A 57671-nucleotide genomic window follows, 5' to 3' on the forward strand; every position below is an offset into this window, starting at 1 on the left:
ATTCAAAAAATTTTGTAATGAGCCAAAATACTAAAATTAAAAAAACCAGCCATGCGGCTACAACGCCGTAAAACTGGTTCCAATTTCTTATAAATGAGGGCAGATCAGGATTATGCCTTTTCATTACGGCCTTTAACCAAAACAGTCACAAAGAAACCTGCGGTTAATAAGCCTAAAACACCACCTACAAATATCCAGGTGAACCCTTTATCAATGATACCTCCTACAAAAAGCCCGGATACTAAACCTACAAGGTAAAATATAAAATCAAGGTTCTTTTCTTCTTCGTGTTGTTTCATATTATTGTTTTTTATAACGGAGCAAAAATAGGTGATTAATTGTTTTTTTTCAACATTTTATTTTGCCACAATTGTAATTGTTACAAGAGGTGGTTATAAAGGTATTTCTTCCTGATAAAAACCGCCCGATCCCATGTAGGTAACGCGTTTTTGATCGCCATTCAAAGTGGCCTCGTAAAACCTTACGCCTGCCGTGGCTATGGCATCCATAAATTCAGGAAAGGTTGATTTACCTTGCTGATTATCACGTATGGCCTTAATTACCTGCTCGGTATTAAAGCGCGCAGCTATAACCTTAGGCTCAATATCACTGTCATGAAATATGGTTTCGCCATCTGCCAAACGATAGAGCATTAACCCCGCGGCTACTTCAACGGTATACGATAATATTCCAGAGTCAATTAATTTAGCTGCCAGTTCGGGGTAGCTTTTGGCCGTTGCATAGGCCGTTTTTAATTTCTCTTCAACACTCATATGATTAGTTTTTAGGTTTGCTTAACAAATTAATGAACAAGCGGTAAGCTCCCGGAACACCAGCAGGTAACTCTCTGAAAAAAGCAAGCGAGGTGTAAACAAACCTGCCTTTTCCATAATCAGCAACTATCAATGAGCCTTTGTTGGGCTCTTCGCCTTTATCATTCAGCTGCAAAATGGTTTTGTATTGCTGATCAATATCGCTTACAAAATACAGGCCACGCTCCTGGATCCATCCCTTAAAATCATTTTGGGTTATTTTATTGGGATAGTTTAAGACCGGGCTTTCCTTATCTAAGATGGTAACCTCAGCATCTTCGTCGGTAACCCTTTGGTTTACTACTCTGAAAGGGTACGGCCCTATTTGTTTTACTACCAGCCCGGCGTTGTTATTATATTGCACCAGCAAGTTACCACCATTCTTCACATAATCCATCAAACGGTTTTGTTCATAGGCCAGGCGCTCATTTACGTTGTAGGCACGTACCCCGGTAACAATAGCATCGTATGCAGACAGGTCGGCATTCATGATCTCGCTTTCAGATAATACATGAATATCATACCCTACCTGGTGCAGGGCCTCAGGCATCAGATCACCGGCCCCGGTAATGTATCCTAACTTTTTACCGGCAATTTTAAGATCGATATTAACCAGTTTGGTAACAGCCGGCGGAAACAAGGTTATAGCCGGCACATGATCATACCTTATCCGGCGAAGTGCCAATGAATATGGCGTTCCGTTGGCGGTGGTAATTACTTCAAAACTGCTTGTACGCGGCTTATTATCGGTTGGTGTAACTGTAAACGCAACAGTCCATTCGTCATTTTTGTCTTTCCCTTTAAAGTCAATCTTTTCAGGGCTTATTTTCCAGCCCTCAATTGGTTTTATGTTGATGCTTCCGCTGCTGCTGGTAAAGCTCTTTAATTTTACCTGCACCACCTGGGGCTGCTGTGTGTTAAAAATATAATCCTGGTTTTCAATATTTGCTGTAACAGGTGGTGTAATTTCAAGCGGCTGATAAACCTCGCCCCTTACCGGGTCAACATATTTATACTCAAGCCTGCGTTCAAAACGTATGGGGTTGCCTTCCACAATAAATTCAAAACCAACCTTAGGCATGTCCGGATTTTCGGGATTACCAGCCAGCGTGTCATCGGGCAGATTATATGCACCAATACCATGCGGACTTTGCAGCCAGTAAGGTTGTGTAATTTTATTGGCAACTGCAGTTTGCTCAAAAGTTTGCACCTCATTTGCCGGGATAACCTTGCTATCTAAATTTGAAACATTGCCCAAACTGCTGATGCTGTTAATTTTCACACGGTTGCTATACCTGTTCACAACCTGTGCGCGTATCTGTATCTTATCGCCAAGCGCGTAGGTTGGTTCGGCAGCATAGGCTTCAAACCATAGGCCGGAGCAGGCCGCGATCAGATCGCTCAGCTCTTTTGTTTTTTGGGTTCTCCAGTATACATCTGATATTTTTTCAACCCGGCCAAGCAATTGAACCAGGGCGGGCACCGATTTCTCAGGAGCTTCTGCGTTAAAATCCCTGTTAACAATAGCCAAGCCAGCCCCAATAGATTCACCATCCTTAACTCTTTTCCAGGTGGTGTTAACACCATCCATGAGATCGGCTTGCGGGGCATCGCCCAAAATAGTTTTGAAATACTCGTATGATTGGCCGCGCTGTTTGGCACTGCCAAAACCCTGGGTTTTATGGTTGCTGCGGCTTTCGGCTGCAATTTCGCCATAACCCTTACCTAAAATAGGGTTATAGGTACCAACATTAATTTTAAACTGATCAGCAGCGGTAGTGTTAACACTACCAAAACTGAAGGTATTCCATAACAGGCGTTTGGCTTGCCATGGTTGTACATATTTTAACTGTTCGGGATAACGTTTAGGATCGGCAGCGGCGGTAAACGCCTCTTGCGCCAATATAGCCGATGAGGTATGATGACCATGGCCTCCCTCGCCTGTTGTAGGGAAACGGCATATCATCACATCGGGCCTGAATTTGCGGATCACCCAAACCATATCGCCCAGTACTTTTTCCCTGTCCCATATTTTCAGTGTTTCTTCGGGGCCCTTTGAAAAGCCAAAATCATTGGCTCGGGTAAAAAACTGTTCGGCTCCGTCAACCCGGCGTGCGGCTAACAATTCCTGCGTACGTATCAGACCCAGAAGTTCGCCTTGTTCATTACCTATTAAATTTTGCCCACCATCGCCGCGGGTGCATGATAAATAACCCGTACGATAATGCTTTTCCTGGGCCAGGTAAGTAAGCAAACGGGTGTTTTCATCATCGGGATGGGCCGCTATGTAAAGCACACTGCCCAGGGTGTTCAGCTTTTTAAAGTTTTGCTGAATACTGCCCAGATCAGTTGGCGGCGAAGTTTGTGCTATTGCAAATGAAGAAATATATAAAAAGATGGTAATGAGGTTTATGCGCTTCATGCTGGCAAATATATTGAAAGATGTAGATTTAAGATTTCATGTATCAATAATATAACATTGGACAAACATTATATTATGAAAAACATAACAGTTTAAACATTTAATTAAAGAACTTAAAAAAAATCGTCATGATAAAAACAATTCTGTCATTCAACAGTAATCTTAATCGATTGATTGATTTTTTAACATGGATAACTATGCACTAATCAATCGTTTGATTAATTTTGTGCCATTAAAAACAATGGACAAAGATAAAATAGATAAGAAAGACCATATCCTGGATGTTGCCGAGCGCATATTTGCAGAGATGGGTTTTGATGGGGCCTCTACCCGGATGATCTCGGGTGAAGCCGGAGTAAATATGGCCATGCTCAATTACTATTTTGGTTCAAAAGAAGGTTTGTTCTTTGCGGTGATTGAAAGGAAGATCACATCTTTCCAAAACATTCTGCAAAACATCGGGAACGATGAGAACATCAGCGCCTGGAAAAAAATAGAATCATACATTGAGCTATATGGCGAAAGAGTGGTAAATAATAACTGCTTTCAGAAATTATTATATCATGAAATGAGCATGAACCGCCGCACCGAGCTTTCAGATAAGATACGCAACATACTGATGAAGAATGTATCTGAACTATTTAAAATATTACAGGACGGAATTGATAGCGGAGAGTTCAAGAAAGATACGGATATGCAGATGGTAGTAGCTACTATGTACGGTACTAAAAACTTTATAGTGAATACGCCGCTCATGTCATCAACCATGCTGGGCTATGATATACAGGACGATAAGGTGTTGGAGGAACAATTTAAACCACGCATCAAAACATATTTAAAAAACCTCTTAAAAGCATACTTAGTTAATGAAAATGACAACTCAAAATAAAAACCCAAATCACCTTACACTGTTCAGTGCAGTACACCCCTTCTGCCTTTATGCTGTTACTTTTATAATAGCATGCGCGCTGTTTATGCAATCGGCAAACGCGCAAGACAGAACTATTACTTTAGATGAAGCCGTAAAGCTTGGCCTCGACTATAGTAAAACATTAAAGCTCTCTAAATCAAAAGTTGAGCAGGCTGTTTCAGAATTTAATCAGGCTAAAGACCGCTCGTTGCCAACAGGTAGTGTAAGTTATGGTTACAACCACGCCGAAATTCCGGCAAACCGCCTGGCCTTAGGTTCAGAAAGCTTTAACCTGCCAAGCAGCGCTAATGCTTACTTAGGCATACTTAGCTTAAGCGAAACTATTTTTGAAGGCAACAAATTAAAGTATGCCCGTCAGTCAACAGATCTGTTAACCCAGGTTGCCCGTTTGGATATTAACAATGATAAGGATCAGATCACTTATGATATTATCAGTTCATACTACAGCCTGTACAAGGTTTTGCAAAGCAAAAAAGTAGTTGCTCAAAACCTGGCTACTGTTGACGGACAGATAAAACAGGCTCAGCGCTTTTTTGACCAGGGCCTGGTAACTAAAAATGATGTATTGCGTTTTCAACTTCAAAGATCAAACATTGAGCTTAATGGTATTGATCTGGAAACCAACCGCCGCATCATCAATTACAACCTTAATGTTTTATTAGGTTTACCTGAAGGTACTCAGTTAAATATTGCTCAAATAACCGAAGCCGACAGGGCAGTTGCTCCTTTAAGCAACTACCTGGATACTGCCATGAACAGCAGACCCGAGTTACAGCAATTTGATCTGCGTACCAAAGTGGCCGAAACCAACATTAAAAGTATAAGGGCTAACACATCACCAAAATTAGCGGCATCAGTTGCCGGGTATTATGTTGATGTTAGCAGTAACCCTATACCTAAAAGCGGTAGTTTTATTACCCCGCTAACAGCAGGTTTAACCTTATCATGGAACTTCAGCTCATTGTGGAGCAATAAGAACAAGGTTACCGAAGCTAAAATTCAGCGTGAGCAAACAGTTATTAACAAAAGCATTACTGTTGACCGCATAAAAGATGAGGTGAACCAAAGCTACCAAAGTTACAGCCAGGCACTTAACAGGATACAGCTTTTACAAACAGCTATTGCACAGGCCGGTGAAAACAACAAGATATTAGAATCAAAATACAAAACCAATGTAGCATCAGCTACGGACCGTGCCGATGCCGAAACACTGCTTTATCAGGCCCAGATAAACCTGGAACTGGCTAAAGCTGATGCAGGCCTGGCTTACTATACTTTATTAAAATCAACTGGAACAATCAACAAATAATAATACTAAACCAATCAATAAAATGGCAAACGAACAAGGAACACAGGAACAAGAACCTAAAAAGAAACCAAATAAAGTAATTCCGATCATATTAGGCGTATTACTTATTGGCGGTATCATTTTCGGTATAAAAGAATATATATACTTCAGCAAACACATTGATACAGACGATGCGCAAATTGATGGCGATATAAGCCCGGTAGTTACCCGCGTTGGTGGTTATGTTGATTCTATTTATTTTGAAGAAAACACACACGTGAATGCTAACCAGCCGCTGGTTAAAATTGACGATCGCGATTACAAAGTAAAACTGGAGCAGGCACAGGCAGCACAAGTAGGTGCAAGTGCCGGTATCAATGTAAATCAATCGCAAATTTTTGCTAACGAGGCCAATTCTGCAAGTGCAAGGGCACAAGTAGCTTCAAACGCCGCCCGTTTAGAGAAAGTACAGAAAGACTACGCCCGTTATGCTGATCTCGTAAAAGATGGTTCGGTAACTCAACAACAATTTGATCAGGCAAAATCTGATCTGGATGTTGCTAAAGCTAACCTGAAAGCATCACAAGACCAATACAAAGCAGCTGTTGAACAAATTGGTACAACACGTAGCCAGTTAAAGGTAACCAACACTGGGGTAACACAAAGGCAGGTTGATATTGATTTTGCTAAATTACAGTTAAGCTATACTACTATTAAAGCGCCTACATCTGGCTTGGTTTCTAAAAAGAGCATTCAGTTAGGTCAGCTGGTACAGGCCGGCCAAACACTGTTTTCAATTATTAATGATAACAGCTTGTATATAACTGCTAACTTTAAAGAAACACAGCTTGACGAAATGAAAAGCGGCCAGAAAGTAGACATCGAAGTTGATGCTTACCCTGACCTGAAATTAGAAGGAGCAGTTTATAACTTTTCGCCTGCAACAGGTGCTAAATTCTCTTTATTACCTCCTGATAACGCTACAGGTAACTTTGTAAAAGTTGTACAGCGTGTGCCGGTTAAAATTAAAATAACCGCCAGCAAAGAGGTGTTAGATAGACTACGCCCCGGAATGAGCGTTAAAGTTTCTGTAATTAAAGGATAATCCCTTTCTGAATTCGGATGTTCGATTTCGGATTTAGAGCTTAGGATTTAGAATTTGATTTCGGATTAGAGTTTAGGATTTAGATTTTAGAATTTACAAATTATGGCTGAAACAGGCTTTAAAAAATGGATCATCACTATCACGGTAATTATAGCCTCCCTACTGGAGCTTATTGATACCACGATTGTGAATGTTTCCCTGCCCGATATACAGGGTAACCTTGGCGCTACCCTTGAGGATGTGGCCTGGGTGGTAACGGGCTACGCTGTGGCAAACGTGATTGTACTTCCTATGTCGGGTTGGCTGGGAAGCCGTTTCGGGCGTAAAAACTACTTTATAACATCAATCATTGTATTTACCATCGCTTCGTTTTTGTGCGGAAACGCCAACGGACTTAGCGAGCTGGTACTATTCAGGATTATCCAGGGTATTGCAGGTGGTGGTTTAATATCTACCTCACAAGCTATCCTGATTGAAACCTGGCCGCGCGAACAAATTGGTACAGCAACCGCATTATTTGGTTTAGGTGCGGTTGTGGGCCCTACTGTAGGTCCTACCATTGGCGGGTATATAACTGACCACTCTTCATGGAGATGGATATTTTATGTAAACATCCCGGTAGGTGCACTGGCCGCGTTTTTTGCTTACACCTTTGTGCGCGAAACCCCCAAAGATGAAAAGGGAAAGCCGGTTGACTGGTGGGGAATCCTCTTCCTGGCTATTTCGGTTGGTAGCTTACAAACTATTTTAGAGAAGGGCGAAACCGAAGATTGGTTTGCAACAACCTATATAACTATACTTACCATTACCGCTATATTGGGCTTAATCATGTTTATATGGCGCGAAATGAGCATTGATTACCCTATCGTGAACTTTGCCATATTGCGGCATCGAAGTTTTGCCGTAGGTATGTTCACTTCCTTTATACTTGGGTTTGGGTTGTATGGGTCGGTATTCGTATTCCCCGTATTTTGTCAGAATTTGCTTGGCTTTACGGCGCAACAAACGGGCGAGATATTATTCCCGGGCGGCTTATGTACTATTATCATGATGCCGTTTATAGGTAAAATGCTTAACAAAGGTATTCCGGCACAGTTTATGGCTACGGCGGGTATGTTCCTGTTCTTTGTGTTTACCACCATGCTCAGTAATTCAACACTGGCCGTGGGTACAGGCGATTTCTTTGCCCCATTAGTAATACGCGGTGTGGGTATGGCCCTGTTATTTGTGCCGTTAACGACGCTGGCCATTGCCGACCTGAAAGGACCTGAAGTAGGCCAGGGAACCGGACTTAACAACATGATGCGCCAGTTAGGCGGCTCATTTGGTATAGCCACCCTTACTACTATTATCCACATTCGTCAGGGTGTGCACAGGAATAACCTGTTAACAAACATTACATCAACTAACCCGATGTTTACTGATCGCTTTAATGCCTATATGCATGGCTTTATGGCTAAGGGGCATTCATTAATTGATGCTACGCACATGGCTTATGGCGCTATTGAAGGTGCTGTTACCAGGCAGGTACTGCTTTTAACCTATGATGATGCTTACTGGATCTCTGGTTTGGTAATGTTGTTCTCTATACCGTTACTGTACTTACAGCCATTTAAAAAGGCCGTAAAAATGCCGGTAGATGCACACTAAAATGATAAAAGCCGTTCCTCTATTACCAGGAACGGCTTTCCCCAAAAAAAATTAACAATTAAAATTTAAGTACTCCCCCCGGATACATTAAGCTTTTTGACAAGGATTTTGTAAAGCCGGAGTTTGTTTAATCTTAGGTATAAATTTAGCGGTTTAAAATTAAAAAACACAAATTAATTAGGCATTAAACTATAATTTGTGAAAAAGACATGAAATTTACACACTTCATGTCTTTTTTTTTGCCCGATTTGGCTAACAGCTTAAAAAACTATTTTTCCGGTAGATGTTACCAGCGAAGCTATACGAACGGCATCAAAAATGCGCTCCTCAGTAGTCGAAAGCTTTATCAGCGAGTCTTCATGAGCGTTCACACACATCTCGCAGCCATTAACTGCCGAGATAGCCAGGCTCATTAATTCAAAAAATTCTTTCCCGGTCACAGGCTTCATCATTAGCTGCATACGAATACGTGCAGGTATCTGTGTATATTTTTCTTTTTGTGTAAAATGCCTGAACCTGTAAAAAACATTGTTTGAGGCCAGTAATGAGGCACAGCCTACAGCTTCGGCTATTTCGGCCGCGTCGGCACCCTGTTCTTCAGCATATTTAGTGAAAAATACGGTAAGCGGCTTGTTGTTGTTATTAACAGCGGTGCTTAAGCCCAATAAGGCACATTCTTTAGCTGTTAAATGAGCTGATGTAAGCGTGCTGGTGAAATTCAGCTTCAGATCGCGCAGGTAGCGTGATTCGCCTTTCTCAAGCAGGGTAAGGGCTTCGGTTCTGTAATCGTTATCTAATCCAATACTTTGCAGTATTTCCTGGATCACTTCGGTACTTTCTGTCATGTTATTTTGGTGATTAAAGTTGAAGACATTAGGCTTAAAGCAAAGTGCTATTCAGTATGCTTTCGGCTTTATGCCTTAAGCTTTCAGCTTATATAAGTGTATAAAAAATCCCCGCACAAATAAACATGTACGGGGAAATATGTATTAACAGGGGTATTAAACGGTAAGGGTTTCCTGGCCTTTTTCCCAGTTGCAAGGGCAAAGCTCGTCAGTTTGTAAACCATCAAGTACACGTAAAACCTCTTTAACGTTACGGCCAACGTTTAAGTCATTTACTGATACCCAACGGATAATACCGGTAGGATCAACAATGAAAGTAGCACGGTAAGCAATTTTTTCAGTTGGTTCTAATATACCCAGATCTTCAGCTAATGATTTAGAAGTATCAGCAAGCATCGGGAATTTCAGATCGCGCAGATCATCATGATCGCGTCTCCAGGCAGCGTGAACAAACTCAGAGTCGGTAGAAGCACCAATTAAACGGGTTTCACGGTCACGGAACTCGCCATAAGCCTTGTTGAACTCAGCAATTTCAGTTGGGCAAACAAAAGTGAAATCTTTTGGCCACCAGAACATTACTGTCCAAACGTTATCGTCATTTACCAGGTAATCAGAAGTTAATGTTTCAAACTCTTTACCTTTTTCAATACTTGTTACGGCTGTTTTAGAAAATTGTGGAAATTTTTGTCCTATCGTTAACATAAGTGCTATTTTGTTATTATTTATGCAAATATATGAATTTTAGGACGGGGCTATAATTCTTAAAATCTATACAATATAGATTTTACTTATATATACTTTATATATCTATAATTTTTGTTTATTCAATAATATCAGCTTCAAAAATTTCCGATTTCACAAAAAAAGCGGCGTTTATGGCGCCGCTTTTTACGAATATTGAAAGCGGTTATAATATAAATTTAGTGCTCAGGAAGTTTGAATCGTTATCATTCACAATTTCATTGATGATACGCTTATTGGTGTCATTCAATTTAGCTGCCACCAACGAGCGTATGGAGAATGCCCTTAGCGCGTCAAATACCGAAAGCGTTCCTTCGGCACTATCCTTACGGCCGGTAAACGGAAATACATCCGGCCCGCGCTGGCACTGGCTATTGATATTTACACGGCTTACCAGGTTCACAAAAGGATCAATCAATGAGGCTATCTCCTCGGCATCATTACTGAATATACTCACCTGCATACCATGCGGCGAATCTATCTGGTAATCAATCGGCTCTTCTATTGACTCAAATGGAATTACAGGTATTACCGGCCCAAACTGCTCTTCACGGTAAAGCTTCATTTTTTCGTTCACCGGGTAAACAATAGCCGGGTAAAAGAATGAAGCAAGCGTTTCACCGCCGTTTTCATTTATAATTTTAGCACCGTTGTCAATGGCATCCTGAACTATATCTGTTAAATAGTCGGTTTTGTTTGCCTCGGGCAATGGGGTAAGTTTTACGTCTTTATCCCATGGCAAGCCAAATTTAAGTTTTGAAACTTCTTCACTTAGCAGCTTCAGAAACTCATCGGCAACATCTTTATGTACAAATATTACCTTAATGGCCGTACAGCGTTGCCCATTAAATGATAATGCGCCCAAAACGCATTCACTAACAGCCAACTTCAGGTCGGCGTTTTTAGTTACAATGGCCGCGTTCTTTGCATCCAAACTAAGCACAGCCCGTAAACGGTTTATTTTAGGATGCCGCTTTTTAAGATCATTAGCCACCTTGCTTGAGCCAATAAAAGCCAGCACGTTGATTTTTCCGGTTTGCATAAGTCCCGGGGTAACTACCGCGCCGCGCCCGTACACTGTATTAACCACTCCTTTCGGAAACGATTCCTGGAAAGCCCTTAACAGTGGATAATGCAAAAGCGTACCATGCTTAGGCGGTTTAAATAAAATGGTGTTGCCCATGATAAGAGCCGGAATCAGGGTAGTAAAGGTTTCGTTAAGCGGATAGTTGAACGGCCCCATACACAACACCACACCCAGCGGCGAGCGGCGGATCTGGGCTATTAAGCCCTCAGCCATTTCAAAGCGTGATGATTTGCGGTCAAGCGCCTTCAGGGCATCTATAGTGGCATTAATATATTCAATGGTGCGGTCAAACTCCTTGGCCGAATCTCCGTATGATTTTCCAATTTCCCACATCAGCAGCTTTACCACCAGCGCACGCTGTTCAATCATCTTGTAAATAAAGCGCTCCATGCATTTAATACGGCCATCTACACTCATAGTGGGCCATTCGCCGCGGCCATTATCATAAGCAGCTATAGCAGCCTCCAGGGCTTCGTTAGCTTCTTCTTCGCCGCAAATAGGATATGTACCTATTAATTTGCGCACATACCCATCTACTGTAGGGAAACAAACAGGTGAATATACTTCGCTTACGTGCCCAACCCACTGTTTCATTTCGCCGTTGCAGAGGTATTCACGCTGGTGCACTTCTTCTATCTGGAATTCGGCCGGTATCTGGCTTTCCTCCACAAATATTGAACTGATCTGGTCTTGAAAACTCATATTGTAATTGATGTTTGGTTTGCCTAAAGATAAAGAAAGCCTGCTCTAAAGAGCAAGCTTTTTCATGTAAACAAATTCATCAATTTTGCTTAGGCCGACTCCTTATACAGTACCATACCGGCATGATAAAAAACGTCGCCTTCAAAATCGCCATCGGCCACAAAGCCCGAATCGTCTAAGTATTCTATATGCTTACCATTGATGTTGTAAAATCCTGTGTAAGCGCCTTTTTTATTACCCCGTGCCTCAACATAGCGGCCGTTGGGTAATAACTCATGGCGTATGTAACCATCTTTTGTTACCCAAACGCCTATATGCTGATCTTTCTCCATGTAATTAAAATCCAGTTGATGTTGTTAATTTTATTTGTTTTTAGATGTTTATTATAACCATGTGTTACAGCCAATTAGCGTATTTGTCATTCAGGCCTCAATTCAGAGGCGCATCTCCCGTCACCAAGTAAGTTTAGCGTGTGCATAATATCTGTATGGCGATAACTTTTTATTTGTCAGTGCGATACAATTATTTGCTTTCCAAATCCAGCTCAAAATCTGTTGAACAGGTAAGATCCTGCCACTCCCTAATCTCATCGTGCAACGCGTCCAGTTTGCTTAAGGCCCTGTGATAGGCATCGCCTCCCAACAGTAAATAAAGTGGAGGATTATCCTCACCTGCAATCTTAATAATTGATTCAGCAGCCTTTTCCGGATCACCAGCCTGCTCACCATCCATTTTCAGGTATTTGGTGTGCACCGCTCTTACATCAGTGTAGTCGTCAATCGGGTTAGCGGTCATAGCTAAAGAATCTGGAGTAAGGAAGCTTGTGCGGAAAGCTCCGGGAGCTACAACTGTAACTTTTATACCCAATGATTTAACATCAGCTGCAAGTACTTCTGAAAGGCCCACTACCGCAAACTTTGCTGCACCGTAAATGGCAAATCCTGCTCCTGGTGCAATACCGGCTATTGATGCTGTATTAATGATATGACCTGAGCGTTGTTTACGCAAATAAGGCATCACAAATCTGATCACGTTTAGGGTAGCAAACACATTTACATCAAAAGCCTGGCGGGTTTCTTTGTCGGTAAGCTCTTCAATGGCGCCGCCAATTCCGTAACCGGCATTATTGATAACTACATCTATTTTGCCAAAAGTTTCATAGGTGTGCTGCAGGGCCAGTGATACACTGCTTTCATTAACAAGATCAACCTGCAACGGTAAAAAATTATTGTTTTGGATGTTAACTGCATCAATTAACTCCTGTTGGTTTCTGGAGGTGGCGGCAACAAGCTGACCAGCTTCCAGTAATTGTTTAACTAAACTGAGCCCAAATCCTTTGGAAGCACCAGTTATAAACCATACTTTTTTGTTGTCCATATTTTGTTCTTTTTTGATAGAACAAAATTAAGGCTGTGGAGAGGGTAAAGCATTACGCTAATCAAACCAATGATTACAAAATTCAAACAATTTTAAATTTCAATCATTTATCCGGCTATGCTTTTCCGAATGGATTATAACAAATATACGGTATTATACACATCAAACCAAATCAACATTACGGAAGGAGGTTGGGGTTTGCTGTGTTTGCTTTTTAAAGAAGTTGTTAAAGTGCGTAGGCTCTTCAAAACCCAGGCAGTACCCTATTTCGGATACATTCCAGTCCGTATGCCTGAGTAGCGATTTGGCTTCGTTTAACAATCTTTCGGCAATGTGATCAGTAGTGGTTTTACCTGTGGTTTCGCGGATGGCCCTGTTCAGGTGGTTTACATGCACCGATAAACGTTGCGCGAAATCATTGGCCGAGCGCAGCATAAACCGCTGAGATGGCGTTTCTATGGGAAACTGACGCTCCAGCAACTCGGTAAAAACGGACGTTATCCTTGATTTGGCATTAGCGTGTTTGTACAGATTTTCTGAAGGCTGGGTCTTGAGCGCATAATAAGCCAGTTCGGTAACATAGTTCCTGATGAGCTCATACTTAAAGTCGTAACTGGTATTGATCTCCTCTAACATCTTCATAAATAAACCACTTACGTATTCGCATTGCTGCGGTGTGAGGGCATAAACAGGCTTTGCACCAAGGGCAAACATGGGCAGCTCGCTTAAACCGCCGCGAAAGCGCTCTGCAAAGAAGGCTTCGGTAAATATGCAGAAGAACCCTGTCCTGTTATCAGACATATGCTCAAAAGTGTAGGGCACATGCGGACTAAAAAACATCAGCGAAGCTCCCGAAAGCTTAATGCTCTGATCGGCATAGTGAATGATATTATCACCATGCATGAGGCTTATCTTATAAAAGCTCCTGCGGTTATACGTAACCTGCTTGGTTGCCTTAGGGCCAATACAGTCCTCTATCCGGAAAACGTTGAAGTGACCGATGTTCTGCTGCAGGTTATCGGGCAGCCAGTCAAACTTATTCTTATAAAATTCTTCGAGTGTTTCACTTGCCATAATCAAAGTTACAAAATTCAAACTTCAGTAAAACTATAAACTTGAAAACTAATCAAATTTTAACACTTTTTGATACTAAAAAGACATAGTTTTAAGCTGTTTTTATCCAAAATTGAGCCAAAATCGGGCCATTTCAATACGTTTTGACGCACTTTTTAATAGGTGTGTATAAAGCACACTTCTAATTTTACAATTTTTTCTTGCCTCGTTTATAACGAGTGCAGGTTGGATTTTGTCTGAACCTGGATTTATGAGATTAAGAGATTACCACGATTTTTTAATAAAAAATCCCTTAATCCGATAATCTGTTTAATCGTGGTTCAGACAAGATTCCCTGATTGCTTCGTATTACAATGACGACTTGGATATACGCATGTAATGTTCTTTATGATAGTTTCAAATCCATATCTTATTATATTTTTGTTATAATGAAAATCACCCTATCCATTATTGATATGATCATAATATTTATGGCATTACAGGGATCGGTGATGGCCGGCTTATTATTTTGTTCGGCAAAAAGAATAAGCAGTAACAAGTGGTTAGCTTCTTTCATGCTGGTGATCATATCAGCAACACTGGTTATGGAATTTTTCAATTCCGACTTAGCCTGGAAGTATCCGCTCGCTATTCCCTTCATACCTATTCTACGAATGACCATCGGGCCACTAACCTATTTTTATACCCGCAGCCTTATTTATGGTGATAAAAAGTTAAATCGTAAAGATTACCTGCATTTTTTGCCCTTAGTAATGGATATGCAGCCACAGCTCATTAACCTGCTGTATTTTACTGGTATCCTCGGTATTCCCGGCGTTACCAGGATTTATTCATCGCAGCAAATACAGCAATTTTTATTCAGCGGCAATGTTTTATACAATCTCCCCGCGTTGTGTTCCCTGCTTATTTACACCGGCCTTAGCTATAATCTTATCCACAAGGTTCTCCAACATACAGAACCATCTACCCATAAACTCAAAGATTTGAAATGGTTACAAACTTTCCTTTATGCAGAATTTGCGCTGATCATTATTTTTATGGCTGGCATCATACTAACCTTAATATCAAGCTGGAACAATTACTTTTTATTTATCCCCGCTATTTCGCTTGTGTATTGGTTGGGTATGGCAACTTATTTCAGGCAGGCTAAAATGAGCTTTACTGACGTTACTGAATATAATAAACCACCAGTTAAAATACATTTTACAATAACCGAAGCAGAAAAATATCAGCAACAGCTCTATACGCTCATGAATACAGATCTGATTTATTTAAATCCTGCTTTAAAATTAGATATACTGGCAGGCAGGCTCATGATCTCTGAAAAATTGTTATCAAGCCTGCTCAATCAGCACATGGGCAAAAACTTTAATGATTTTATTAACGAATACCGGGTGATCGAAGCTAAAAAGAAACTTGCAGACCCCAGTCTTAACCATTTCACCATTGCTGCTATAGCTGCAGATTGCGGTTTTAATTCGTTAGCCACTTTTCAACGCTGTTTTAAACAGTTTACAGGTGGTACACCCAGCCATTATCAAAACAGTTTAAAGCCTCAAAACCATTATACAACATGAAAAAGGTTTTGGTGATTTCAGCTACACTTGTTGTTATAACTATTGTTGTGGCAGCAATGATCAGGCTACCCCATCATACTTTAACTGCACAGCAGTTAACTGCTTTTACCGGCAGGTATGAAATGCAAAATAAAGGTTATAGCGCCTATGTGGACGTTACGGTTAAAAACAACGCATTAGAGTATATTAATTCCTGGGATGGCTACGAAAGGGATCTTGGATATTTAAGCGGCGATGATTTTATGGTCAAAGGCTTTGGCTGGTCGTTAAAATTTGGCAGAAACAAACAACACACAGTAACATATTTAACCGCTTTTGATAATACCCGCTGGACAAAGATAAACCGTGATTCAAGCATAGCCAGTGCGGCACGATGGAAGCTGATGATCGATGATTCAAAAATCCACCCTTATGCCATAGATACAGCGGCACTAAAATTATTTACAGGTAATTATGGTAACGTAAAAATATCCTTTAAAAATGGAGCACTCTATTTTACAAACTCAACAGGCTATCAGGCCATGTTAACACCATTCTCGGCAACAGCCTTTACCTTCGATGCCTGCAAAATAGAATTTTATAAAAACACTGATAGCATCAGGAAGCTATCTATACTTTATGAAAATGGTTTTGCCGAACCATACCTGAGCAATCGTTAATTTCCGGCTTTTTATATTCCAAACACTTTTCCAGCCAATAAACAATACTCAAATCCCGATTTGAGTAGGTTACCCTTTCCAAAACAGTTTGTTTTGCCTTAACAAACGGAATTGATTAACCCATTAAGGATAACTATACATAACCTCAAAATCAGAAAAATGAAAAAGTATCTCATACTGCCTCTTGCATTTATTTTATTACCAATAGCCTTTTGCCTGGCTACGCCTCTTTTAAACCAAAAAGATACACTTACTGCTTATGCCGGCCGGTATGAAACCAGCCAGGGCGACAAAATTGTACAGGTTGATGTTGATATACAAAATGGAGAACTGGTAGGCACCAGTTTACGCGATGGTCAGCAGCTGCACCTTGACCACTCGTCAGGCAATTACATTATTAAAGAATCGGGCCTGTCTATCAAATTTATAAAAGACAAAAAAAACGTAGTGACCGGCATATTAGTATCAGGGACGGATGTCTGGAAAAAAACCAGCGCCACCTTGGCTCCAATTGGAGCAAAATCCGGCAATCAGGATGAATATGTTGGTAAGTACCAAACCGGCCCAAATAATCAGCCTCTGATCATTGAAATAGCCGTAAAACATGGCAAATTATGGGGCACACAGCTATGGGATGGCCGTAACAGCCCGCTCGATTATGTATCAGGCGACGAATTCACGATCAACAACTTGGGTTTTCCTTTAAAATTTATCAGGGATAATGATAAAAAGGTTGTAAACATACTCTTCAACGGGACAGACACTTTTATAAAAATCAAATAGCCTTACCATTCATGAAGTTTGTAAAAAGTTTTTTTGCAATTGTTTTGCCGTTGCTGTATCATGAATATTCATTCGCCCAAAAACAATCACTTAAGCTAACTCCGGCTATTAAGGCCGAAATTATTGACAGCCTTGCGTCTCAATTGATAAAAGAATATGTAAGCCCCGACACTGCTGTTAGCTTTGGTAATCATATTAAAGCCTGCCTTAAAAACGGCACTTACCATACAATTAGCAATGGTGCTGATTTTGCGGAAGCCTTAACCTTAGATATGTGGAGGGTTAACCGAGATTTGCACTTACAATTACATTATGATTCGGCGCCTCCATTATCATATGTGCAAAATATGGTTAAAAAGATGAATGGAGCTAAACAGGCTAACTTTGGATTTCCGCAGATTGAGCATTTAGATGGCAATATCGGCTATATTCGGATGACAGGCTTTTGGGAACTGAACGATCAAGCAAAGGAAGTTGTTGACGGAACATTCTTATTTTTAAAAAACTCAGATGTACTGATCATTGACCTTAGGACATGCGGCGGTGGTGAGCCTGAAATGGTTAAATATATTTGCAGTTATTTTTTTAAGGAAAAAACTCATATTGAGGACCACTACTATCGCAGCAGGAATGAAACTGTACAATTGTGGACGACACCTCTACCTAACGCAATATTTACCAAAATACCTATTTATATCTTAGTGAGCCACTCCACATTTTCGGCTGCTGAAGAATTGTCTTATGATCTGCAAAGTCAACATCGCGCCATGATTGTTGGCGAACCTACAGGCGGTGGCGCACATGGCACAAAAGATGTGCCCATCAGATACGGCTTCATCGTGCAGATACCGGTAGGTAAATCTATCAATCCCATCACCAAAACAAACTGGGAAAAAGTAGGCGTACAACCCAATATCAAAACAAATGCCTACAGCGCCCTCGATGCAGCCATATTTGATTTTTATAACCACCAAACACCGCCAATAAGAGATTCATTGATAGCACTGGCAAATTTCAAACGCACAATCAGCAATTCAAAACTTCACCCCCACCCAATAAATCTGTCTGTATTAAAAACATTTACAGGCAATTACAAGGAGCGACTCATAACTTTAGAAAACGGCCTGTTATACTTCAATGCACCCAACACTTACAGAACTGTCTTAACACCACTCTCATTAACAACTTTTACCTTGGATGAACGCCTTATGGAGTTTCATAAGAACGCGAAAGGTATCATTAACGAAATGAGACTTATTTACGCTGACGGAAAGATTGAAAAATTTTATAAGAAATGATTAATAATGACTACATAATTTTGTCAATTCCGACCACAGTTTGGCAATCGAGAATTTGTCTGAGCCAGGATGCATCTACAAATGAACAAAAATCCCTTAATCCGATAATCTGTTTAATCGTGGTTCAGACAAAAAAAAAGACACATGTGATGTGTCTCTACATTGATTAATTAACGCAGAGCCACATTACATGTGTCTCAATATTTCAAAAAAATCTCCTTGCTATTCCTCTTCCTCTTCAGATTCCAGGTTAGCTGCAGCCGGTTCGTCTAAAAACCATGCTGTTTCGCCAGCGATGGAATCGATTAGTTGTGCAGGGTATTCTTCAATATCCTCTTCGTCTTCCAATATGTGGTGTACGGCAATTGCCTTGCCTTCGCCATAAACCAGGAATGCTATGTAGCGGGCATCGTTTATGAGGGGCGCGTTCAGCGTGATGCGCCAAACCTGCTGATCTTCCAGCCAAACTTCTTTTACTCCTGGTGTGGTATCATGCAACACCGGCGTATGAGGGAATAATGAGGCTGTGTGCGAATTATCGCCCAAGCCAAGTAATACCAGGTCAAAGCTTACTTCATCATCATCAAAAAAGGCGGTGATGAGGCCCCAGTATTTTGCAGCCGCTTCGGCAGGTTCAAAAGTGGTATCAACCGCAAAAATTTGCGCCGGACTGATCATCAGCGGCTCAAATAACGCTTTTTTAGCCATCAGGTAATTACTGTCTTTATGATCCTGAGGCACGTTGCGCTCATCGCCAAAGAAGAAATATACCTTTTCCCAATCCAGCTGATCGGCGTAAGAGGTAGAGGCCAGCAACTCATACAGCTTTTTGGGCGAGCTACCACCCGACAGGGCTACGGTAAAACGGCCTCTTTCTGAAATGGATTGGTTACCAATTTTAACAAAATAATCTGCCAGCGCTGTAAGCACTTCATCGGCAGTATCATATACATTTAAGTTCATATCTGTAATAAGTAGTGAGTGATGAGTAATGAGTGATGAGTGATGAGTTCAGACATTAGGAGTACTGAATTATTCATATTTAAACCAATAATTCAGTACTCATAACTCACCACCCAAAACTTAATACTCAATTATCGTTTTTTACCATTTACCGGCAGGGTGAACCAGGTAAATCCGTCGCGGGCAATTAATGCCTCGGCAGCTTCAGGCCCCCATGAATCGGCAGAATAGTTAGGGAAATTCAGGCTCTTTTTATTTTGCCATGTAGTTAAGATAGGCATTACCAGATCCCATGCGGCCTCAACCTGGTCGCCACGCATAAACAGGGTTTGATCACCCAGCATGGTATCCAGTATCAGCGTTTCATAAGCTTCTGGTGCCTGGTTGGTGTAGGTACCTTTATAATCAAACACCATGTCAACGGCGTTCAGTACCATGTCAATTCCAGGGCGTTTGGCCTGTACCTGCAAACGGATACTCATTTCTGGCTGTATGCTGATGATGAGCCTGTTTTGCTGCCAGCTTTCGGCGGCCTCTGTAGGGAATATCAGGTGAGGTACATCCTTAAACTGAATGGTTATAACTGATGACGACTGGTGCATGCGTTTACCTGTACGCAGGTAAAACGGAACACCCTGCCAGCGCCAGTTATCAATAAAGAATTTAAAGGCTGCAAAAGTTTCGGTATTTGAATCGGGGTTAACCTTTGGCTCTTCACGGTATCCAGGTACTTCTTTACCTTTCATCCAGCCACTGCCATACTGGCCCCTAACAGCCGAGTTACGTATCTCATCAGGACCAAACCGGCGCATGGCTTTCAGTACATCCACCTTGCGGTCGCGCACTTCATCGGCACTAAAGCTTACCGGGGCTTCCATAGCTACGTGGCAAAGCAATTGCAACAGGTGATTCTGGATCATATCACGCATGGCGCCTGAACCATCGTAATAGTCGCCGCGATCTTCAACGCCCAATTGCTCGGTAACTGAAATTTGCACGTGCTCAATATAGTTACGGTTCCACAATGGCTCCATAATGGAGTTGGCAAAGCGGAAAGCCATAATGTTTTGAACAGTTTCCTTACCCAGGTAATGGTCAATACGGTAGATCTGACATTCATCAAAAATGTTTGCCAGCAACTGGTTAAGTTCTTTGGCTGTTTCCAGGTCATGACCAAATGGTTTCTCGATGATGATACGCACACGTTTTTTATCGTCGGCCAGTTTAGCTTTTGATATGTTTGAGGCAATGATCGGGAAGAAGTTTGGTGCCACCGCCAGGTAAAACAATACGTTGGCTTTAGTTTTCCACTCGGCATTGTGTTTTTCAATACGTTTGCCAAACTCTTTATAAGTTTCAAAATCATTGGCATCCGATACCTGGTAATAGATATTTTTTACAAATTCGGCCCATTTCTTATCGTCGGTTTTGCCGCTGCGCGAAAACTGGTTGATGTCTCTGTGCAGGTTTTCTCTAAACTGCTCATCAGTTAGTTTGGTACGGCCGGTGCCGATGATAGAAAACTGTTTAGGCATCCAGCCATCTAAAAATAGATTGTAAAGGGCTGGTGCTATTTTCCGGGAATTTAAATCGCCGGTACCACCAAAAATGATGAATATGGTAGGATCTGATTTAGTGTTTGTGCTCATTGTTGTTTTAATTTGAGTAAGGATTTGGGGAGCAAGGAATAAGGATCTTTGTTCTTTATCCTTTTATCTTTATCTCAAAAAATCCTTGTTTTTTGTTCTTTTTACCCTTGGTATAAAATCTTTATTCTTTGCTCCAAAAGTCCTTGCTCCTATCTTATCTCTTTAGTCCTGAACTGGTGCCCACTGTGTATGGAATGTACCTTCTTTGCCTATTAGCTCATAAGTATGCGCGCCAAAGTAATCGCGCTGAGCCTGGGTAAGGTTTGATGGCATCCTGGCGCTGCGGAAAGCATCAAAATAGCTTAACGAAGCGGCAAAAGCCGGTGCAGCAATACCCGCAGCAATGGTTTTTGATAATACCTTCCTGATTCCTGGTACAGCACCTTCAACCAGGGCCTGTACGTTTGAATCAAGCAACAGGTGCTCTAAGGCAGCATCTTTTTCGTATGCCTTGAAAATATCATTCAGGAATTTTGAACGGATGATACAGCCACCGCGCCAGATCTTGGCGATCTCGCCCAGGTGCAGATCATATTTGTACTCTGCCGAAGCGTTTGACAGCAATTGCATGCCTTGCGCGTAGCTAACGATCATGGTGAAATATAATGATTGCTCAAGTGCTGCAACAAACTCAGCTTTATCGGCTTCTAACACAATAGCATCCTTAGCATAAAGCGAAGCCGCTTTTTCGCGCAGTTGTTTGTATTTAGAAAGATCGCGCATGGATACTGAGGTATCTATTGTAGGGATAGGCGCCTGCAGATCCATGGCCACTTGTGATGTCCATTTACCGGTACCTTTAGCACGAGCTTCATCTTTAATATCATCCAATAATAAATGATCGGTGCCCGGAGCTTTGTATTTGAAAATATCTTTGGTGATATCCAGCAGGAATGATTGAAGCCTGCCTTCGTTCCACTCGGCAAAAATTTTGCCTATCTCGTCGTTGCTTAGTTTAAGGCCTTTTTTCAGTATCTCGTAAGTTTCAGCAATCAGCTGCATAATACCGTACTCAATACCGTTGTGCACCATTTTAACAAAGTGACCAGATGCGCCCGGACCAATATAGGTTACGCAAGGTACACCATCAACCTTGGCGGCAATGGCTTCAAAAATAGGCTTCATTACGTTGTAGGCTTGCTTATCGCCACCCGGCATCATGCTCGGGCCGCGGCGCGCGCCTTCTTCCCCGCCAGAAACACCCATGCCAAAGAAGTGAAGGCCTTGGGCTTCCAGTTCTTCCACACGGCGGTTGGTATCGGTAAAGTGCGAGTTACCGCCGTCAATTAATATATCGCCCTTCTCCAGCAAAGGAGTCAGTTCTTCAATTACAGCATCTACAATTTTACCGGCCGGAACCAGCATCATGATAGCTCTTGGCGTAGTAAGGCTTTGTACAAACTCTTTAACATCGCCAAAACCTTTAGCGGCGCGGTCGCCGGCTTCTTCGTTCAGTGATGCTACCTTTGCGGCATCCTTATCATGTCCGGCTACGGCAAAACCGTGATCGGCCATGTTTAGCAGTAAGCTGCGGCCCATAACGCCTAAGCCTATCATGCCAAAAGCGTATTTATCTGTTGTTGCGCTCATTTTTTTATTGGTTCAGTAGTTTATCAGTTCAGTGGTTCATTAGTAGTATATCGGTTCATTAGTTCATTGGTTTATTGGTGAACAATTTGCTAATCATTGGAAAAGCCCAATGAACTAATGAACCTGTGAACTAATGAACCGATATATTAACGACTATTATTCTCCTTTTTAAGGTCCTCTAATATTTGTTTGGTGGTTTTACAGTCAGTATGCTGAAACGCGCGGATACCCAGTTTCTGGGCCGTGTTCACAAACATCATCCTGTCATCAAAATACACGCACTGCTGCGGCGATGCCTGGGCCACACCCATGGCCAGCTGCCATATGCCAGGATCGGGCTTGCGCATTTTCACCTCGCACGATGATACAAAGGCATCAAAGCACTCATGCAGTTTGAACTTTTTAACGCGGTAATCATTCAGTTCCTTACCCTCATTATTGATGGAAATGATACGGAAACCGCAATCTTTTTTCCATTCCTTCAGAAAGGCAAGTGTATCATCCAGTTCAAGAGAACGGGAGTACATGAACTCCTTAAAATCCTCACGAACAAAATCGCGGGGATGATTAAAGATCACCGTATCCAGGTATTCATCAAGGGTGATGGCGCCAATTTCATATACGTTAAACACAAAATTGTGAAGCTCATTCACCTCGGCGTGATCAAGCCCGAATTTATCGCAGGCAGCCTTACGCGAATCGCGGCCCCATCCATTAGTGAGCAGGATACCTCCTACGTCAAAAAAAAGTATTTTAATGTTTGCAGCTTCCATAAAGCAAAGAGGTTTAGTTTACTTTGCTTTTTTGGTCTTCAATAGCGTTTAACAGTTTTTCAAAAGGCTTATTGAATTTCTCGATGCCTTCGTCTTCCAGTTGCTGGGTAATGGCGTCAAGGTCAATATCTAAACCTTTCAGTTTGGCTAAAGTAGCGGTAGCCTGGTCTAAACCACCTTCTAAAGTATTAGCAGCAATACCATGATCGCGGAAAGCATCAATAGTTTCCAACGGAACGGTATCAACAGTATCCGGGCCAATTAATGCCTCAACATACTTGGTATCTTTAAATGCAGGGTTTTTGCTGCCTGTGCTTGCCCATAACAAACGTTGTGGCTGCGCACCCTGAGCGGCTAATTTTTCCCAACGTGCACCGCTGAACACTCTTTTATAAATTTCGTAAGCTTTTTTAGCTGATGCGATAGCTACTTCACCTACCAGTTCTTTCTCGCCTTTAGCTTCTAACTGCGGATCAACAATTACGTCGATACGGCTCAGGAAGAAACTTGCTACTGATGAAATATGCTCAATTTTATGACCTGCGGCTAAGTGATCTTCCAAACCAGAGATGTAAGCTTCGGTAACTGCTTCATAACGATCCAAACCAAACAGCAGGGTTACGTTAATGTTGATACCTTTAGCTATTGACTGCCTGATGGCAGCTAAACCTGGCTGAGTGCCCGGAATTTTGATCATCACGTTTTCGCGGTCAACTTTTTTCCAAAGTTCTTCGGCTTGTTTAGCTGTACCTTCAGTATCTAACGCTAAAAACGGAGATACTTCAAGGCTTACGTAGCCATCCACTTTTTTTGACTCGGCATATATACCTTTAAACAGATCAGCAGCTTGCTGAATATCTTTTATCGCTAAACCAAAAAACAGTTTTTCGTTGTCGTCTGTAGTTTTTGATAGTTCAACAATATCATTATCATAATCAGAACTGCTGGTTATGGCTTTTTCAAAAATTGCCGGGTTTGAGGTAACACCTCTTACACCATCCTCGTCAATTAATTGTTTTAGTTTTCCGGAAGCCATGATCTCACGATCGATGAAATCAAGCCAGATGCTTTGTCCGAAACTATGTATCTGTTTTACATTGTTAGTTGCCATTTTATTAGGTTGTTTTAAAGTTCATTATTTAATTAATTACAGGCAGGAGTATTATTACAAACGGTGGTTGAAACTGCCCAGGCCGCTTCCATTTGTATTGATAGATTAAAGTTCTTAATTTATATTGAAAATACAGTAACCTGAGTATCATTCTTTAAAGATTAAGCACTTAAAAAAGGAATCTTTTTAAGAGGATAACACTCTTTTTAATCTTTTATCTTTTATCCAAAAATCCTTTATCCAAACTACGTGTTTGATGCCATTAAAATGTGCAGGTTGTAGCCAATAAAAAGCCCGCTTTCAATAACACCGGTTATGGATTTAATGTCGCGCTCCAGGCTGTGGCCTACTTCATCAAACATACAATCAAGTATGATGTTGCCGTTTTCGGTAATCACAGGTCCGTCTTTTCCTTTTGCAGGTCTTAAGGCAAGGCTATCGGCGCCAAGTGCCCTGAGTTCCCGCTCGACATAAAGCAGCGCCTGCGGAAACACCTCAACCGGTATCGGGAAGTTGGTACACAGTTTAGGTACCATTTTTGAATCATCAACAATGATGTAACTTACCTCGCTTGAAGCTATAAGCAGTTTTTCTTTGAACATGGCCCCGCCCCTGCCTTTTATTAAACTGTTGTTGGGGTCAACTTCGTCGGCACCATCAAAAAGCCAGTCGGGTTTGTTTTCGTAAAGGGTGGTTAAGGGAACACCCAGTTTGCTGCAAAACATGGATATTTCCAGCGAGGTTGGTATGGCCTTTACATTCAGTTTTTCTTCCCTGATGCGGTTGGCTATAGCAATTAGGGCCAGGTATGAGGTTGAACCCGAACCTACACCCAAAATATCACCATCCTTTACCTTAGCGGCAATTTCGTCAGCTACTTTTTGCTTACCGGCCAGGTTAATGATCTTGTCAGACCATTCGAGGTTTTTTATTAAACTACTGTTCCAATCCATTTTTTTAGTATCAAGTAGTTAGTATCAAGTATCATGACTCTGATACTTAAATAGGAGCGAGTATCAAACATACAAATGTCTTGCTACTTGATACTCGCTACCTGATACTAAACTATAACAGCGCTTTTGCTTTGTTAACTACATTTTCAACCGTAAAGCCGAAGAATTTAAACAGGTCTTCTGCCGGAGCCGATTCGCCAAAGGTGGTCATGCCTAACATGTCGCCTTCGTCGGTAGTATATTTATGCCAGCCTTGCGGCGATGCCATTTCAACTGCCAAACGTTTGCGGCTTGCTTTAGGGAATACACTTTCTTTGTAAGCTGCATCCTGTTTTTCAAACAGCTCCCATGATGGCATACTTACCACACGGGTAGAGATACCTTCGGCTTCCAGTTTTTCCTGGGCCTGCATAATCAGCGCCACTTCAGAACCGGTAGCGATCAGGATCAGATCTGGGCCTTTGCTACCTTCAGAAAGGATGTAGGCACCTTTTTCCAAACCATCAGCCTTACCGTATTTATCCTGATCAAGGATAGGTAAGCCCTGGCGGGTGAATATCAGCACAGTTGGGCCGCCTTTTTTCTCGATAGCTACGCGCCATGCATGTGCAGACTCATTAGCATCGGCCGGACGGATAACAGTTACGTTAGGGATAGCACGCAGCGTTGCCAAGTGTTCTATAGGCTGGTGGGTGGTACCATCCTCGCCTAAACCAATACTATCATGGGTGTAAACGAATATCGGGTTTATTTTCATGATAGCCGCCAAACGGATCGGCGGGCGCATGTAATCAGCAAATTGCAGGAAGGTTGCGCCAAATGGCAGTAAACCTTTAGTTAAGGCCATACCATTTAATGCCGAACCCATAGCATGCTCACGGATACCAAAGTGGAAGTTACGACCATTTCTGTTTTCAGAAGTAAATGAATCGTACTCTTTCAGGTTGGTTTCTGTTGATGGAGAAAGATCGGCCGCACCACCAATAAGGTTTGGCAGGCTTGCAGCAATAGCGTTCAGCACTTTACCAGATGCCTGGCGGGTTGCCATTTTAGGGTCCGAACCTTTAAATACAGGTAACTTATCTGCCCATCCTGCAGGTAATTCGCCTTTGAATGCAGTTTCGTACTCAGCAGCTAATTCAGGATATTTTGCTTTATAATCGGCAAATAATTTGTTCCATTTTTCTTCTTTGCCTTCACCTTTGGCACCTATTCCGTGGTAGTAATCAATTACTTCAGGAGATACGTCAAATGATTTTTCAGGGTCAAAGCCGAAGAATTTTTTAACCAGTTTAATTTCATCAGCACCCAGCGGCGAACCGTGTGAACCTGCAGTACCCGATTTGTTAGGGCTACCATAAGCGATCAGTGAACGAACGCGGATCAGTGATGGTTTCTGAGTTTCAGATTTTGCATTGATTAGGGCAAGTTCCAGTGCATGGGTATCATTCACATCAGCAACTTCCTGTACCTGCCAGCCGTATGCACGGAAACGGGCACTTACATCTTCGTTAAAGGCAATATCGGTACTGCCTTCAATAGAGATATGGTTATCATCATATAAATAGATCAGGTTACCCAACTGTAAATGACCAGCAAGTGAAGCGGCTTCTGATGTAACACCTTCCATCATATCGCCATCGCTGGTTATTGCATATATATTGTAGTTGAACAGGTCAAAACCTGGCTTATTGTAGCGTGCTGCCAGGTGTTTTTGCGCAATGGCAAAACCTACACCGTTAGCAAAACCCTGACCCAACGGACCAGTAGTAACATCAACACCCGGAGCCAAACCGTATTCAGGGTGACCAGCGGTTTTGCTGTGTAACTGACGGAATTGCTTGATATCATCTAAACTTAAATCATAACCCGTTAAATACAAAAAGCTGTATTGCAGTATACAAGCATGACCAGCCGAAAGAATAAACCTGTCGCGGTTTGCCCAATCAGGGTTTTTAGGGTTGTAGTTTAAAAACTTTGACCATAATACATGGCCCATAGGTGCAAGCGCCATCGCGGTGCCCGGGTGACCTGAATTTGCCTTTTGAACAGCATCTGCCGATAGTACCCTTACGGTATCGATTGCTAATTTTTCAATGTCTTTAGTATTTTCCATTGTTGTTTGGGTATTGTATGATTTATTTAGTAGGTGTTGATAGTGCTCTTTTTGTGGTATTTTCATCATCAGTGGTCCATAATCTTGAACCACCTTTTATGCCATCGGCATTGGTAACAATTTTCATGTTTTTATCAAGCTTAAAGGTAAGCTTGTCTGAATTGCCGCCGCCAATATATAAAGTATCATAATTAAATACAGTTTTTAAAACTTTAAAAACCTTTTGCATGCGTTTATTCCACTTTTCGCGGCCCTCTTTTTCAAGCGCCTTTTCGCCTATGTACTTATCATAGGTTGTAGAACCATCTTTAATAGGATGGTGAGCCAGCTCCAGGTGGGGCAGCAAATGGCCATCCAATAACAGGGCGGTACCAAAACCGGTACCCAGTGTAACCACCATTTCAAGACCCTTACCGCTTACAACGCCAAGGCCCTGCATATCGGCATCGTTAACTACCTGGGTGGGTTTGCCTAATGCTTCGCCCAGTTTTTTGCTGAAATCTACCCCGGCCCAAAGTTTGGTATCCAGGTTGGGGGCGGTTTTGATCACTCCGTTTTTCACATAACCCGGAAAACCTACCGAAACCTTATCATAAGCAGGAAAATCCTTTACAAGGCTTTTTATTGACTTTATTACATTTTCGGGGCTGGCCGGAGCCGGTGTTACTACTTTATCATAATCCATTTTAAGCTCACCCTTTTTATTCAGTATGGTGGCTTTAATATGCGAACCACCGATATCGATGGATAGAATTTTTACCTGTGATGGAGTGCTCTTCATTAGTATTGGGTTAGCCGGACTTTAGGTTTGACTTGATTAAAAAAACTTCCGGCACGTAAATATCACACTTTTAATAATATCTGTCTGTTAAATTGTAAATAAAAACCAGTGTATTTTATACAATAAGCATCAGGCATTACAAAAGTAAAGTTAGTGTTGCTTTTTTCTTTTCAAACAGAAATTTCAAGTATTTTACTCAACCATGGCAAAAACAGTGTTAAATGTGATTTCTGTTGATAACCTGTTAACCTAACTTGTTTTTTGCTTGCCTTTTATAAACTTTCAAATGCTCAACTTGTTTTCGCCGGCTGTAATTGGATAACTTTTTCCTTTCCACACCAAAATTCCCGATGTATTTTGGGGCAGCAGTATTTCAATTGCCCATTTATTGCTTTCGAGTTTGTATTTAACCGATAATTTTCCGTTTGGATGCGGCACTTCGCCGCTTAGGCTTTTCATATCGCCCAAGTGGGGTTCTATCTTTACCTTGCCAAAGCCGGGCGCATAACTATCCACACCTAAAATGGTACGGTAAAACTCAATGTTGGGGCTTGCTCCCCATGCGTGGCAGTCAGAGCGGTTGTGTTCCAGGTCGGAGATCTCGGCCCAAGTGGTTAAGCCCATGGCTATATTTTTTCGCCAAATGTCAAGCCATTGGGTATAGTTATCGCCAAAGCCACCTTTTATTAAGGCCTGGTGCAGATAATATTTAAAGTAGATGGTACATTGGGTAAGCGTGGTATCAGTTAACAGTTTTTTACTTAACGCCGTTGCATCGGCACCTGTAACCATACCGGTTAACACGGCCAGTGTGTTGGTATGCTGCGAAAAAAGTTCTTTATCTTCGGTATCGGCGTACAAGCTACGGCCTGCATCCCAGTATCTTTTTTGAATGGTAGCTTTTAGCTGCGTGGCTTTTTCATGATATAGCTGTGCAAAGGCAGGTAAACCCATGCGAGCCTCCATTTCAGCAGCCTGATCATAGGCCCACATCAGCTGCAGATCCAACACCGCCGAGTTTCCGTTGGCACTTTTTGGAGCCTGGCCAAAATCCCAGCCTTTGTTGTTCACCCAGTCAACAAATGTCCAGTAAGGGGTATCTTTCAATGAACCATCGGCTTGCTGATATTTGGCGAAGAAGTCCAGCACATCCCTCACCCCTGCCAGTTTATCCTGAACAAAGGCACTATCGGGTCGGTACATCCAGTAATCATGCAGCATGCCAATATACCATAACGAAAAGGTGGAGATAACCTGCGGTGAAAATGAAGGGTGGCGGCTTAAGGTTAAACCCTCGGCAATGCGCGAGTGATCCATCTGGTTCAGGGCGTTGCGCGCCAGGCGGTCGTCGCCGCTGTTATAATATGATATGAGGGCCTGTATGCGGGAGTCGCCCACGTATTGCAGTTGTTCATAATACGGGCAATCGGTATAGGTTTCACCGGCACAAAGGCGGGCGGTGCGCCAGCCAATATCCAGTATCTTTTGCATTTCGGGGTTGCCAGTTTCCAGGCTGGCATTCTGCTTAAAGGGATAACCCGTAAATGTGCCATAGATATCGTTGATAACCAAGGACTCGGCACCTGTTTTTATTTTCAATTGAATATAACGAAAAGTGCGCCAGGCCAGGGTAGTAAATGTTTGCCCCGCCGAACCATCAGCAATAATGCTATCCCTGCGGCCCGCAAATAGCTTGCCCTCAACCTCGTTACGGTTACCTTTAACCGTACCCTCCCGCCCTTTTAAACTGCTGAACAGGGCTTCGGCATAGCTTAGCTTTATGGCTGCGTTTTTCCCCTTGCTAAAATTCAGCGTTAAAAAGGCGTTGGTTAAAAAAGTTTGATCGAGCAGCAGTGTAGCCGAAGTATTTGCCGGGATAGTGAGCGCCGTTTTTACCGCCGGGAATGATTTTGGCACATTAACACCTTCGGCTTTGCGCAATGTAGCTATACGCTGATAGGTGAGTTCCATTTGCGGTAAGGATGAAGGCACCAGCATCCAGCCGAAAGCGTTTACCGTTCCCTTGGGGTTGCCCGCATCAATTTTGATGGCATTTTTCCATGCGCTGTCGTCAAACCCTGGCTTTGTCCAGTTTTTAATGATCAGGTTCATATCTACCCGTTCGCCAGGGCCGGCTACGTAATAGGTACCATAACCTACACCGGTGATGGGCTGATAGGCTTTATCGCGAATACATTTCCAACTTTTATCAGTATTAACAATGGCTTCAGCATCGGTATTACCCTGCATGATAAAGCCGGTACGAATAGAGATCTGCGCCTCTGGACGATAATCGCCTTCATTCCAAACCAGGGCGGCTATGGTGTTATCGCCTGCTTTAAGGTATGGGGCGAGGTCAACAGTTTCAAAGTTCCAATAGTAGGTATCGCCCCGTGCCGGGCCAAGTGAAACCAAAGTTTCGTTTACGTATAATTTATAGCGGTTATCGGCTGATACATGCACAATGAAGGATGCAGGTTTAGCATCAAGCCTGATGTTTTTACGAAAATGGTAGATACCATAATCTTTAGCCGACTCGCCCTGGACAGTAATCCAGTTGGCTTTCCAGGGGCCCTTCAATAATGCAGGGGAAAGCGTTTGAGCGTAGCCTGGTTTTACCAACAACAGCCCGATTATTAATAAGGCACACTTAAAAAATAGCTTCATTATAAGGTTTGTATTTAGGGTTTACCAGCAGCGGTTTATGCTGTAAATTACAATTGAAGCTAAGTTATTTAATTGATTTAGTAAAACCATCCCCTCCTATCAAAATAAACCTTGGACACCTGAATTTTTATCAGCCATGATGAATGTAAAATACATGTCCGTTCAAATCTCTTATGGTGAACTGCCTGATATTCCAGGGCTTGTTTTCAATATCTTCAATGATATCTGCGCCCCTGCCTTTAAGTTCGGCGTAGGTCAAGTCAACGTCTTCTGCAAAGATCCAATGAATATTTGGCTCGATAGATTTGCTGGTTTGGGCAAAAAATATAGTGATGTTTTCGCGCCCTACTGCACCTATATATTTATCGGGTTCTATCCATAATATGTCAAACCCTAAAACCTCCTTATAATAAAGTTGGGCCTTTTCAACATCCTCAACAGGGAGCTGAGGTACTGCTTGTCCTATCTTTGTTCTTTCCATAGCTTTTTATCAATCAAAGTAATAATGATACTATACTTAGGTATTCAATTTTTGGATAGCCTGGAATAATGAATTATTAAATTCACTGGGATGCTCCACCATAGGAAAATGCCCCGACCCATGAATATACCAGATCTGGAAAGGGATGCCTTTGGCTTTCATTCCCGTGGTGTTGGTTGGCGTAACATCGCTGTTAATAAGGTTCAGTTTCTTTTTAGCTTTTAATAGTTCGGCAGATTCGCTAAAGTTATCCTGTTCCATACAGGCCGCAGCTATTGTTGAATCGGAATGGGCAACATCATTCAGGATACGCGCCTTGATAGCGGCGCTGGTGGTTTTTGAAAAAAGATCATGGTTGAAATACTCAAAAGCTATCCGCTTAAAATCATGCTTTAACGAATCAATGGCTTTTTGATAAGCAATACTATCCTGCCTGCTCGGCGTACCGCCAACACCAACACTTTTAAAATTATCTACCCCTACCAATCCAATTACTTCTTTAGGTACGTTATTGGCTGCCTGCACGATAATATCGCCCGCCATGGAATGGCCTATTAAGATCACATTTTTTAGCCCAAGCTGTTTGATCACCTCGGTAACATCTTTACCAAAAGCAGCGGTGTTCCAGGTTTCCCTGTTTTTTCCTGATTCGCCAAAACCCGGCAGATCCATCGTAACTACTCTGTACCTGTTTTTAAAAAAGCTTACCTGATTAAGCCAGTAACCTTTGTTGATGCACCAGCCGTGTACAAAAAGCAATGTGGTATCGCCGGTGTGGGTATCGGTGTAGGCAATTTTAACACCCTGGTTTTTAATTACCGGATCGGGTGACTGTTTTTTGTTGGCTTCGGGTTGTTTACAGGCGCAGCAGCAAAATATAAAAGCGGCAAAGAACAGCTGGTGAAAGGTTATTTTCATTTTAACATGCAGTTTAGTTACGGCAAATTACTGTATATAAGCCTTATATAAATTTAGTTTAACGTTATTTAACAAACAACCGACGGACGAAAAAGAACTCAACACATGTCGCTTAAAACAACATGATAACGTATTATTTTATAAATCGGCTATATTAGCTTTTGCTAAACCTATAATTCATGGAAATTTTAACCATACTGATACTCCTGCTCATTGTTTATTTGATAGTAAGCCACAAAACAGATACTAACCGTAAACTGACAGATCTTAATAATAAAATTTTACAACTAAAGCAGCTGGCCGAACAGCAGCAAGCCAAAACAGCAACGGGCGAACCGGCAGCGAAACCAGCTTTTGAGCCTAAACCTGTTATCAGCGAAACACCGCCGGTAATTGTTCCGGAGTCTCCGAAACCGGCCTCTGAGCCAAAACCTCAGCCCGAGTTTATTAAACCTGAAAATATTGAGCGCCAGCCTGAGGTAATTGCCGATAGCCTTTCGGCTATACGCAGGCCCATTAAAACCTCTGCCGATTTTACAACGCCGAAACCAAAAGAACCCAAACCATCCTTTTTTGAGCGCCACCCCGATCTGGAAAAATTCATTGGCGAAAACCTGATCAACAAAATCGGTATCGCTATCCTGGTGCTGGCCATTGGCTTTTTTGTTAAATACGCCATTGATAATAACTGGGTAGGCCCGGTTGGCCGTGTAGGGATAGGCATAGCTTGCGGCGCTATTTTAATTGGCATAGCTCATTACCTGCGCAACAGTTACAAGGCTTTCAGCTCGGTAATGGCAGGCGGCGGTTTGGCGGTATTCTATTTTACTATTACGCTTGCTTTTCACCAGTTTCACCTGTTCAGTCAAACTGTAGCCTTTATCATTCTTATCGGTATCACCATTTTTGCGGTAGTTCTTTCATTGTTGTATGATAAGCAGGAGTTAGCAGTAATTGCCCTGGTGGGTGGTTTTGCCAGTCCGTTCATGGTGAGTAGTGGCCACGCCAATTACGATGCCTTGTTTATATATCTGCTCATCCTTAACATTGGCCTGCTCATCATTGCTTATTTCAAAGCCTGGCGAATACTCAATATAATCAGCTTTGCATTTACGGTTATAGTTTTTGCGTCGGTGCTGTATACACTTACCCCAGCAACCTACCATATAGGCTTTGTATATGCCAGCATTTTTTATGTGCTGTATTTTATCATCAACGTGGCCCATAACGTTAAGGAAAATAAAAAATTCATTGCCTCAGATTTTACCATTCTGCTCAGCAACACTGCGCTTTATTTTGCAGCGGGCCTGTACCTGCTCACCGTAATGAAGGAAGAGCAGTTCAGAGGCCTATTCTGTATAAGTCTGGGCGTGGTGAATTTGGTGTTATCCTACATATTATTCCGCAACCGTAAGGTTGATACCAATATCCTTTATCTGCTTATTGGTATTACGCTCACCTTTATTTCACTGGCGGCCCCTATACAGTTGCATGGCCATAGCATTACCATTTTCTGGGCTTCGGAGGCGGTGCTCCTGTATTGGTTATACCAAAGGTCATCTATCCAGCTCATGAAAATCACATCATTGCTATTATGGGCAGCCATGCTGTTTAGCATGCTGATAGATTGGTACCAGATATATGCCTTCCACGCCTCAAGCCTTACGGTTATCGCCAACAAAGGCTTCATCACTACATTGGTGGCATCTATAAGCTCCTACCTGCTTTCCATATTGGTAGGCCGCGACGAGCCATCACGCCTCCGCGGCATTCCGGTAAATAAAAACATTTTCAGCATTGTAGCCCTTGCCCTGTTATTTTTGACCGGCCTGCTGGAGATCAACCACCAGTTCCTGAATCATTACCCGGGTACCGATTTAAATGTACTCTACATGATGCTTTATACTCCGGTATTCATTTATGTATATTACCTGGCATCGTTAAAGGTAACTGCACTACTTTTCAACGAAAAAATAAGGCTGGGCATATTAATGGTTTGCATCACCGTGTATCTTGCTTTAACCCCTGAGTTTTTCAGCCTGCAGCGCCTGATGCTCGAACAGCAAAAACCATCAACCAGTCATTTTGCCGCTCATTGGATAGGGGCTGTTTTCATTGGCTTGTTATTTTACCGCATCATTCGCCTGTGCCAGAGAAACCTGGATGCGGGCATGAAGGTCATGTTCACCTGGCTCATCAGCTTTGCCGTGATCTTATTTTTAAGTTTAGAACTAAGCCTGCTCAGCAACCTGTTGTTTTACAGTAAAACCTACTCTGTTGACCGTGTTGAGACCGTTTATATTAAAACAGGGCTGCCCATATTGTGGGGGCTATTGTCCTTCGCGCTGATGTGGCTGGGCATGAAGCATAAGTTAAAGGTGATGCGTATTGCATCGTTAACTTTGTTTTCCATTACGCTATTAAAATTATTTTTGTTCGATATCAATAACATCCCGGTGGCCGGTAAAATAGCCGCGTTCTTTTGCCTGGGTGTAATACTGCTCATTATATCGTTCATGTACCAAAAGGTTAAAAAAATTATTGTTGATGATGAAGCTAAAGCAAAGAGTGAATAAATTAACAGGCCTCACCGCGCTGTTTTGCGGGTTAATGTTATCGGCATCGGCACAGCGAAATTTTAAGTACCAGGCTACCCTACCCAAAGTTGATAGTACGGGCTTTTATCGCATCAGCCTGCAACCTGCGCTGGTAGCCAAGGCTAGGCCTGATCTGGCCGATATCAGGATCATCGACGCTAAAGGCAACTTTATACCTTATATAACCGCAGGAAGTCTGCCGCAGAAAGACCAGAAAAGCTTTGTGGTCTTTACTCCTGTTGATGCCCGGTTAGCTACAGATACCGGCACCACCTTTACCGTGGAAAATAAAACAGGTCTCGCCCTCGATCGCCTGTGGATCAGGCTTCAGAACACCGCCGTACAACGCAAGGTAAGTTTATCAGGCAGCGACGATCTTAAACAATGGTTTGCCATACAGGAAGATATCCCCTTGCAGGAGGCTGTACAAAACAGCGAGGGCACTTACATGCAATCGTTATCATTTCCCGCCAGCAATTATCGTTACCTGAAACTACAGGTAAACGATAAAAACAAAACGCCTATTAAGTTTTTGCAGGCAGGTATTTATACCGAATATGCCGCCAAGCTTAGCTACGTGCCTGTTAAGCCTGTTGAACTGAGCCGTACCGACAGCAATAAAACCACTTACCTTACCCTAAAGCTGAATGATAACTACCAAATAAACAAGCTGCACATCAATATTACCGCGCCAAAATATTTTAAACGGGAAGTATCGGTTTACCAGATCATAGGCAAAGAGAAACAATTGCTTACCGATGCCGAATTAAACTCGGCCAAAGCTACCGACCTGCTCATTGCTGCTAAAACCAGCCAGTTATTACTCCTGATAAATAACGGTGATAATTTACCGCTGAACATTAAAAGTGTTGAAGCTTACCAAAGTGATGAATCAGTAATCAGTTACCTTGATGGCAAGCAAAGCTATCGCCTGCTGGTTGGCGACCAAACGGTACAAGCTCCGGAATATGACCTTCAATTTTTTGCCGACAGTATCCACAATAACCTTGTTCAAATTAGTCATGGAGCGGTTAGTAAAAATACCGAATATGCTACCCAAAAAGTAAAAGCAGGTCGCGACTATACGGTATTTATTTGGATTGCCATCATAGTTGCAGCAGCCCTGCTCCTTTTCCTGACACTAAAAATGACTAAGGAAGTAAATAAAAAAGCAGGCGGGGATAATGTATAGCTATTTGTCTGAACCACGATTTATGGGATTAGTGGATCACCCCAATTTCTACTAAACTGAAGTAAAAATCATGGTAATCCCGTAATCTGTTTAATCCTGGTTCAGACAAAATCCTGTCAAGGCTTCACACTTCCTTTTTTATACTTAGCGGTACGTGCGTCGCTGATAACACCTTTCCAGTTAAGGCCGTAGCCGAAATCGTAAGTGTGGCCCTGGTCGTCAACGTAACATTTCATATCAAGGGGTACATCTTCAAATTGCTCTTCCACGGTTTTCATATCAGCAGGCATTTGCAGTGGTAACAGGGCCGATGGCTCGCTGCTTCCGGTCAGGATATCTAAAGTGGCCTGACCAAGTACACCAAAATCAACTACTATGGCATCGGCGTTTTTTTCAAACTCCGAAAACACCATCGGGTTGGCCATATTAACCGAAACAATTACCGGCTTACCTTTCATTTTGGCATAAGTATCGTTCACCATACCCAAATCGGTTGTGTTAATGGCCGTTGCCGATTTACCCTTGTAGCTGCGATTGGTAAATTTTTCAAGCGGGTCGCCTCCCGCTATACTGGTTGCTCTTGCATCAGTAGCGGTATAAGGGCCGTATTGTAAGCTGATGGGTACATATCCGGTGCCGCCGTTTTTGGCATCCTGGCTGTTATAACCGCCGCCACTGTTTGGGCTGTTAATGAAAACCAGGGCATAATCGGCCTCATCAGGATTGTCGGTCACTTTAAAATATTTCTTTACGGTTTCTATGTTAACCGGGTAATCCAGTTTTTCCGGTGTCTCCATCCCCAGGAAATTGCGGCCTGCCGGAGTAAATTGCTTAGGCACATACACCGTTTTGTTTTTGGTAAGCGGCAGGGTATTATTTTTGTTTTTCAACATCACTATTGATTTTAGCTGTGCCTGGTAACCGGCGTTCATAAACTCCGGATTACCCACAATAGCCTTTGATGCCTCCGTATCCAGGTAAGGATTTTCAAACAAACCGGTTCTGAAAATATTACGCAGCAACCTCACCGCCGACAGCTCAAATCTCGCCCGCATAAATGATTCGCCATGCTCCTTAACACCAATCTGGTAAGCTTCAATTACTGGAGCCACCTCATTGTTACCGCCAAACTGATCAACACCAGCCATTAAAATTTTATAGTGGCGCTGAGCGATAGACAAACCCTCTACTCCCCATGATTTGCCCGTTAAAAACTGATCAACAGCTGTTTCATCGCCGGTTACCAGCCAGTCGGTGCAAACAACACCATCAAACTTATACTTCTTGCGCAGCAGATCATTAATAATGTAGGAGTTATAGTTATTGGCAACGTTCTCTTTATTCTTAGTATCCTGATTAAAGGATATGGTATAGTAAGGCATTATTGATGCGGCCATGCCGGTTTTGCCGCTTAGTTTAAAGGCCCCCTCGGTAAACGGAATTAAATGCTGTTTAAAGTTATTGCCGGGATAAACCGCGTATTTGCCATAACCGTAATGCGCATCGCGGCCGCCTTCGCCCGCGCCACCACCCGGCCAGTGTTTTACCATGGCGTTCACGCTGCCATAACCCCAGCCCGCGTTAATTTCCTTGTCGCCTTCAGAGGTCTGGAAACCATCAATATATCCCCGGGCCATATCGGCGGCCAGTTCAGGATTTTCGCCAAAAGTTCCGCTTACACGTGCCCAGCGCGGCTCCGAAGCCATATCAATTTGCGGCGATAGTGCGGTAGAGATACCGAGTGCACGATATTCTAAAGCTGCAATATGGCCAAAACCCTCAACCACCTCAGGATCAAAAGTAGCCGCGAAACCCAGCGAACCCGGCCACATGGAAATGGCACCGCCTGAACCGGCATTATATTCAGCATTGGCCACAGTGCCATGCCTTGGGTCAGAGCTGTTATTATTCGGAATACCCAAACCCTGGCCCTCTACAAAAGCCTGCGCGTTATTATTCCACTGGGCAGCAATCTCAGGGCTTTGTACCGATGTGATGAGTACGTGCCGCACATTATCCTTAGCCAAAAACTGTTTTTGCTGATCAGAAAGATCATAAGGTTTGGCACCACTCTCTGCAAATACTTTACCGTTGTAGGTTCCTTTAAAAGGGCCCGCCGGGGCGGCAGGTATAGGCTGATGCTTGCTGTATAACATTAGCCCAGCAATTTGCTCCACACTCATTTTTGAGGCAAGGTCTTTCGCCCTTACATCAACAGGTAAGCGCCAGTCTTCATATTTATCCAGCTTGCCGTTTTTATTCAGATCTTTAAAAGCCAGGCCATCAACCGTTAATATTTTAACTCCCGATGTTGCAGAGTAACCCAGGTTTTGCCCGCCGGTATTGGTCACAAAAACAACATCGCCCGATTTTTTTTCGGTCCACTTAGTTTGTGCCATTGCCGCGGTTGCAGGCAACAGGGATAGCAGCGCTAAAAATTTTAATTGATTGGCCATAAGTTTAAATTGCTTGGTTTATGCAGGCATTGGTATACCCGGCGTTTACGTTTTATTTTTAAAAGAGGTTATGTTATTGGTTTATAAATGGCTTATTAACAGCAATCAATTACTATTGTGTCAACAATACACAATAGTAATTATTATCTTTTTAAAATGCAAATAGTAAATCTTTGATAAAAATTGTCATTGCGAGGAGGAACGACGAAGCAATCGCGAACTTCGCACACGCTCTGTAAAGTTTGCGATTGCCACGCTACGCTCGCAATGACATAATTCTACTCGATTTATTTTTCAATTCCTTTTATTTAATATTAAATTCGTTAATCCTGAATTGCATTTCAGGATGCCTTTTTAAACCATTTACCCTGAAAACCGGCGGCTGTTACGCTGCCTTTAATAGCTAATTATTTGTATGAACAGAACCAAAGTTGCCATACTTGGAGCGGGTTTTATTACAGACATTCACCTGGAATCGTACCATCGTTTTATCCCCGAAGCCGAAGTAGTGGCCGTATACGCCCGCAATCCTGAAAAAGCAAAAGCCTTTGCCGAAAAATACCAGATAGCACAATGGTATGATGACATAGATAAGCTCATTGCCGAATCGGGTTGTGAGGTGGTGGATATTTGTCTGCCTAATTACCTTCATGCCCAGGCTACCATTAAAGCAGCCAAAGCGGGTAAACACATCATTATTGAAAAGCCCCTTGCTGTAACTTTAGAAGAGGCCGATGAGATGATAGCCGTTTGCAAGGAAAACAATGTAAAGCTGATGTATGCCGAAGAACTGTGCTTCGCCCCGAAATATGAGCGGGCCAGGCAACTGGTTAAAGACGGCGCCGTGGGCGAAGTGTTTATGCTGAAACAGGGCGAAAAACATTCGGGCCCGCACAGCGATTGGTTTTATGATATTAACCTTGCCGGTGGCGGTGTTATTATGGATATGGGTTGTCATGCCCTCGGCTGGTTCAGGTGGATGCTTGACCACGCCAAAGTTGCCAATGTATACGCTACCATGAGCACAGTATTTCATAAAGGCCGCACCAAAGGCGAGGATAACTCGGTGATCATTGTGGAGTTTGAGAACGGGGTTACCGCCGTAGCCGAAAACAGCTGGGCCAAGCATGGCGGCATGGACGACCGTTGTGAGATATACGGCACCGGCGGTGTTATTTATGCCGACCTGTTTATGGGTAACTCTGCCGTTACCTACAGCCGCGAAGGCTATGGCTATGCTATGGAAAAAGCCGACACCAGTAAGGGCTGGAGTTTCACCATTTTTGAGGAAGCCTTTAACCAGGGTTACCCGCACGAACTGAAACACTTTATTGATTGTGTACGCAACGACAAAACTCCACTGGTAACCGGCGAAGACGGCCGGGCAGTGCTCGAAATTATTTACGCAGCCTATGCCTCGGCAGGAGCTGGAAAAAAAATAAACTTACCGTTCACCCCCAAAGTGGCCAAGCCTATTGACCTGTGGCTTGATCCTCAATAAACACAAAATGGAACTACAACTTTATAAAAATTACGAAGAAATATCATGGGCCGCAGCATACCTTGTATTGCAGCAGGTACAGCGCAAGCCCGATTCTTTAATTTGCTTTCCCTCGGGTGAATCGCCTACCGGGATGTTTAAGCAGCTGGTAAAATTTGCGCAGGAAGGCAGCATCGACTTTAGCCAAACCAATTTTGTGGGCTTAGACGAATGGGTAGGCATGGATAAAACCGACGAGAACAGCTGTACCTACTTCCTGAACAAACATTTTTTTGAACCGCTGAATATCCCGGCATCGCAAATTCATTTTTTCAATGCCGCTGCAGATAACCTGGATGCCGAATGTAATAAGATGAATAACCACATCAGCCAGCTTGGCGGTTTGGATATCATGGTAGTAGGTATCGGCTTAAACGGTCATATCGGTTTAAATGAACCGGGAACCGATTTTAAAACCTATGCCCACCATTCGCCACTGGAACCGATTACCGCAACCGTAGCGCAAAAATATTTTAAACAGGAAACCATAGTAACCGAAGGTATTACCCTTGGCCTGCGCCATTTGGCCGAATCAAAAACTCCGGTATTAATTGCCAGCGGAACCAAAAAGGCTGATATTATGGCTAAGGCGCTGAACGGTCCGGTTACTATTGATGTACCGGCATCTATCCTGCAAACGCTGCAGAATGCACAGGTATTTTTAGACCATGACGCGGCACAAAAACTGCTTACCCATCAAAGTTAATCAGTGATTATGGCCTGCCATCGATAAAATCTATATAAAATCAAAATAGAATAGTTTTAATATATAACCATAAAACATTATGTCAGCAACTCCGGATAAAGCAGAAAACTTAAGCTATGATGCCATCGTGATTGGCTCAGGCATCAGCGGAGGGTGGGCCGCAAAGGAACTTTGCGAACAGGGCCTAAAAACCCTGGTGCTGGAGCGCGGCCGTAATGTGGAACATATTAAAGACTATCCCACCGCTACGATGGATCCCTGGCAGTTTAAGCACCGTGGTCAAATGACCCGGGAGTTTTTACAGGAGAACCCGCTTATTACTAAAGCAGCAGGTTATGGAGAAGATGACGCACACTTTTTTATTAAGGATAAGGATCACCCATACATACAGGAAAAACCGTTCGACTGGATACGGGGTTACCAGGTTGGCGGCAAATCATTAACCTGGGGCAGGGCCTGTCAGCGTTGGAGCGAGCATGAGTTTATCAACCCCGAGCGTTTTGGCTATGGCATTGCATGGCCTATAGGTTATAATGATGTAGCGCCCTGGTACTCGCACGTGGAGAAATTTATTGGCGTGTGCGGTAGTAAAGACGGCATTGAGGCTATGCCCGATGGCGAATTTCTGCCTCCATTTGAAATGAATGCCGTGCAGGACTTCATCCGCCAAAAACTAAACGAAAACTACCCCGACAGGCGCCTGGTACATGCCCGCTGGGCACATATCACCAAGCCCAATCAAATTCATCTTGATCAGGGGCGAGGCAAATGCCAGGCCCGCAACCTGTGTATGCGTGGTTGCCCGTTTGGTGGTTACTTTAGTTCGGTAAGTTCAACGCTGCCCTGGGCCAAACGTACGGGTAACCTTACTATAAGACCATTCTCAGTAGTACATTCTGTTATTTATGACGAAAAGCTGGGCAAGGCCAGCGGAGTTAAGGTAATTGATGCCAACACCAAAGAGGTGATCGAATATAAGGCCAAGGTTATTTTCATGAATGCTTCGGCGCTTAATACTAATCTTATCCTGCTTAATTCCACTTCGGCACGCTTCCCTAACGGCTTGGGTAACGATAATGGCCTGCTGGGCAAGTACGTAGCCTTTCATAATTACCGGGGCTGGGTACGGGCAGATATGGATGGGTTTCTGGACAGGTATTATTTCGGCCGAAACCCAACTGATCTGATCCTGGTTAATTACCGCAATCTTAAAAAGCAGGAAACTGATTATAAGGGCGGCTTTACCACTTTCATGGGTGCTTACCGGTCACAGGCCCAGCCTAAAGAACAACAAATAGGCGAAGATTATAAAGATGCCCTTACCGAACCAGGTGGCTGGCAGGTATACATGTATCTGCAGGGTGAAACTATACCCAAAGCCACCAACCACGTTCGCCTGAGCAAAACAGAAAAAGACCAATGGGGTATTCCACTGCTCATTACCTCTGTTGAATATGACGATAACGATGAACGCATGGTGCAGGATTTTTTAACCCAAAGTACCGAAATGCTGCAAAAGGCAGGCTGCAAAAACATCGAAACCAGTAATAACAAACAAGCTCCCGGGCTTGATATTCATGAAATGGGTGGCGTACGCATGGGTAAAGATCCTGCAACATCGCTGCTCAATAAATGGAACCAGCTGCACCATTGCCAAAACGTATTTGTTACCGATGGCGCCTGCATGACCAGCACCGGCAATCAAAGTCCGTCGATATTGTATATGGCATTAACGGCCCGGGCGGCAACGCATGCGGTTAGTGAAATAAAAAAAGGAAATCTATAATCTTAAATCATGAAACAGGTATTTTCCATATTGGCGGTTGCCGCATATCTGAGCAGTTGCCAGTCGCCGGCCTCTAAAAGCACATCAACTCCGGGTAACGACAATACACCCAAGGCCGCTACAGATAGTACAAGCTTTGTATCCTTATTTGATGAAAAAACCACCAAAGGCTGGCACACTTACGGCAAAGACACTATCGGTAGCGCGTGGAAAGCCGAAGACGGAGTTTTGCACCTGGATGCCTCGCAAAAAGGCGACTGGCAAACTAAAAACGGTGGCGATATTGTGAGCGATCAGGAGTATGAAAATTTTGATTTTAAAACCGAATGGAAAATATCGAGGACCGGCAACAGCGGCATCATGTTTTATGTACATGAAGACCCTGCCAAATACCAGTATGCCTGGTACACCGGCCCCGAATGCCAGGTTGCCGATAATAAGGAGAACGAGGATGGCAAACTGATCAGGCACCGTGCCGGTGACCTGTATGATCTGCTATCGATATCAAAAGATGTGGTGAAGCCTGCCGGTGAATGGAACCAGGTAGAGATTGTTGCCAACAAAGGCAAGCTGGATATCTATATGAACAAAGAGCATGTGCTTTCAACCACGCTCTGGGATGATAACTGGAAAAAGCTGATTGCCGGTAGTAAGTTCAAGGAGTGGCCCGCCTTTGGCACCTTTAAAACCGGCCGCATAGCCCTGCAGGATCATGGCGCCGATGTATGGTTCCGGAATATTGAGATTAAGAAGCTATGATAGAAGGAAGGTCTTGTTCCGGCATTTCTCAAATAAAAAACACGTCATGCCGAACTTGTTTCGGCAACCCATCGGTAGAGCTATTCACCCGTGTAACTTAGCTTGAGAGATCCTGAAACAAGTTCAGGATGACGTTTTATGGGTGGATAAAAACATGCAACACCACATACCCTACCCACAGTAAAATGTTGGAGTAAACACCGGCCAGCACATCGTCCATCATTACGCCGGCACCGCCGCCCATGTCTTCCATTTTGCGGATGCCGAGAGGTTTTAAAATATCAAAAAAGCGAAACAGCACCAATCCAGCTAATAAAAAATAAAGATTAGGCGGTATAAACAATACAGAGATGAGCATACCTGCTACCTCATCAATCACTACACGCGAGCTGTCTTCGCCCCAATCGGGTTCAACCTTGTTGCTTACATAAACGCCCAGCAGCGTTATGGCAACCGTTATGGCAAATAAATACCATGGATTTTGCAAAGCCGGACTTTGCCACAGCAGCCAGATAAAGCCGCAGGTTACTATGGCAGCATATGTACCACCGCCTTTTAAAAATCCGATGCCAAATATAGAGGCGATGATTTTATTTAAATTCATTTATTAGTTTAGTTCATTTGTGCATTGGTTCATTAGTTCATTGGTTGGCACGCCCTTTTGATCATTACCTATAATTGCCAACTATTAACTGCCAACTGCTATTGTTTATCCAATACATCCTCGGCGGCTTCGGCTACCTCGGGTTCAATGGTGTGCCTTTTAGGGAAGTTGAATAATAGCGATGTTATTACCGGTATAATGAAGATAGCTACGGTAAATACCGAAGTAACGATATCAGCCTTTTCGCCTTCCATTAGTTTGGAGAATGGAGCTTCCGGGTAAAAGTGTATGTATAAAGATGATGACAACTTAATACCCAACACACCGATCACGATAAAGGCTACAGTTTCCAGAAAGGTGAATTTCTCCATCAGTTTTACAAAGGCCTGGGCCACAAAACGCATGGCCAGTATACCTATAAATACACCGATGTAAATCAGCACCACATGATCTGTAAATGCAACAGCTGCAAACACATTATCAATGGAGAAGGCCAGGTCCATCAACTCAACCAAGGCAACTGTTGCCCAAAAAACACCGAATACGCCCACTGTTGAGCGGTAAAGCCAGTTCTTGCTTTTATCAACCTCTTCTTCTTCGCCGCCGTTAGCTGCCTGTATTTTGCCCTTAAAGTAGTTGAAGCATAAATACAGCAGGTATAAACCACCAATAGGTTTTAACCACCATATTTTTACCAGCCATGAGGCTAAAAACAAACATACACCCCGCAATACATAAGCACCTATGATACCATACCTGAGCGCTTTTTTACGCTGACTGGGCGGCAGATCAAGCACCATGGTGGCCAGCACCGCGGCATTATCAACAGAGAGCAAACTCTCAATAACTATCAAGTTTAAAATGATAAGCACACCGGCTTTTATGTCGGGGCCTAATATTGTGTGTAAGAAATCCATAGTAACAGGTAACGAATTATGTTAGGTTAAATAAACTAAATTAAATCGGTATTGAGCATGCTTTTTAAAATATTGGCCTGCACATCTATATTGCTGATATTTTCGAGGAAGTTGATATCCGATATTTTTTTATAATTATCGGCCAGCAGGGTTTTGATCTCCGGCGGCATAAATGATTTCATGGCGGCGGCATTACCTTCCAGCCTATCATTCTTGTCCTTCAGCTCATGTATCAACTTCTCCTTTTTTGACATGTTATTAGTAAGATCGATGTTGGCCAGTTTAGTTACATCCAAAAATACAAACAAACTATCCGAAGGCGAATACAGGAAATACCTGCCGTCGTCAACAAACTTATATACCTCCAAAACCTGGCTGCCAGATTTTAGGCCGCAGTAAAACTCAGTCTTGAAATCGTACTTGCATAGCACGCCCATCAGCTTGCGCTGTATGGTGGCGTACTCATCTTTATAAACATCTTTGTCGCTGTAGGCGGTAAGCTCCTGCTGCAGTTCAGGTGTAATGGTGTAAAAAAAGTCGGCAGCAAAGCGTGAGCTAAACGAGTTGATATTTTTTGAAAGTGGGTTGTCGGTAGAGTTATCAGACAACACCTGGAAAAGCTTGCGTAATGACAGATTGATCTTGAGTGCCTGCCGCTGTTTTTCAAGATTGAAGTTAGCCTCGGTATAAAACGGATCGTTCAGTTTTTCAATCAGTTCCTTATTGATCTGAATTTCATCAAACACAAGGCTGATATTGCTCTCGTTGTTCTTTTTGATCTTCCGGAGCAGATCGATCAGGCTTTGGGTAAACTGCAGGTGAAAAAGGTCGAGTTTATTAGCGTCAAGCTCGGGGTTAGCCTCAAAAAGTTTGTGGATAACCTGGCTGCGCAGGTATATTTTGTAAATTATATCGTCGCCAAAAAAAACAGAAAGCAATTGCAGCTTACTGAGCATTCGGTTGGATTGATTTAAAATATTTAACCGGTTTTCATCCATCAACTGGCGACCTCTACGTTTTGATTAAACGCAAATTTACGAAAAAATAACCCCACCCAAACCCTCCCCAAAGGAGAGGACTTAAAAATTCATAGCACGCCAGTAAATTTAAAAAAGCCTCCCCCATTGGGGTAGAGTTAGAGGAGGTGCTTACGCGTTGGTTACGTGCTTTTTCAATTCCACTTCCAGGTTTTGCAGTTCGGTATTGAGGGTTTTGCGGTTGGCAGTACCTTCATCATGAATGCGTTTTACCTCTGTAAGGGTTTCAATGAGCGACGCGGTGGTTTTCTTCAGCGTATCTAGTGATACCACGGTTTTCTCATTTTCGCGGGCTACGTCAATACTGTTCTGTTTCAGCAGTTCGGCGTTCTTTTGTAAAATGGTATTGGTGGTATCTGATATTTTTTTCTGCATCTCCACATTTTCCTTTTGCCTGTTGAGGGCAACAGCTATGGTGAGCTGGTTTTTCCAAACTGGGATGGTGGTTGACACGATAGATTGTGCTTTTTCGGCAATGGTGGTATTGTTGCTTTGCACCACGCGTATCTGCGCCAGCGATTGCAGCATGATAAAACGAACTACCTTTAAATCGGCCAGGCGTTTGTCTAAACGATTCACAAAATCGCGCAGGTCGGCAATTTCATAATCGTTGTAGGCAGCGGGATTGGCATCCATCTGGGTCAGTTGCTCGCTCAGTTCGTTATATTTTAATTGGCCCGATATAATGAGCTCTTCCATCTGATGAATGTAGCCCACATTGCTGTCAAACATGGTTTGTAACGAGCTGTTATCCTTCAATGAGTTTACACGGCCAGCCTTAATTTTATTGGTGATCTTATCAATGTTGTTGATCACCGTATCATATTTCTGAAACAGCTTTTTGGCATCAAACACCAGCTTTTTCATGAAAGGAATATGCGATATAAAAGAGGTGAAGGCACTTTGGTTCAGCTCATCCACATCAATATAATTAAGCTCGGTAAGCAGATCATTGATCAGCAAACCAACTTCTCCCGAGTTGTAGGTACGTACCGATGTGAGGAAGTTATTGCTGTACTTCTCCATAGAGGCCTGCACATCTGTACCGTAGTTCAGTATAGAGTTTACATCCTTAGGGTCAAGGGCCTTGGCTACCTCGCCGTATTTTTGCACTTCGGTTGGTGTAATGTTGGTTAAGTCAACATTGCCTTCCTTATCCAGCAATTTTGCCGGGGTATTTGCAGACGGAACCGGATTAATATCCAAATTTACCGGTGTTATATTTAGTTCGTTATTACCTGGTGCGCTTTCCATGATCTATTAAGTTTTAAGTATTGAGTTGTAAGTGATGAGTTTTTGTCCTGACCTTGGTTTTTAGGTTGAAAGAAATTATAGAATTTTCTTCATAAAACTCAAAACCATCTCTCAAAAACTCACCACTATTCCTATAAATAGTTTTGAGCTATCGTTTTTACCGATTCCTCTAATTTTCTGTCGCGTGTAGGTTCGCCAATGGCATTAAACTTCCATTCGCCGTTCTTTTTATAAAACACGTCCAACGCCATGGATACATGCCCTGCAAAATCTTTGCTGTTGGCAATATCATAAGTGGCAAACACTTCGTTGACCCGCGTTGGCGTACCTTCATAAATGCGGATTGATGCAAATGGGATAGTACCAAAATCCTGCCCGCGGAAGCTGTTTAATATAAAGGCCACATAGCTTATAGAGCTGCCTAAACCGGCCAGATCAACCGTGATCACTTCATTGTCAAGACCGTCGTTGCCAGCCATATCGCCGGTGAGGTCGTCGCCGCTGTGCCTTACCGCGCCGTCATTTGATTTAAGGTGACCGAAGTACACCACATCTATCAGCCGTTTGCTGTCATCATACAGTGCGCAGCTGGCATCAAGGTCAACAGCTTCTTTTGAGGTGCCGAAACCAAACAGTCCTTTTTTTTCAATAGCCCCCCAGTTTATACCTACGCAAATAGTTTGCAGTTTGCTGCCGTTACTTTTTTCTAGGCTGATGCGCTGCCCCTTTTGAAGATTGATTGCCATAGTTTTTATTGGTATTTATTTAAATAATCCTGAAGGCCACCCTTCATACCTACGCCTACGGCCTCAAATTTCCAGTTGTTATCTTTTTTGTAGATACGGCCAAACTCTACTGCGGTTTCTATCGAAAAATCCTCTTCCAGCTCATATTTCAAAATATCTGCATTGGTGCTGGCATCAAATATCCTGATGAATGAATTACGTACCTGGCCAAAGTTTTGTTTGCGGGCCTCGGCCTCGTGTATGGTTACCACGATGCATATCTCTGAAACTTTACTGTCAATACGTGACAGATCAACCTTGATCTGCTCGTCGTCGCCATCACCGGCACCGGTAAGGTTATCGCCAGTATGCTCAACCGCGCCATCAGGCGATTTCAGGTTGTTGTAAAACACAAAATATTCGTCGGCTATTATTTTTTTATTGTCGCCCAGTATAAAAACAGAGGCGTCAAGATCAAAGGCGCTGCCTGTTGAAGAGCTATTGGTATCCCATCCCAGGCCAATGGTAAATTTAGGTGCATTAATGCTTTCCCTTTGGCCTTTTTGCAAGTTAATTGCCATGTTTTATTAATTTATGTTTGTTTAAAAATAGGTTTTCTTGTATGTAGTTCAGGTTACGTGTATAAGCTTCAATGGTATGATAACCATTGCCCAAAGCCGCATCATAAAGCAAGTTTATAAAATCATCTGTTTGCTCATGTATAAAAATACAAAAACTATCAAAATCGTAATTTAAAATATACTTAACTATGCGGGTGTTAATACAAAAGCTGCCGCTTTTGATAATAGTATCCAGATCAAAAATTGACTTCACCTGGTGGTAATTGATAAAGTTTTCAATATTAGGATGGATATTTTTATTGGTAAGCTCGGCAAAGTAAAGCATAAAAATTTCGTTACTGAGGCCGTACTCCTTCACCATCTTCATGATCATGCGTTCATGGCTGCCAGTAATTTTCACATCATCTAAAAACAGCAGTGTTTTATCCTGTAAAAATTCCTTATCAATATGGAACGAATCGTTACCGATCAGGTTCATCCTTTGTTCGGCATCCAGTTCGCCGTAATCATCTTTATAAGTTATGGTTCGATGCACTTTAGTTTCCTGCGTAACAGGATAACCATGCAGGGCCAGCCAGCGGTTAAGCCGGGCCACAAACCAGTTTTTCATAGCGAAGGTAGCCGTAGGGATAAACGAATACGGGCTCGATATTACTACAATTTGCTTTTTGATAGGATTTTCGGCCAGGTATTGACTGATAAAACCATCGGCCAGTTGCGTGCCAAAGCTTTTGGCTACGGCATCGTCGCCAAATTTAAAGCGGCTGTAATCATCAGGGTTAAACCCAAACGCTTCCGCGTTATTAATATGATGTAATGACCATGTAGTGTTCATTAGCTTATTAATGTAAAAATGGATTGGTTGTTTGAGTTGATGAGCAAACTTTTTATGCCTGCTGCATTTGCACCACCCACATCGGCCCGGGGGTTATCGCCTATATGAATAATGTTGTTTAAAGTTATATCTTTTCCTGGATTTACTTGTTTAATATGCTGAAGCATCAGGTTAAACAGGGCCGGGTTTGGTTTTGACATCCCTACCTCATCAGAGTAAAGCTGAAAATCAAAGTATTGATCCATCTTTAATTCCACCAGTATCCTTTTTAATGTTGCTCCTTTTATAAAACCGGTGTTGCTCAATAAACTCATGGTGCAGCCACCTTTTTGTTTTAGATGATCAAGCACCTCAATTGTTACAGGGCTGTATACTACGGGCATGTTGTTAAACACGAGGGTTTCCATATCAGCCTGCAACTTAACGGTATCAATTTCATGCAAACTGAACTGATTTTCATTAATGAGACTGATGACCATGAGCAACATCTCATCTGCATCTATGTTTTTGCCAGTAACTTCATTAACGGCATTGCACATCAGATCAACCGTACGAAAGGCTTTGGCTACCTCATCAATACTTTTACCCGCCGGGTTAAAATCGCGGTGAAATATACGGGTGCGCTCCAGCTTGTATTCGGGGTTGGATTTTATAAGCGTAAGCCAAAGATCAAAGGAGTAGTGGAGGTACATGGTGGTGTGGGTGTGAGGTTTGGGGAGCGGGGTGCGAAGTGTGTGGTGCGAGAGTTTTAGTTTGGGAGCGAGGAGTGAGGTGCCAAGAGAGGGAAAGACATTTAAAAGCTCATCCATTTTCCCGCACTCCGCACCTCACTCCTCGCTCCATCACCTAATACTGTTTTAAAAGCTCCAAAAAATTATCGGTTTGGTGTGGTTCGCCGATGGCGCGGAATTTCCAGGTACCGTCTTTACGGTAAACTTCGGCAAAGGTCATGGAACACATGCCGTTGTAAGTTGCATCGCCCGATAGGCTGAACTTGGCAATCTCCTTACCATGGTTATCAACAGCGCGGATAAACGCATTATCGATCATACCAAAATGCTGGTTATTTTTACGTCCCTGGTATATAGCTACGATGAATAGTATACGATCAAACCGCTGATCGAGCGAATCAAGCTTTACGATGATCTGCTCATCGTCGCCATCGCCGGCACCGGTACGGTTATCGCCGGTAAGCCATATATGACCCGACGGATGCTTTTGTGAGTTGAAATAAACCACATCACCCTCGTATAAACTCACCTTATTACCATTAGGCTTTTGAAAGGTACGCCCCCTATCGGCCACTCGGCCATTTTTATCTAACAGGAAAGCGATAGCATCCAGGTCGTACTCGGCTTCCTCGCCGCCTCCAAATAATTTCCCTAAAAAACCACCACCACTCTTTTTCACATCCCAACCCAAACCTATAGTAACCGACGACAAATCAAAACTTTCGCCTTTATCATTTTTACGCAGGTCAATAGTTTGACCTTTCACTAAATTTATTGCCATTGTTGTGTTGTTTTTATTGCCTCACCCTGCCCTCTCCAAAGGAGAGGGTTCTAAGAAAACTTTTTTTAAAGTCCTCTCCTTTGGAGAGGATTTAGGTGAGGCCGCTCCTTACTTAATAATCTGCCCTTTAAAATATTTACTTAAAAAGAAGGCCAGGTCCTCTTTATAGCCCACGCCCGATGCTTCAAATTTCCATTGTCCATTGCGGCGGTACAGCCTACCGAACTCAATGGCTGTTTCAATAGAAAAATCTTCGCCGAGTTCATATTTGCAAACCTCGCTGCCGGTAAGTTCATCAATGATGCGAATGTATGAGTCGCGCACCTGGCCAAAGTTTTGCCGGCGTGGCTGCGCCTCATGAATGGTAACCACAAACAGTATTTCCTGAATCTTGGAGTCAACCTTAGTGAGGTCTACATTGATCGATTCATCATCCCCGCCATCACTATTACCACCCGATGGATCATCGCCGGTATGGTGAACAGATGAGTCGGGAGAATCGACGTTATTATAAAAAACAAAAAATTCATCCTGGGGCACAAAGCGATTTGCATCAATCATAATCGCCGATACGTCGAGGTCAAAATCATAACCTGTACCTTCGTTCGGGTTCCAGCCTAAACCAACTGTCATTTTTGATAAACCTATATCTATTTTTTGTCCCTTTTGTAAGTTGATAGCCATGTTAAAAGTATTTTATTAAAACTTGCATCCTGCTATAATATTGCAACATAGCGGTTTGTTTTAGCAACTGGTTAATATTTAAATATGAATCTAATATATACTCTTTTTTAATTACCAACCATAAAATTGCGTAACAAGATTACAGCAATTCTTCTTTGCTTTTACCTGGCTTTTATCTCTTTGTATAACCTACTATCAGCACTTATATCACAATTGCTTATGCCGCAGGCTAATCAAAATCACCAGTATGGATGATGTCAAGAAAAAAGAAACCGCGTTAAGAAAAGTTATTCAGAATTGGCTTTCGCTGGTTGAAAAATAAACTACTTCTTTTTAATTCCTTTTTCCCTTTTGGCAGCTGAAATTGATTTAGTAATGGTTTTGCCCTCTACAATTTGTTTTGGATCCTTAATTTTTTTCCATGAGTTGAGCCAGGCCTCAGATAAAAGCTCGGTCATATATTCCTTCGGAAAATCTGCTATGTTTTTCACTAAGAAGTACCGATACTGATTACCGTTCCCAATGAGCAACTTTTGGGGATCTTCAAGTAACGCGCCCCAGTAAAACCCAAATTGTACATTATGGCTTGTGCGGCCAACGGCTATGTTGCAAAAAACTTGTCCTACCTTTTCTGTCGGAGACCAGCCAAAGGCTACGGCATTGTAATTATCATAAATCAATTCATTAGCCTGCGGGTACAGCTCCCAAACAAAATCGCGCAGCCACAAGGCCTTTTCTTGCACCTCGGCAGGGAAAGGTGATAAAAACTTTAACAGATCGGTACATTCTTCCTTTGGCATATTCAGCTTGATTATTGTTTTATAACCTGCCCCACAAACATCAGCGTGTTGGTATGCGGTACCTCAATGTGAAATTCGCGCATACCGTATTCCCTATCAAACGGAGCCTTTACTTTAATACCATCCAGCCAGGTATTGATGCCTTCCCATAGCTTGTCAATATCATCAACAACCAGGTAAAACTCCATTTGCCCAATGTCTTCGCCAGCGTTAAGGATATGTATGGTAAGGTTATTTTTATATAGTATAACATAGTTGCCATCATCACGCGCTACCTGAAAACCAAATAGCGACGCAAAAAAATCAACCGTGGCAGGTATGTTGTACGATGGTATCATCGGACTCAGGTATAACGCTTTATAACTTTCGGCCATAGGGGTCACAATACTAAACCTAAACTTATTGATAATTGACAGGATACACTTAATAAAAGTTTCATTTTTTATTAGTTGCATTACAAATTTAAGCTATTGCCGTTCGTAAAATAACACCTCTTATTTGTTTTGCAGTATCGGGGTAAAATATTATCATCGTGCTTTCAACCTTATTTAATATTACATGATAAAACCTAAACCACCGGCCTTTAAGCTGTTTGCTTTTTTGCTGATCATTTTTGCCCTGCAAAGCTGCGAGCCCACCCAACCCGGCAGCTGGAAAAACGACCAGATAAGTGGCAGCGACCGTGAAAAATTCCATAAACTGAATGACGAGCTTTTTGCACGGCTAAAAGTTAACGATGAGAAAAACCTGGAGGCCATTATGTCAAAAGAATTTATTGAAAACGCCTACAAAAACCGCTCTGTTGAACTGGTAAGTAACCGGGTAAAAGTAGCTGACTACACCCTTCTTGATGAATATTACACCGTAAACCGGTATATAGATGGGGATACCATAAAAGCTGCATCCACCAGCCTCAACAGTTATTCAGTAATTTACCAGGGCATCACCCATCAAATGTATCTGGCTTTTTTTGTGCCGAAAAACAAAACCATGGCTAACCGGGATATGATCACGGCCATTTACAGCAAATATGATTATGGCTGGAAGCTGAACGATGTTGATGTTTTTCCGTACACCATTAATGGCAAAACAGCTCCCGAACTTTACCTGCAGGCTAAAGAAAGTTATCAGAAGGGTTATTTGATGGATGCCTTTAATATTGCCTCATCGTCAATTACATGCTCGCGTCCCAGCTCATTGTGGAAGTATAGCAACGAAGCTGAATTTAGTTACTTTTATAACACAGTAATGAAAGAGGCCATGAATCATTACACGTTCCCGATAGTTATTGATCAGGTGCCTACACACCCGCGTATTTTCAGGATCTTTAATCAAACCACTCCCGAGGGCGATTTTCCAATGATCTATTATACATCCTCCGTAAATTTAAAAGATGCCAATGCCATAAAGCAGGAGAATGACAACATCAAAAAAGTAATTGGCAAAACCTTACCTGGTATTGATCAAAATAAGAAATATGTATTGTATTCGGCTTTTAACGAACATCCCAACGGCAAAAGATCCGTTGACCATGTAGATATGGAATCAAAACTGAAGTAATTCATATAAATTACTTCAGTTTTGCGCAAGCAGCGTTCAATGAATTCAGGGTGAGATTGTTTTCTTTGAGATTTAGTTGATACCATATCATTTTTTTAAAGCTAATTTATTGCAACAACATTTACAAGCAATGTTTAAATACATTCCATCTTTTTATGCTCCCTCCTGATCTTCTTGATCATTTTTTGAATAATACCTGCTTGGATGGCGCAATAAGCACGAGCCCGGAATGAACGTTTCAACAAAGCAACTTGAACGTTTCAACAAAGCCTCTGGCTCAAATACTCCCGATCTTTGTTATATACAATTAAATATTAAAACAATGACAAAGATTTGGTTTATAACAGGTAGCTCCCGCGGTTTGGGAAGAAACCTTACAGAAGCAGTATTAGCCAAAGGCGATAAAGTAGCAGCAACAGCTCGCAATACGGATCAATTAAAAGACCTTGCCGATAAATATCCCGATCAGCTTTACCCGGTTAAGCTTGATGTTAACAATACAGAACAGATCATATCTGCAGTTGAAAGCACCATTCAACATTTTGGCCGTATTGATGTATTGGTAAACAACGCCGGTTTTGGCATCATCGGCGCCGCCGAAGCATTTTCTGACGATCAGGTTCGCAGCCAGCTGGAAACAAATTTATATGCCCCTATTGAAATAACCCGCGCGGTATTACCTTATATGCGCAAACAGCGTTCAGGCAGTATTCTGCAAATCAGCTCAGTTGGCGGCCGTGTAGGCAACCCGGGATTAAGCATGTATCAAGCCGCTAAATTTGGGCTAAGTGGTTTTAGCGAAGCCTTATCAAAAGAGGTGGCCGATTTAGGCATCCGCGTAACCTGTGTGGAACCAGGCGGTTTCCGCACCGATTGGGCCGGCGATTCCATGACCTATGCGCCGGCAGTGGCAGGTTATGAAAAAACCGTTGATGCCCGTATTGAGTTTTTCAAAAGCGGCAAGTTTGTACCTATGGGCGATCCGGCAAAGGCCGCCCAGGTAATGGTGAACCTTGTTGACAGCCCCGAGCCTCCGATACACCTGGTTTTAGGCAGCGAGGCCATTGCCATACTGAAACAAGCCGATGCAGCCCGCACTGCCGAAATGGAAAAATGGCTACCGGTCAGTTTATCAACAGATCATGATGAGGCCGAAAACTTCCTGGAAACAGAAGGCGGCAAAGCCATTATGGCTAAATTAAAGAAGGATTAATAATATAATTCACTCTATTATTTTTATTCTTCTAAATACCTATTCCAATTACATGCAACAGCATTGTCATATCAAATTTGTACGGCAATGCTGTTGTATTTTTTAGTTAAATTTGATCAATATGCTTACAGAAAATCAACTAAGCCCCCAGTCAGAAATTCACTATTCCTGCTATTATACCAGGAACCGCGGCGGCGAGCAGTTTATTCCGGAGCATGCTTTCAGCTACCAGATCTCTGGCAATCTTACCCTTACGAGCGCCGATAAGGTATATACCTCAGGTCCCGGCGATTTCAGGCTGAGCAGGCGAAACCAACTGGTAAAGTTTTTGAAAGAACCTCCACCCGGTGGTGAATTTAAGTCGGTATCTATTTTTTTGGATCAGTCCACACTCCGCAACTTCAGCATAGAGTATGGTTACAAGGCTGGAAAAAGTTACGAGGGCGATAGTATCATCCAACTAAAACCCAACCCGCTTTATAAAAGTTTTATGGACTCGCTGCAACCCTATGAGCATCTGCCGCAACCTGCCGATAAAAACCTGCTCGCCCTAAAACTGCGCGAGGCCATACTCATATTATTACAGCGCAACCCCGAGCTTAAGGATGTGTTATTTGATTTTAGCGAACCTGGCAAAATTGATCTGGAAGGGTTCATGAATAAGAACTATCATTTTAACGTGCAGCTGAAACGCTTTGCCTATTTAACCGGCCGGAGCCTTGCTACCTTTAAACGCGATTTTGAAAAAATATTCCACATAACACCCAGCAGATGGTTGCAGCAAAAACGCCTGCAGGAGGCTCATTATCAAATTAAGGAGCAAGGTAAGGCTCCATCTGATATTTACCTTGAGCTGGGCTTTGAAGACCTGTCGCATTTTTCTTACGCTTTCAAAAAAACATACGGAGTGGCACCCTCCAGGCTATTATAATGGATTGGTGATTTTTTAATAATATATACCACATTATCCGTAAAAACTACAACCAATACCGCCTGAAAGCTATCTATATTTGTTTTAATTAACGAACAGATCATGGAACAGAAACTACCACTACCTCCGTTCAATTTTGAAACGGCTACCCAGAAAGTTCAGTTGGCAGAAGATGCCTGGAACAGCCAGGACCCGGTTAGGGTATCGTTGGCTTACACTGTTGACAGCGAATGGCGCAACCGCTCGCAGTTTATAAACGGCCGGGAAGAGATCGTGAATTTCCTGAGCGGGAAATGGCAAAAGGAGCTTGATTACAAGCTAAAAAAAGAGCTTTGGGCTTTTACCGACAACCGCATAGCTGTACGTTTTGAATATGAATATCATGATGCCAGCGGACAATGGTACCGGGCTTACGGTAACGAGAACTGGGAGTTTGATGAAAATGGTCTGATGCAAAGGCGTTTTGCAAGCATCAACGATCTGGCCATTAACGAAGCTGACCGCAGGTTATAAACGAAGGATTAAAGCCTCCATTTAAATGAGCGGTCATCAATTGCCCGGCTGGTACAAAGAATACCTTCCAGGTGATCATACTCATGCTGTAATAGTTCGGCCAGGTCATCTTCCATGTGCCACTCCTGGGGTTGCCAGTTTTGGTCAAGGTATTTGATGGTGATCTCTTTGTGCCGCATTACACGTACCAGCAAATTGGGGAAACTCATGCAATCGTCCCATAGTTCAAATAGCCCGGGGCTTAAATAGGTAAGTTCCGGGTTGATGAAAATAACGGGCTTATCAATATTCATGTAGATAAGCCTCTTCATAATACCTAACTGCGGAGCGGCTATAGCTCGGCCAAAATTATATTTAGCCCTGATCTCCCGCATCACATTATCCATGTCAGCTACCCAACCGCCAACCAACGGCAGCTCCCCGGGTAAAACAGGGTCACATTTTTCATACAGACGAGGATCGCCCAGTAATAAAAGATCTTGCAGGGTTTTCATGTTATTTCATTGGGCTCACCGCCACGGCTATCTTTGAATCGGCGGTACCATAATACAAGTACCACTTATTTTCAAATACAGCCAAACCTTCCACAAAACAAACCTGGTTTACCTGTCCAGATAGTTCGTATGGTTTTTCAGGCTTCATAAAAAACGTATCCAGGCGCTTGAGCAGTTTAGTTGGGTCATCCTTATCAAACAAAGCCTGCGATGCGGAGTAAGTGCCATCAGCCAGTTCAAGATCACCAAATGAAGTAACGTTGCGGCTATTATATATCAGCACAATACCTTTATCAGTCAGTATAGCCGGCGGGCCCGATTCAACCAGGTCGCTGTCAAACTTACCTTCACGGGTAGGTAACGCTATTTTGAGTTCAGCAAAATTCAAAGCCTCTGATCTTAATCTTACTGGCGGTTTCTCGCCTGCAGCCATTTTAACCGGCGACCAGTTGATGAGATCGGTTGATGTTGCGGTCCATATCTGGGTATCGCCCCAATACATCCAATACTTACCATTTATTTTAGTGGCCACCACTTTGCCTTTTTTATAAGTAGAAACAATTGAGCCCGATTTGCTCCATTTATCGGCATATTTACCGCTATCTGTTTTGGCAAAAACGCT

At 42.7% G+C, this 57671-nt stretch carries 54 protein-coding genes (2 of these 54 cut by a window edge); 18 read left to right on the forward strand and 36 right to left on the reverse strand.

The features are described from left to right. The 4 genes from QWZ01_RS18550 to QWZ01_RS18565 form a co-directional block, all read right to left on the reverse strand. Window positions 1-2: a 2-nt sliver of a sodium:solute symporter family protein gene (locus tag QWZ01_RS18550; protein WP_290325903.1), read on the reverse strand. 1711 nt of this gene lie to the left of the window's left edge; a 2-nt sliver of its 1713-nt coding sequence is all that appears in the window; only part of the start codon is in view: it crosses the left edge, with 2 bases visible at window positions 1-2; its stop codon lies off the left edge, out of view. Between the two features lie 108 nt (window positions 3-110). Continuing rightward, window positions 111-299: a hypothetical protein gene (locus QWZ01_RS18555; protein ID WP_290325905.1), complete on the reverse strand. Its 189-nt coding sequence runs from the start codon at window positions 297-299 to the stop codon at window positions 111-113. 93 nt (window positions 300-392) lie between these two features. Then, the gene (locus tag QWZ01_RS18560) at window positions 393-773 is read right to left on the reverse strand and encodes a DUF1398 family protein (protein ID WP_290325906.1); all 381 of its coding nucleotides are present in this window, start codon (window positions 771-773) and stop codon (window positions 393-395) included. A 4-nt stretch (window positions 774-777) separates the two neighbouring features. Continuing rightward, complete coding sequence (locus QWZ01_RS18565; RefSeq protein ID WP_290325909.1) at window positions 778-3234, reverse strand: PIG-L family deacetylase; 2457 nt, start codon at window positions 3232-3234, stop codon at window positions 778-780. A gap of 241 nt (window positions 3235-3475) precedes the next feature. On the opposite strand from QWZ01_RS18565, the gene QWZ01_RS18570 reads away from it, so the two are divergent. From QWZ01_RS18570 to QWZ01_RS18585, 4 genes are all read left to right on the forward strand, one after another. Then, window positions 3476-4123 carry a TetR/AcrR family transcriptional regulator gene (locus QWZ01_RS18570; RefSeq protein WP_290325910.1) on the forward strand — a complete coding sequence of 216 codons (648 nt, stop codon included), beginning with the start codon at window positions 3476-3478 and terminating at the stop codon, window positions 4121-4123. Then, the gene (locus tag QWZ01_RS18575) at window positions 4107-5474 is read left to right on the forward strand and encodes a TolC family protein (RefSeq protein WP_290325913.1); all 1368 of its coding nucleotides are present in this window, start codon (window positions 4107-4109) and stop codon (window positions 5472-5474) included. Before QWZ01_RS18570 ends, QWZ01_RS18575 begins: the two co-directional genes overlap by 17 nt. A 22-nt stretch (window positions 5475-5496) precedes the next feature. Next, complete coding sequence (locus tag QWZ01_RS18580) at window positions 5497-6558, forward strand: HlyD family secretion protein (protein WP_290325915.1); 1062 nt, start codon at window positions 5497-5499, stop codon at window positions 6556-6558. 102 nt (window positions 6559-6660) lie between these two features. Next, window positions 6661-8208 carry an MDR family MFS transporter gene (locus tag QWZ01_RS18585; RefSeq protein WP_290325917.1) on the forward strand — a complete coding sequence of 516 codons (1548 nt, stop codon included), beginning with the start codon at window positions 6661-6663 and terminating at the stop codon, window positions 8206-8208. Between the two features lie 260 nt (window positions 8209-8468). Here the strand turns inward: QWZ01_RS18585 and QWZ01_RS18590 are convergent, their stop codons facing one another. From QWZ01_RS18590 to QWZ01_RS18615, 6 genes are all read right to left on the reverse strand, one after another. Next, entirely contained in the window at window positions 8469-9053 is a 585-nt protein-coding gene (locus tag QWZ01_RS18590) for a carboxymuconolactone decarboxylase family protein (RefSeq protein ID WP_290325919.1), read from the reverse strand. A gap of 156 nt (window positions 9054-9209) precedes the next feature. Then, complete coding sequence (locus QWZ01_RS18595; protein ID WP_290325921.1) at window positions 9210-9755, reverse strand: peroxiredoxin; 546 nt, start codon at window positions 9753-9755, stop codon at window positions 9210-9212. 205 nt (window positions 9756-9960) lie between these two features. After that, complete coding sequence (locus QWZ01_RS18600; RefSeq protein ID WP_290325923.1) at window positions 9961-11583, reverse strand: NADP-dependent glyceraldehyde-3-phosphate dehydrogenase; 1623 nt, start codon at window positions 11581-11583, stop codon at window positions 9961-9963. Between the two features lie 89 nt (window positions 11584-11672). After that, a complete protein-coding gene (locus QWZ01_RS18605; protein WP_290325926.1) occupies window positions 11673-11915 on the reverse strand; it encodes an Atu4866 domain-containing protein in 243 nt (80 codons plus the stop codon). A gap of 190 nt (window positions 11916-12105) precedes the next feature. Next, on the reverse strand, window positions 12106-12960 hold the full coding sequence (locus QWZ01_RS18610; protein WP_290325929.1) for an SDR family NAD(P)-dependent oxidoreductase: 855 nt from the start codon (window positions 12958-12960) through the stop codon (window positions 12106-12108). Between the two features lie 162 nt (window positions 12961-13122). Then, window positions 13123-14034, reverse strand: coding sequence for a helix-turn-helix domain-containing protein (locus QWZ01_RS18615; protein ID WP_290325931.1), 912 nt, complete (start codon window positions 14032-14034; stop codon window positions 13123-13125). Window positions 14035-14462: 428 nt separating this feature from the next. Between QWZ01_RS18615 and QWZ01_RS18620 the strand changes: the two genes are divergently transcribed. The 4 genes from QWZ01_RS18620 to QWZ01_RS18635 all read left to right on the forward strand — a co-directional run bounded on the left by QWZ01_RS18620 (window position 14463) and on the right by QWZ01_RS18635 (window position 18351). Continuing rightward, window positions 14463-15611 carry a helix-turn-helix domain-containing protein gene (locus QWZ01_RS18620; RefSeq protein ID WP_290325932.1) on the forward strand — a complete coding sequence of 383 codons (1149 nt, stop codon included), beginning with the start codon at window positions 14463-14465 and terminating at the stop codon, window positions 15609-15611. Next, a complete protein-coding gene (locus QWZ01_RS18625; RefSeq protein WP_290325934.1) occupies window positions 15608-16270 on the forward strand; it encodes a hypothetical protein in 663 nt (220 codons plus the stop codon). Before QWZ01_RS18620 ends, QWZ01_RS18625 begins: the two co-directional genes overlap by 4 nt. Window positions 16271-16429: 159 nt before the next feature. Then, window positions 16430-17053 (forward strand): hypothetical protein, encoded by a 624-nt coding sequence (locus tag QWZ01_RS18630; RefSeq protein ID WP_290325936.1) that lies wholly within the window; start codon window positions 16430-16432, stop codon window positions 17051-17053. Between the two features lie 11 nt (window positions 17054-17064). After that, entirely contained in the window at window positions 17065-18351 is a 1287-nt protein-coding gene (locus QWZ01_RS18635) for a S41 family peptidase (protein ID WP_290325938.1), read from the forward strand. A gap of 222 nt (window positions 18352-18573) precedes the next feature. Here QWZ01_RS18635 and pgl read toward each other — a convergent pair whose 3' ends face one another. The 11 genes from pgl to QWZ01_RS18690 form a co-directional block, all read right to left on the reverse strand. Next, window positions 18574-19314, reverse strand: a complete 741-nt coding sequence (gene pgl / locus QWZ01_RS18640; RefSeq protein WP_290325940.1) for a 6-phosphogluconolactonase — start codon at window positions 19312-19314, stop codon at window positions 18574-18576. A gap of 131 nt (window positions 19315-19445) precedes the next feature. Further along, window positions 19446-20963 carry a glucose-6-phosphate dehydrogenase gene (zwf, locus tag QWZ01_RS18645; RefSeq protein ID WP_290325942.1) on the reverse strand — a complete coding sequence of 506 codons (1518 nt, stop codon included), beginning with the start codon at window positions 20961-20963 and terminating at the stop codon, window positions 19446-19448. Window positions 20964-21125: 162 nt separating this feature from the next. Then, on the reverse strand, window positions 21126-22553 hold the full coding sequence (gene gnd / locus QWZ01_RS18650) for an NADP-dependent phosphogluconate dehydrogenase (RefSeq protein ID WP_290325944.1): 1428 nt from the start codon (window positions 22551-22553) through the stop codon (window positions 21126-21128). A gap of 146 nt (window positions 22554-22699) precedes the next feature. Continuing rightward, window positions 22700-23326 (reverse strand): HAD family hydrolase, encoded by a 627-nt coding sequence (locus QWZ01_RS18655; RefSeq protein WP_290325945.1) that lies wholly within the window; start codon window positions 23324-23326, stop codon window positions 22700-22702. A 13-nt stretch (window positions 23327-23339) separates the two neighbouring features. Beyond that, window positions 23340-24437, reverse strand: coding sequence for a transaldolase (gene tal / locus QWZ01_RS18660; RefSeq protein ID WP_290325948.1), 1098 nt, complete (start codon window positions 24435-24437; stop codon window positions 23340-23342). A gap of 245 nt (window positions 24438-24682) precedes the next feature. Next, window positions 24683-25390: a ribose 5-phosphate isomerase A gene (rpiA, locus tag QWZ01_RS18665; RefSeq protein WP_290325950.1), complete on the reverse strand. Its 708-nt coding sequence runs from the start codon at window positions 25388-25390 to the stop codon at window positions 24683-24685. Window positions 25391-25502: 112 nt separating this feature from the next. Next, the gene (tkt, locus tag QWZ01_RS18670; RefSeq protein ID WP_290325952.1) at window positions 25503-27506 is read right to left on the reverse strand and encodes a transketolase; all 2004 of its coding nucleotides are present in this window, start codon (window positions 27504-27506) and stop codon (window positions 25503-25505) included. A gap of 22 nt (window positions 27507-27528) precedes the next feature. Beyond that, window positions 27529-28287: an ROK family protein gene (locus tag QWZ01_RS18675; RefSeq protein ID WP_290325954.1), complete on the reverse strand. Its 759-nt coding sequence runs from the start codon at window positions 28285-28287 to the stop codon at window positions 27529-27531. Between the two features lie 282 nt (window positions 28288-28569). Beyond that, complete coding sequence (locus tag QWZ01_RS18680; RefSeq protein ID WP_290325956.1) at window positions 28570-30954, reverse strand: alpha-L-rhamnosidase-related protein; 2385 nt, start codon at window positions 30952-30954, stop codon at window positions 28570-28572. A 130-nt stretch (window positions 30955-31084) separates the two neighbouring features. Further along, window positions 31085-31435, reverse strand: a complete 351-nt coding sequence (locus QWZ01_RS18685) for a VOC family protein (protein ID WP_290325958.1) — start codon at window positions 31433-31435, stop codon at window positions 31085-31087. A gap of 36 nt (window positions 31436-31471) precedes the next feature. Beyond that, entirely contained in the window at window positions 31472-32353 is an 882-nt protein-coding gene (locus QWZ01_RS18690; RefSeq protein WP_290325960.1) for an alpha/beta fold hydrolase, read from the reverse strand. 179 nt (window positions 32354-32532) lie between these two features. On the opposite strand from QWZ01_RS18690, the gene QWZ01_RS18695 reads away from it, so the two are divergent. After that, window positions 32533-34929 carry a DUF2339 domain-containing protein gene (locus QWZ01_RS18695; RefSeq protein WP_290325962.1) on the forward strand — a complete coding sequence of 799 codons (2397 nt, stop codon included), beginning with the start codon at window positions 32533-32535 and terminating at the stop codon, window positions 34927-34929. Continuing rightward, window positions 34901-36142, forward strand: coding sequence for a DUF3999 family protein (locus QWZ01_RS18700; protein WP_290325963.1), 1242 nt, complete (start codon window positions 34901-34903; stop codon window positions 36140-36142). Before QWZ01_RS18695 ends, QWZ01_RS18700 begins: the two co-directional genes overlap by 29 nt. A gap of 116 nt (window positions 36143-36258) precedes the next feature. Here QWZ01_RS18700 and QWZ01_RS18705 read toward each other — a convergent pair whose 3' ends face one another. After that, window positions 36259-38598 (reverse strand): glycoside hydrolase family 3 protein, encoded by a 2340-nt coding sequence (locus QWZ01_RS18705; protein ID WP_290325965.1) that lies wholly within the window; start codon window positions 38596-38598, stop codon window positions 36259-36261. Between the two features lie 415 nt (window positions 38599-39013). On the opposite strand from QWZ01_RS18705, the gene QWZ01_RS18710 reads away from it, so the two are divergent. The 4 genes from QWZ01_RS18710 (at window position 39014) to QWZ01_RS18725 (ending at window position 43389) form a co-directional block, all read left to right on the forward strand. After that, window positions 39014-40099 carry a Gfo/Idh/MocA family protein gene (locus QWZ01_RS18710; RefSeq protein WP_290325967.1) on the forward strand — a complete coding sequence of 362 codons (1086 nt, stop codon included), beginning with the start codon at window positions 39014-39016 and terminating at the stop codon, window positions 40097-40099. Between the two features lie 7 nt (window positions 40100-40106). Next, window positions 40107-40844, forward strand: a complete 738-nt coding sequence (locus QWZ01_RS18715) for a 6-phosphogluconolactonase (protein ID WP_290325969.1) — start codon at window positions 40107-40109, stop codon at window positions 40842-40844. Window positions 40845-40923: 79 nt separating this feature from the next. Beyond that, window positions 40924-42630 carry a GMC oxidoreductase gene (locus QWZ01_RS18720; RefSeq protein WP_290325972.1) on the forward strand — a complete coding sequence of 569 codons (1707 nt, stop codon included), beginning with the start codon at window positions 40924-40926 and terminating at the stop codon, window positions 42628-42630. 9 nt (window positions 42631-42639) lie between these two features. Beyond that, window positions 42640-43389 (forward strand): 3-keto-disaccharide hydrolase, encoded by a 750-nt coding sequence (locus tag QWZ01_RS18725; RefSeq protein ID WP_290325974.1) that lies wholly within the window; start codon window positions 42640-42642, stop codon window positions 43387-43389. Window positions 43390-43525: 136 nt separating this feature from the next. Here the strand turns inward: QWZ01_RS18725 and QWZ01_RS18730 are convergent, their stop codons facing one another. The 12 genes from QWZ01_RS18730 to QWZ01_RS18785 form a co-directional block, all read right to left on the reverse strand. After that, window positions 43526-43993 carry a phosphatidylglycerophosphatase A family protein gene (locus QWZ01_RS18730; protein ID WP_290325976.1) on the reverse strand — a complete coding sequence of 156 codons (468 nt, stop codon included), beginning with the start codon at window positions 43991-43993 and terminating at the stop codon, window positions 43526-43528. Between the two features lie 98 nt (window positions 43994-44091). Further along, window positions 44092-44910, reverse strand: a complete 819-nt coding sequence (locus QWZ01_RS18735; RefSeq protein ID WP_290325978.1) for a TerC family protein — start codon at window positions 44908-44910, stop codon at window positions 44092-44094. Between the two features lie 35 nt (window positions 44911-44945). Continuing rightward, a complete protein-coding gene (locus QWZ01_RS18740; RefSeq protein WP_290325980.1) occupies window positions 44946-45866 on the reverse strand; it encodes a hypothetical protein in 921 nt (306 codons plus the stop codon). 192 nt (window positions 45867-46058) lie between these two features. Next, window positions 46059-47201, reverse strand: a complete 1143-nt coding sequence (locus QWZ01_RS18745) for a toxic anion resistance protein (protein ID WP_290325982.1) — start codon at window positions 47199-47201, stop codon at window positions 46059-46061. Between the two features lie 131 nt (window positions 47202-47332). Beyond that, window positions 47333-47947: a TerD family protein gene (locus QWZ01_RS18750; protein ID WP_290325984.1), complete on the reverse strand. Its 615-nt coding sequence runs from the start codon at window positions 47945-47947 to the stop codon at window positions 47333-47335. A 5-nt stretch (window positions 47948-47952) separates the two neighbouring features. After that, window positions 47953-48507: a TerD family protein gene (locus QWZ01_RS18755; RefSeq protein ID WP_290325986.1), complete on the reverse strand. Its 555-nt coding sequence runs from the start codon at window positions 48505-48507 to the stop codon at window positions 47953-47955. Then, entirely contained in the window at window positions 48497-49342 is an 846-nt protein-coding gene (locus tag QWZ01_RS18760) for a phosphoribosyltransferase family protein (protein WP_290325988.1), read from the reverse strand. The genes QWZ01_RS18755 and QWZ01_RS18760 overlap by 11 nt, the downstream gene beginning before the upstream one ends. Then, window positions 49342-50151, reverse strand: coding sequence for an HAD family hydrolase (locus QWZ01_RS18765; protein ID WP_290325990.1), 810 nt, complete (start codon window positions 50149-50151; stop codon window positions 49342-49344). The genes QWZ01_RS18760 and QWZ01_RS18765 overlap by 1 nt, the downstream gene beginning before the upstream one ends. 37 nt (window positions 50152-50188) lie before the next feature. Beyond that, window positions 50189-50854 (reverse strand): TerD family protein, encoded by a 666-nt coding sequence (locus QWZ01_RS18770; protein WP_290325992.1) that lies wholly within the window; start codon window positions 50852-50854, stop codon window positions 50189-50191. Between the two features lie 108 nt (window positions 50855-50962). Beyond that, window positions 50963-51538, reverse strand: a complete 576-nt coding sequence (locus QWZ01_RS18775) for a TerD family protein (RefSeq protein WP_290325994.1) — start codon at window positions 51536-51538, stop codon at window positions 50963-50965. A gap of 323 nt (window positions 51539-51861) precedes the next feature. Beyond that, complete coding sequence (locus tag QWZ01_RS18780) at window positions 51862-52338, reverse strand: DUF1801 domain-containing protein (RefSeq protein ID WP_290325996.1); 477 nt, start codon at window positions 52336-52338, stop codon at window positions 51862-51864. Between the two features lie 11 nt (window positions 52339-52349). After that, complete coding sequence (locus QWZ01_RS18785) at window positions 52350-52793, reverse strand: VOC family protein (RefSeq protein WP_290325998.1); 444 nt, start codon at window positions 52791-52793, stop codon at window positions 52350-52352. A 103-nt stretch (window positions 52794-52896) separates the two neighbouring features. Between QWZ01_RS18785 and QWZ01_RS18790 the strand changes: the two genes are divergently transcribed. The 4 genes from QWZ01_RS18790 (at window position 52897) to QWZ01_RS18805 (ending at window position 56555) form a co-directional block, all read left to right on the forward strand. Continuing rightward, window positions 52897-53898, forward strand: coding sequence for a hypothetical protein (locus QWZ01_RS18790; protein WP_290325999.1), 1002 nt, complete (start codon window positions 52897-52899; stop codon window positions 53896-53898). A gap of 322 nt (window positions 53899-54220) precedes the next feature. Continuing rightward, a complete protein-coding gene (locus QWZ01_RS18795) occupies window positions 54221-55111 on the forward strand; it encodes an oxidoreductase (RefSeq protein ID WP_290326001.1) in 891 nt (296 codons plus the stop codon). Window positions 55112-55232: 121 nt separating this feature from the next. Further along, window positions 55233-56042: a helix-turn-helix domain-containing protein gene (locus QWZ01_RS18800; protein WP_290326003.1), complete on the forward strand. Its 810-nt coding sequence runs from the start codon at window positions 55233-55235 to the stop codon at window positions 56040-56042. A gap of 102 nt (window positions 56043-56144) precedes the next feature. Beyond that, on the forward strand, window positions 56145-56555 hold the full coding sequence (locus tag QWZ01_RS18805) for a nuclear transport factor 2 family protein (RefSeq protein ID WP_290326005.1): 411 nt from the start codon (window positions 56145-56147) through the stop codon (window positions 56553-56555). Window positions 56556-56563: 8 nt separating this feature from the next. On the opposite strand, the gene QWZ01_RS18810 is transcribed toward QWZ01_RS18805, so the two are convergent. Continuing rightward, the gene (locus QWZ01_RS18810; protein ID WP_290326007.1) at window positions 56564-57049 is read right to left on the reverse strand and encodes a peptide deformylase; all 486 of its coding nucleotides are present in this window, start codon (window positions 57047-57049) and stop codon (window positions 56564-56566) included. Window position 57050: 1 nt separating this feature from the next. Then, a protein-coding gene (locus QWZ01_RS18815; protein ID WP_290326009.1) for a glycoside hydrolase family 130 protein crosses the window boundary here: on the reverse strand, window positions 57051-57671 show its 3' portion. 561 nt of this gene lie beyond the right edge of the window; 621 of the gene's 1182 nt are visible here — the last part of the coding sequence; the start codon falls outside the window, past its right edge; the stop codon is at window positions 57051-57053.

Origin of the sequence: Mucilaginibacter aquaedulcis (assembly GCF_030409325.1) — a bacterium.
Lineage (GTDB): Bacteria > Bacteroidota > Bacteroidia > Sphingobacteriales > Sphingobacteriaceae > Mucilaginibacter > Mucilaginibacter aquaedulcis.

Excerpts from the sequence above, each read along its gene's own strand:
- QWZ01_RS18555 (WP_290325905.1), bottom strand. The coding sequence starts at position 299 with ATGAAACAACACGAAGAAGAAAAGAACCTTGATTTTATATTTTACCTT.
- QWZ01_RS18560 (WP_290325906.1), bottom strand. The coding sequence starts at position 773 with ATGAGTGTTGAAGAGAAATTAAAAACGGCCTATGCAACGGCCAAAAGC.
- QWZ01_RS18565 (WP_290325909.1), bottom strand. The coding sequence starts at position 3,234 with ATGAAGCGCATAAACCTCATTACCATCTTTTTATATATTTCTTCATTT.
- QWZ01_RS18570 (WP_290325910.1), top strand. The coding sequence starts at position 3,476 with ATGGACAAAGATAAAATAGATAAGAAAGACCATATCCTGGATGTTGCC.
- QWZ01_RS18575 (WP_290325913.1), top strand. The coding sequence starts at position 4,107 with ATGACAACTCAAAATAAAAACCCAAATCACCTTACACTGTTCAGTGCA.
- QWZ01_RS18580 (WP_290325915.1), top strand. The coding sequence starts at position 5,497 with ATGGCAAACGAACAAGGAACACAGGAACAAGAACCTAAAAAGAAACCA.
- QWZ01_RS18585 (WP_290325917.1), top strand. The coding sequence starts at position 6,661 with ATGGCTGAAACAGGCTTTAAAAAATGGATCATCACTATCACGGTAATT.
- QWZ01_RS18590 (WP_290325919.1), bottom strand. The coding sequence starts at position 9,053 with ATGACAGAAAGTACCGAAGTGATCCAGGAAATACTGCAAAGTATTGGA.
- QWZ01_RS18595 (WP_290325921.1), bottom strand. The coding sequence starts at position 9,755 with ATGTTAACGATAGGACAAAAATTTCCACAATTTTCTAAAACAGCCGTA.
- QWZ01_RS18600 (WP_290325923.1), bottom strand. The coding sequence starts at position 11,583 with ATGAGTTTTCAAGACCAGATCAGTTCAATATTTGTGGAGGAAAGCCAG.
- QWZ01_RS18605 (WP_290325926.1), bottom strand. The coding sequence starts at position 11,915 with ATGGAGAAAGATCAGCATATAGGCGTTTGGGTAACAAAAGATGGTTAC.
- QWZ01_RS18610 (WP_290325929.1), bottom strand. The coding sequence starts at position 12,960 with ATGGACAACAAAAAAGTATGGTTTATAACTGGTGCTTCCAAAGGATTT.
- QWZ01_RS18615 (WP_290325931.1), bottom strand. The coding sequence starts at position 14,034 with ATGGCAAGTGAAACACTCGAAGAATTTTATAAGAATAAGTTTGACTGG.
- QWZ01_RS18620 (WP_290325932.1), top strand. The coding sequence starts at position 14,463 with ATGAAAATCACCCTATCCATTATTGATATGATCATAATATTTATGGCA.
- QWZ01_RS18625 (WP_290325934.1), top strand. The coding sequence starts at position 15,608 with ATGAAAAAGGTTTTGGTGATTTCAGCTACACTTGTTGTTATAACTATT.
- QWZ01_RS18630 (WP_290325936.1), top strand. The coding sequence starts at position 16,430 with ATGAAAAAGTATCTCATACTGCCTCTTGCATTTATTTTATTACCAATA.
- QWZ01_RS18635 (WP_290325938.1), top strand. The coding sequence starts at position 17,065 with ATGAAGTTTGTAAAAAGTTTTTTTGCAATTGTTTTGCCGTTGCTGTAT.
- pgl (WP_290325940.1), bottom strand. The coding sequence starts at position 19,314 with ATGAACTTAAATGTATATGATACTGCCGATGAAGTGCTTACAGCGCTG.
- zwf (WP_290325942.1), bottom strand. The coding sequence starts at position 20,963 with ATGAGCACAAACACTAAATCAGATCCTACCATATTCATCATTTTTGGT.
- gnd (WP_290325944.1), bottom strand. The coding sequence starts at position 22,553 with ATGAGCGCAACAACAGATAAATACGCTTTTGGCATGATAGGCTTAGGC.
- QWZ01_RS18655 (WP_290325945.1), bottom strand. The coding sequence starts at position 23,326 with ATGGAAGCTGCAAACATTAAAATACTTTTTTTTGACGTAGGAGGTATC.
- tal (WP_290325948.1), bottom strand. The coding sequence starts at position 24,437 with ATGGCAACTAACAATGTAAAACAGATACATAGTTTCGGACAAAGCATC.
- rpiA (WP_290325950.1), bottom strand. The coding sequence starts at position 25,390 with ATGGATTGGAACAGTAGTTTAATAAAAAACCTCGAATGGTCTGACAAG.
- tkt (WP_290325952.1), bottom strand. The coding sequence starts at position 27,506 with ATGGAAAATACTAAAGACATTGAAAAATTAGCAATCGATACCGTAAGG.
- QWZ01_RS18675 (WP_290325954.1), bottom strand. The coding sequence starts at position 28,287 with ATGAAGAGCACTCCATCACAGGTAAAAATTCTATCCATCGATATCGGT.
- QWZ01_RS18680 (WP_290325956.1), bottom strand. The coding sequence starts at position 30,954 with ATGAAGCTATTTTTTAAGTGTGCCTTATTAATAATCGGGCTGTTGTTG.
- QWZ01_RS18685 (WP_290325958.1), bottom strand. The coding sequence starts at position 31,435 with ATGGAAAGAACAAAGATAGGACAAGCAGTACCTCAGCTCCCTGTTGAG.
- QWZ01_RS18690 (WP_290325960.1), bottom strand. The coding sequence starts at position 32,353 with ATGAAAATAACCTTTCACCAGCTGTTCTTTGCCGCTTTTATATTTTGC.
- QWZ01_RS18695 (WP_290325962.1), top strand. The coding sequence starts at position 32,533 with ATGGAAATTTTAACCATACTGATACTCCTGCTCATTGTTTATTTGATA.
- QWZ01_RS18700 (WP_290325963.1), top strand. The coding sequence starts at position 34,901 with ATGATGAAGCTAAAGCAAAGAGTGAATAAATTAACAGGCCTCACCGCG.
- QWZ01_RS18705 (WP_290325965.1), bottom strand. The coding sequence starts at position 38,598 with ATGGCCAATCAATTAAAATTTTTAGCGCTGCTATCCCTGTTGCCTGCA.
- QWZ01_RS18710 (WP_290325967.1), top strand. The coding sequence starts at position 39,014 with ATGAACAGAACCAAAGTTGCCATACTTGGAGCGGGTTTTATTACAGAC.
- QWZ01_RS18715 (WP_290325969.1), top strand. The coding sequence starts at position 40,107 with ATGGAACTACAACTTTATAAAAATTACGAAGAAATATCATGGGCCGCA.
- QWZ01_RS18720 (WP_290325972.1), top strand. The coding sequence starts at position 40,924 with ATGTCAGCAACTCCGGATAAAGCAGAAAACTTAAGCTATGATGCCATC.
- QWZ01_RS18725 (WP_290325974.1), top strand. The coding sequence starts at position 42,640 with ATGAAACAGGTATTTTCCATATTGGCGGTTGCCGCATATCTGAGCAGT.
- QWZ01_RS18730 (WP_290325976.1), bottom strand. The coding sequence starts at position 43,993 with ATGAATTTAAATAAAATCATCGCCTCTATATTTGGCATCGGATTTTTA.
- QWZ01_RS18735 (WP_290325978.1), bottom strand. The coding sequence starts at position 44,910 with ATGGATTTCTTACACACAATATTAGGCCCCGACATAAAAGCCGGTGTG.
- QWZ01_RS18740 (WP_290325980.1), bottom strand. The coding sequence starts at position 45,866 with ATGCTCAGTAAGCTGCAATTGCTTTCTGTTTTTTTTGGCGACGATATA.
- QWZ01_RS18745 (WP_290325982.1), bottom strand. The coding sequence starts at position 47,201 with ATGGAAAGCGCACCAGGTAATAACGAACTAAATATAACACCGGTAAAT.
- QWZ01_RS18750 (WP_290325984.1), bottom strand. The coding sequence starts at position 47,947 with ATGGCAATCAATCTTCAAAAGGGGCAGCGCATCAGCCTAGAAAAAAGT.
- QWZ01_RS18755 (WP_290325986.1), bottom strand. The coding sequence starts at position 48,507 with ATGGCAATTAACTTGCAAAAAGGCCAAAGGGAAAGCATTAATGCACCT.
- QWZ01_RS18760 (WP_290325988.1), bottom strand. The coding sequence starts at position 49,342 with ATGAACACTACATGGTCATTACATCATATTAATAACGCGGAAGCGTTT.
- QWZ01_RS18765 (WP_290325990.1), bottom strand. The coding sequence starts at position 50,151 with ATGGATGAGCTTTTAAATGTCTTTCCCTCTCTTGGCACCTCACTCCTC.
- QWZ01_RS18770 (WP_290325992.1), bottom strand. The coding sequence starts at position 50,854 with ATGGCAATAAATTTAGTGAAAGGTCAAACTATTGACCTGCGTAAAAAT.
- QWZ01_RS18775 (WP_290325994.1), bottom strand. The coding sequence starts at position 51,538 with ATGGCTATCAACTTACAAAAGGGACAAAAAATAGATATAGGTTTATCA.
- QWZ01_RS18780 (WP_290325996.1), bottom strand. The coding sequence starts at position 52,338 with ATGCCAAAGGAAGAATGTACCGATCTGTTAAAGTTTTTATCACCTTTC.
- QWZ01_RS18785 (WP_290325998.1), bottom strand. The coding sequence starts at position 52,793 with ATGCAACTAATAAAAAATGAAACTTTTATTAAGTGTATCCTGTCAATT.
- QWZ01_RS18790 (WP_290325999.1), top strand. The coding sequence starts at position 52,897 with ATGATAAAACCTAAACCACCGGCCTTTAAGCTGTTTGCTTTTTTGCTG.
- QWZ01_RS18795 (WP_290326001.1), top strand. The coding sequence starts at position 54,221 with ATGACAAAGATTTGGTTTATAACAGGTAGCTCCCGCGGTTTGGGAAGA.
- QWZ01_RS18800 (WP_290326003.1), top strand. The coding sequence starts at position 55,233 with ATGCTTACAGAAAATCAACTAAGCCCCCAGTCAGAAATTCACTATTCC.
- QWZ01_RS18805 (WP_290326005.1), top strand. The coding sequence starts at position 56,145 with ATGGAACAGAAACTACCACTACCTCCGTTCAATTTTGAAACGGCTACC.
- QWZ01_RS18810 (WP_290326007.1), bottom strand. The coding sequence starts at position 57,049 with ATGAAAACCCTGCAAGATCTTTTATTACTGGGCGATCCTCGTCTGTAT.